This window comes from Streptomyces sp. NPDC058092 (assembly GCF_042884935.1).
Taxonomy (GTDB): domain Bacteria; phylum Actinomycetota; class Actinomycetes; order Streptomycetales; family Streptomycetaceae; genus Streptomyces.
Genome location: NZ_JBHVSY010000020.1, coordinates 1 through 56219 on the forward strand (window position 1 = coordinate 1; position 56219 = coordinate 56219).

The 56219-nt window shown below is 71.1% G+C and carries 52 protein-coding genes and 1 pseudogene (1 of these 53 running past the window's edge); 19 read left to right on the plus strand and 34 right to left on the minus strand.

Translation table 11 applies throughout. The features are described 5' to 3' along the window. Nucleotides 1-513: 513 nt before the first annotated feature. The 6 genes and pseudogenes from proC to ACFVV1_RS28235 all read right to left on the minus strand — a co-directional run bounded on the left by proC (nucleotide 514) and on the right by ACFVV1_RS28235 (nucleotide 4772). Nucleotides 514-1323, minus strand: a complete 810-nt coding sequence (gene proC, locus ACFVV1_RS28210) for a pyrroline-5-carboxylate reductase (protein WP_389994638.1) — start codon at nucleotides 1321-1323, stop codon at nucleotides 514-516. A gap of 60 nt (nucleotides 1324-1383) precedes the next feature. Then, a complete protein-coding gene (locus tag ACFVV1_RS28215; RefSeq protein WP_389994641.1) occupies nucleotides 1384-2172 on the minus strand; it encodes an ABC transporter permease in 789 nt (262 codons plus the stop codon). Beyond that, nucleotides 2169-2936: an ABC transporter ATP-binding protein gene (locus ACFVV1_RS28220; protein ID WP_389994644.1), complete on the minus strand. Its 768-nt coding sequence runs from the start codon at nucleotides 2934-2936 to the stop codon at nucleotides 2169-2171. The genes ACFVV1_RS28215 and ACFVV1_RS28220 overlap by 4 nt, the downstream gene beginning before the upstream one ends. A gap of 78 nt (nucleotides 2937-3014) precedes the next feature. Continuing rightward, nucleotides 3015-3715: pseudogene (locus ACFVV1_RS28225) on the minus strand (class I SAM-dependent methyltransferase); the annotation flags it as partial. Nucleotides 3716-3823: 108 nt separating this feature from the next. Further along, complete coding sequence (locus ACFVV1_RS28230; protein ID WP_389994647.1) at nucleotides 3824-4378, minus strand: hypothetical protein; 555 nt, start codon at nucleotides 4376-4378, stop codon at nucleotides 3824-3826. 70 nt (nucleotides 4379-4448) lie between these two features. After that, a complete protein-coding gene (locus ACFVV1_RS28235) occupies nucleotides 4449-4772 on the minus strand; it encodes an SH3 domain-containing protein (RefSeq protein ID WP_389994650.1) in 324 nt (107 codons plus the stop codon). 123 nt (nucleotides 4773-4895) lie between these two features. Between ACFVV1_RS28235 and ACFVV1_RS28240 the strand changes: the two genes are divergently transcribed. After that, nucleotides 4896-7151: a serine/threonine-protein kinase gene (locus tag ACFVV1_RS28240; RefSeq protein WP_389994653.1), complete on the plus strand. Its 2256-nt coding sequence runs from the start codon at nucleotides 4896-4898 to the stop codon at nucleotides 7149-7151. Between the two features lie 34 nt (nucleotides 7152-7185). Here the strand turns inward: ACFVV1_RS28240 and ilvD are convergent, their stop codons facing one another. The 4 genes from ilvD to ACFVV1_RS28260 all read right to left on the minus strand — a co-directional run bounded on the left by ilvD (nucleotide 7186) and on the right by ACFVV1_RS28260 (nucleotide 11743). Continuing rightward, nucleotides 7186-9036 (minus strand): dihydroxy-acid dehydratase, encoded by a 1851-nt coding sequence (gene ilvD / locus ACFVV1_RS28245; RefSeq protein ID WP_389994656.1) that lies wholly within the window; start codon nucleotides 9034-9036, stop codon nucleotides 7186-7188. A 155-nt stretch (nucleotides 9037-9191) separates the two neighbouring features. Continuing rightward, nucleotides 9192-9836: a TetR family transcriptional regulator gene (locus ACFVV1_RS28250; protein ID WP_389994658.1), complete on the minus strand. Its 645-nt coding sequence runs from the start codon at nucleotides 9834-9836 to the stop codon at nucleotides 9192-9194. After that, nucleotides 9833-10660, minus strand: a complete 828-nt coding sequence (locus ACFVV1_RS28255; RefSeq protein ID WP_389994661.1) for a sugar phosphate isomerase/epimerase family protein — start codon at nucleotides 10658-10660, stop codon at nucleotides 9833-9835. The genes ACFVV1_RS28250 and ACFVV1_RS28255 overlap by 4 nt, the downstream gene beginning before the upstream one ends. Before the next feature lie 117 nt (nucleotides 10661-10777). Then, the gene (locus tag ACFVV1_RS28260; protein WP_389994664.1) at nucleotides 10778-11743 is read right to left on the minus strand and encodes a Ppx/GppA family phosphatase; all 966 of its coding nucleotides are present in this window, start codon (nucleotides 11741-11743) and stop codon (nucleotides 10778-10780) included. A gap of 40 nt (nucleotides 11744-11783) precedes the next feature. Here ACFVV1_RS28260 and ACFVV1_RS28265 point away from each other — a divergent pair, with 40 nt between their 5' ends. Then, nucleotides 11784-12626, plus strand: coding sequence for a hypothetical protein (locus ACFVV1_RS28265; RefSeq protein WP_389994667.1), 843 nt, complete (start codon nucleotides 11784-11786; stop codon nucleotides 12624-12626). Nucleotides 12627-12699: 73 nt separating this feature from the next. Here ACFVV1_RS28265 and ACFVV1_RS28270 read toward each other — a convergent pair whose 3' ends face one another. After that, nucleotides 12700-14619, minus strand: coding sequence for a hypothetical protein (locus ACFVV1_RS28270; RefSeq protein WP_389994670.1), 1920 nt, complete (start codon nucleotides 14617-14619; stop codon nucleotides 12700-12702). 223 nt (nucleotides 14620-14842) lie between these two features. On the opposite strand from ACFVV1_RS28270, the gene radA reads away from it, so the two are divergent. Together radA and disA are read left to right on the plus strand one after the other, a co-directional pair. Next, nucleotides 14843-16255, plus strand: a complete 1413-nt coding sequence (gene radA / locus ACFVV1_RS28275) for a DNA repair protein RadA (protein ID WP_389994673.1) — start codon at nucleotides 14843-14845, stop codon at nucleotides 16253-16255. An 80-nt stretch (nucleotides 16256-16335) separates the two neighbouring features. Next, nucleotides 16336-17460, plus strand: a complete 1125-nt coding sequence (disA, locus tag ACFVV1_RS28280) for a DNA integrity scanning diadenylate cyclase DisA (protein WP_327368154.1) — start codon at nucleotides 16336-16338, stop codon at nucleotides 17458-17460. An 85-nt stretch (nucleotides 17461-17545) separates the two neighbouring features. Here disA and ACFVV1_RS28285 read toward each other — a convergent pair whose 3' ends face one another. After that, nucleotides 17546-18361: a hypothetical protein gene (locus ACFVV1_RS28285; RefSeq protein WP_389994676.1), complete on the minus strand. Its 816-nt coding sequence runs from the start codon at nucleotides 18359-18361 to the stop codon at nucleotides 17546-17548. 173 nt (nucleotides 18362-18534) lie between these two features. On the opposite strand from ACFVV1_RS28285, the gene ACFVV1_RS28290 reads away from it, so the two are divergent. From ACFVV1_RS28290 to cseC, 6 genes are all read left to right on the plus strand, one after another. Then, the gene (locus ACFVV1_RS28290; RefSeq protein WP_389994679.1) at nucleotides 18535-19218 is read left to right on the plus strand and encodes a phosphatase PAP2 family protein; all 684 of its coding nucleotides are present in this window, start codon (nucleotides 18535-18537) and stop codon (nucleotides 19216-19218) included. A 154-nt stretch (nucleotides 19219-19372) separates the two neighbouring features. Next, the gene (locus tag ACFVV1_RS28295; RefSeq protein ID WP_389994682.1) at nucleotides 19373-20275 is read left to right on the plus strand and encodes an A/G-specific adenine glycosylase; all 903 of its coding nucleotides are present in this window, start codon (nucleotides 19373-19375) and stop codon (nucleotides 20273-20275) included. Nucleotides 20276-20447: 172 nt separating this feature from the next. After that, complete coding sequence (locus ACFVV1_RS28300) at nucleotides 20448-21098, plus strand: SigE family RNA polymerase sigma factor (RefSeq protein ID WP_389994685.1); 651 nt, start codon at nucleotides 20448-20450, stop codon at nucleotides 21096-21098. Then, on the plus strand, nucleotides 21086-21832 hold the full coding sequence (locus ACFVV1_RS28305; protein ID WP_389994688.1) for a hypothetical protein: 747 nt from the start codon (nucleotides 21086-21088) through the stop codon (nucleotides 21830-21832). Before ACFVV1_RS28300 ends, ACFVV1_RS28305 begins: the two co-directional genes overlap by 13 nt. 10 nt (nucleotides 21833-21842) lie before the next feature. After that, on the plus strand, nucleotides 21843-22550 hold the full coding sequence (cseB, locus tag ACFVV1_RS28310) for a two-component system response regulator CseB (RefSeq protein ID WP_389994691.1): 708 nt from the start codon (nucleotides 21843-21845) through the stop codon (nucleotides 22548-22550). Further along, nucleotides 22547-23929 (plus strand): two-component system sensor histidine kinase CseC, encoded by a 1383-nt coding sequence (cseC, locus tag ACFVV1_RS28315; RefSeq protein ID WP_389994694.1) that lies wholly within the window; start codon nucleotides 22547-22549, stop codon nucleotides 23927-23929. Before cseB ends, cseC begins: the two co-directional genes overlap by 4 nt. A 182-nt stretch (nucleotides 23930-24111) precedes the next feature. On the opposite strand, the gene ACFVV1_RS28320 is transcribed toward cseC, so the two are convergent. Then, nucleotides 24112-25671 (minus strand): MDR family MFS transporter, encoded by a 1560-nt coding sequence (locus ACFVV1_RS28320; protein WP_389994697.1) that lies wholly within the window; start codon nucleotides 25669-25671, stop codon nucleotides 24112-24114. Nucleotides 25672-25800: 129 nt separating this feature from the next. Here ACFVV1_RS28320 and ACFVV1_RS28325 point away from each other — a divergent pair, with 129 nt between their 5' ends. Beyond that, entirely contained in the window at nucleotides 25801-26385 is a 585-nt protein-coding gene (locus ACFVV1_RS28325; RefSeq protein ID WP_389994700.1) for a TetR/AcrR family transcriptional regulator, read from the plus strand. A 20-nt stretch (nucleotides 26386-26405) separates the two neighbouring features. Here the strand turns inward: ACFVV1_RS28325 and ACFVV1_RS28330 are convergent, their stop codons facing one another. Further along, complete coding sequence (locus ACFVV1_RS28330; RefSeq protein ID WP_389994703.1) at nucleotides 26406-27095, minus strand: M23 family metallopeptidase; 690 nt, start codon at nucleotides 27093-27095, stop codon at nucleotides 26406-26408. A gap of 736 nt (nucleotides 27096-27831) precedes the next feature. Further along, nucleotides 27832-30360: an ATP-dependent Clp protease ATP-binding subunit gene (locus ACFVV1_RS28335; protein ID WP_266746951.1), complete on the minus strand. Its 2529-nt coding sequence runs from the start codon at nucleotides 30358-30360 to the stop codon at nucleotides 27832-27834. A 431-nt stretch (nucleotides 30361-30791) separates the two neighbouring features. Here ACFVV1_RS28335 and ACFVV1_RS28340 point away from each other — a divergent pair, with 431 nt between their 5' ends. Next, nucleotides 30792-31400, plus strand: a complete 609-nt coding sequence (locus tag ACFVV1_RS28340) for an SCO3374 family protein (RefSeq protein ID WP_389994707.1) — start codon at nucleotides 30792-30794, stop codon at nucleotides 31398-31400. Here the strand turns inward: ACFVV1_RS28340 and ACFVV1_RS28345 are convergent. From ACFVV1_RS28345 to ACFVV1_RS28390, 10 genes are all read right to left on the minus strand, one after another. Then, nucleotides 31379-31714 (minus strand): Lsr2 family protein, encoded by a 336-nt coding sequence (locus ACFVV1_RS28345; RefSeq protein WP_389994710.1) that lies wholly within the window; start codon nucleotides 31712-31714, stop codon nucleotides 31379-31381. The genes ACFVV1_RS28340 and ACFVV1_RS28345 overlap by 22 nt on opposite strands. A gap of 144 nt (nucleotides 31715-31858) precedes the next feature. Further along, a complete protein-coding gene (locus ACFVV1_RS28350; protein WP_384448962.1) occupies nucleotides 31859-32416 on the minus strand; it encodes an amino-acid N-acetyltransferase in 558 nt (185 codons plus the stop codon). Between the two features lie 10 nt (nucleotides 32417-32426). Then, nucleotides 32427-32927: a BlaI/MecI/CopY family transcriptional regulator gene (locus ACFVV1_RS28355; RefSeq protein WP_389994713.1), complete on the minus strand. Its 501-nt coding sequence runs from the start codon at nucleotides 32925-32927 to the stop codon at nucleotides 32427-32429. 103 nt (nucleotides 32928-33030) lie between these two features. After that, nucleotides 33031-33210 (minus strand): hypothetical protein, encoded by a 180-nt coding sequence (locus ACFVV1_RS28360; protein WP_389994716.1) that lies wholly within the window; start codon nucleotides 33208-33210, stop codon nucleotides 33031-33033. A 61-nt stretch (nucleotides 33211-33271) separates the two neighbouring features. Then, a complete protein-coding gene (locus tag ACFVV1_RS28365) occupies nucleotides 33272-33859 on the minus strand; it encodes a hypothetical protein (RefSeq protein ID WP_389994957.1) in 588 nt (195 codons plus the stop codon). A 138-nt stretch (nucleotides 33860-33997) separates the two neighbouring features. Further along, nucleotides 33998-34795, minus strand: a complete 798-nt coding sequence (locus ACFVV1_RS28370) for a type III pantothenate kinase (protein ID WP_389994719.1) — start codon at nucleotides 34793-34795, stop codon at nucleotides 33998-34000. Continuing rightward, on the minus strand, nucleotides 34795-35838 hold the full coding sequence (gene nadC / locus ACFVV1_RS28375) for a carboxylating nicotinate-nucleotide diphosphorylase (RefSeq protein WP_389994723.1): 1044 nt from the start codon (nucleotides 35836-35838) through the stop codon (nucleotides 34795-34797). The genes ACFVV1_RS28370 and nadC overlap by 1 nt, the downstream gene beginning before the upstream one ends. A gap of 2 nt (nucleotides 35839-35840) precedes the next feature. Next, on the minus strand, nucleotides 35841-37592 hold the full coding sequence (locus tag ACFVV1_RS28380; RefSeq protein ID WP_389994726.1) for an L-aspartate oxidase: 1752 nt from the start codon (nucleotides 37590-37592) through the stop codon (nucleotides 35841-35843). Then, entirely contained in the window at nucleotides 37589-38641 is a 1053-nt protein-coding gene (gene panC, locus ACFVV1_RS28385) for a pantoate--beta-alanine ligase (RefSeq protein ID WP_389994959.1), read from the minus strand. Before panC ends, ACFVV1_RS28380 begins: the two co-directional genes overlap by 4 nt. A 104-nt stretch (nucleotides 38642-38745) precedes the next feature. Then, on the minus strand, nucleotides 38746-39696 hold the full coding sequence (locus tag ACFVV1_RS28390) for a Rossmann-like and DUF2520 domain-containing protein (RefSeq protein WP_389994728.1): 951 nt from the start codon (nucleotides 39694-39696) through the stop codon (nucleotides 38746-38748). A gap of 199 nt (nucleotides 39697-39895) precedes the next feature. Between ACFVV1_RS28390 and ACFVV1_RS28395 the strand changes: the two genes are divergently transcribed. Continuing rightward, on the plus strand, nucleotides 39896-41188 hold the full coding sequence (locus tag ACFVV1_RS28395; RefSeq protein WP_389994730.1) for a threonine aldolase family protein: 1293 nt from the start codon (nucleotides 39896-39898) through the stop codon (nucleotides 41186-41188). On the opposite strand, the gene ACFVV1_RS28400 is transcribed toward ACFVV1_RS28395, so the two are convergent. Further along, on the minus strand, nucleotides 41167-41352 hold the full coding sequence (locus ACFVV1_RS28400; RefSeq protein ID WP_389994731.1) for a hypothetical protein: 186 nt from the start codon (nucleotides 41350-41352) through the stop codon (nucleotides 41167-41169). The two genes, ACFVV1_RS28395 and ACFVV1_RS28400, sit on opposite strands and share 22 nt — an antisense overlap. Before the next feature lie 105 nt (nucleotides 41353-41457). Between ACFVV1_RS28400 and ACFVV1_RS28405 the strand changes: the two genes are divergently transcribed. Further along, nucleotides 41458-42570: a DUF5937 family protein gene (locus ACFVV1_RS28405; RefSeq protein ID WP_389994962.1), complete on the plus strand. Its 1113-nt coding sequence runs from the start codon at nucleotides 41458-41460 to the stop codon at nucleotides 42568-42570. Nucleotides 42571-42582: 12 nt separating this feature from the next. Here the strand turns inward: ACFVV1_RS28405 and ACFVV1_RS28410 are convergent, their stop codons facing one another. The 3 genes from ACFVV1_RS28410 to ACFVV1_RS28420 form a co-directional block, all read right to left on the minus strand. Next, a complete protein-coding gene (locus ACFVV1_RS28410) occupies nucleotides 42583-43191 on the minus strand; it encodes an AAA family ATPase (RefSeq protein ID WP_389994734.1) in 609 nt (202 codons plus the stop codon). Nucleotides 43192-43194: 3 nt separating this feature from the next. Next, nucleotides 43195-43875 (minus strand): response regulator, encoded by a 681-nt coding sequence (locus tag ACFVV1_RS28415; RefSeq protein WP_389994737.1) that lies wholly within the window; start codon nucleotides 43873-43875, stop codon nucleotides 43195-43197. Between the two features lie 131 nt (nucleotides 43876-44006). Beyond that, nucleotides 44007-45209, minus strand: a complete 1203-nt coding sequence (locus ACFVV1_RS28420; protein WP_389994740.1) for a sensor histidine kinase — start codon at nucleotides 45207-45209, stop codon at nucleotides 44007-44009. 96 nt (nucleotides 45210-45305) lie between these two features. Here ACFVV1_RS28420 and ACFVV1_RS28425 point away from each other — a divergent pair, with 96 nt between their 5' ends. Both ACFVV1_RS28425 and ACFVV1_RS28430 read left to right on the plus strand, forming a co-directional pair. Beyond that, complete coding sequence (locus tag ACFVV1_RS28425) at nucleotides 45306-46334, plus strand: SAM-dependent methyltransferase (protein WP_389994743.1); 1029 nt, start codon at nucleotides 45306-45308, stop codon at nucleotides 46332-46334. A 211-nt stretch (nucleotides 46335-46545) separates the two neighbouring features. Further along, nucleotides 46546-47688, plus strand: coding sequence for an NADH-quinone oxidoreductase subunit D (locus ACFVV1_RS28430; RefSeq protein ID WP_389994745.1), 1143 nt, complete (start codon nucleotides 46546-46548; stop codon nucleotides 47686-47688). Between the two features lie 17 nt (nucleotides 47689-47705). Here ACFVV1_RS28430 and ACFVV1_RS28435 read toward each other — a convergent pair whose 3' ends face one another. The 4 genes from ACFVV1_RS28435 to ACFVV1_RS28450 form a co-directional block, all read right to left on the minus strand. Next, a complete protein-coding gene (locus ACFVV1_RS28435; protein WP_389994748.1) occupies nucleotides 47706-48716 on the minus strand; it encodes a hypothetical protein in 1011 nt (336 codons plus the stop codon). 92 nt (nucleotides 48717-48808) lie between these two features. Beyond that, nucleotides 48809-49798, minus strand: a complete 990-nt coding sequence (locus ACFVV1_RS28440) for an ABC transporter substrate-binding protein (RefSeq protein ID WP_389994750.1) — start codon at nucleotides 49796-49798, stop codon at nucleotides 48809-48811. A 145-nt stretch (nucleotides 49799-49943) separates the two neighbouring features. Next, entirely contained in the window at nucleotides 49944-50618 is a 675-nt protein-coding gene (locus tag ACFVV1_RS28445; protein WP_389994753.1) for an ABC transporter permease, read from the minus strand. Nucleotides 50619-50621: 3 nt separating this feature from the next. Beyond that, nucleotides 50622-51344, minus strand: a complete 723-nt coding sequence (locus ACFVV1_RS28450) for an ABC transporter permease (RefSeq protein WP_389994756.1) — start codon at nucleotides 51342-51344, stop codon at nucleotides 50622-50624. Between the two features lie 162 nt (nucleotides 51345-51506). On the opposite strand from ACFVV1_RS28450, the gene ACFVV1_RS28455 reads away from it, so the two are divergent. After that, nucleotides 51507-52700, plus strand: coding sequence for an ABC transporter ATP-binding protein (locus ACFVV1_RS28455; protein WP_389994759.1), 1194 nt, complete (start codon nucleotides 51507-51509; stop codon nucleotides 52698-52700). Nucleotides 52701-52766: 66 nt separating this feature from the next. Here ACFVV1_RS28455 and ACFVV1_RS28460 read toward each other — a convergent pair whose 3' ends face one another. Continuing rightward, nucleotides 52767-53888 carry an alpha/beta hydrolase gene (locus tag ACFVV1_RS28460; protein WP_389994762.1) on the minus strand — a complete coding sequence of 374 codons (1122 nt, stop codon included), beginning with the start codon at nucleotides 53886-53888 and terminating at the stop codon, nucleotides 52767-52769. 139 nt (nucleotides 53889-54027) lie between these two features. Between ACFVV1_RS28460 and ACFVV1_RS28465 the strand changes: the two genes are divergently transcribed. Together ACFVV1_RS28465 and folP are read left to right on the plus strand one after the other, a co-directional pair. Continuing rightward, on the plus strand, nucleotides 54028-55869 hold the full coding sequence (locus ACFVV1_RS28465; protein ID WP_389994765.1) for a phosphatidylglycerol lysyltransferase domain-containing protein: 1842 nt from the start codon (nucleotides 54028-54030) through the stop codon (nucleotides 55867-55869). Between the two features lie 93 nt (nucleotides 55870-55962). Continuing rightward, nucleotides 55963-56219 carry the beginning of a dihydropteroate synthase gene (folP, locus tag ACFVV1_RS28470; protein ID WP_389994965.1) on the plus strand. The gene runs 541 nt beyond the window's last position, so only the first 257 of its 798 coding nucleotides appear in the window; its start codon is at nucleotides 55963-55965; its stop codon lies off the right edge, out of view.

Below are 56219 nucleotides of genomic sequence, written 5' to 3' on the forward strand. Positions count from 1 at the left end.
TCTTGCGTTTCCGACTCTATCAGACTCTTTCGTGTCCGATTCCCGGTCGAAGCGGGGGTTGCTTTCCAGTTCTTCGCTTTCGCGTTTCCCTTTCCGGCGAGTCCGACTCTATCAGATCCTTTCGGGCCTGATTCCCAGTCAGCGGGGCTTGTCTTCCCGGCCGCTGGGCCGTTCCGACGAGTGAGACTTTAGCGAATCCTGGGCCTCGACGCTAATCGGGGTCGTGTTCTTTCGAACGCGGATTCCTCATTTCGCAAATGCGCACAGAGAGTCGGGCGACAGATGTCGCTGACCGATGTGGTTACTGCGGAATGGCTGTCCGGGGACCGACCGGGGTCGGCGCTCACGTCGGACAACTCGGAGCACACTACGGATGTGGGCGTGTCGTGTCAACCCTGGGCCGGGCCGGTGGCTCGGGCGCGGGCGCAGGCCACCGCCGTGTCGTCGCACGGCGGTGGGTTCGCGAAGGTGGTGTGCAGCAGGCGTAGGGGGTGGACGTGGGGCCTGCCGCCGTCAGCCGTTGCCGGAGGCGAGTTCGCGGCTGCGGTCGCGGGCGGCTTCGAGGGCGGCGATGAGGGCGGCGCGTACGCCGTGGTTCTCCAGCTCGCGGATGGCGCTGATGGTGGTGCCGGCCGGGCTGGTGACGGCCTCGCGGAGCTTGACCGGGTGTTCGCCGCTGTCGCGGAGCATGACGGCGGCGCCGATGGCGGCCTGGACGATCAGCTCGTGGGCCTCGGCGCGGGGCAGGCCGAGCAGGATGCCCGCGTCCGTCATCGCCTCGACGAGGAAGTAGAAGTACGCGGGGCCCGAGCCGGAGAGTGCGGTTGCCGCGTCCTGCTGGGACTCGGGCACCCGCAGGGTCTTGCCGACGCCGCCGAAGATCGCCTCGGCGGTGGCGAGGTGTTCGGTGGTGGCGTGGCTGCCCCCGGAGATGACGGACATGCCCTCGTCGACGAGGACGGGGGTGTTCGGCATGACGCGTACGACCGGGGTGTTCGCGGTGAGGCGGTCCTCGATGAAGGTGGTCGTGATGCCCGCGGCGGCGCTGATGACCAGGCGGTCGGCGGATACGTGCTCGGCAAGTTCATCGAGGAGGCGGCCCATGTCCTGGGGCTTGACCGCGAGGATGAGGACGTCGGCACGCTTGGCGGCCTCGGCGTTGGTGACGGAGTCGACGCCGTAGCGGTTGTGGAGTTCCTCGGCGCGCTCGGAGCGGCGGGTGGTGACCAGCAGGTTCGCCGGGCGCCAGCCTGCCCGGATCATTCCGCTGAGCAGGGCCTCGCCGATCTTGCCGGTGCCGAGGACTGCAACTGTCTGGGTCATGCGGTTCACCCTCCGGGCGGTGCTCGGTGCTCGTGTCCGCCATCCTCGCACCGGGGCCGGTCAGGCGGTACGTCGGCGGAGCGTGGCCGCGCCGAGGGTGAGGACGAGGAGCGCGCAGCCCGCGACGACCAGGACGTCGCGGACGAAGTCGCCGGTGACCTCGGTGTGGTGGAGGACCTCGTTCATGCCGTCGACCGCGTACGACATGGGCAGGACGTTCGAGATCGCTTCGAGGGCGGGTGCCATCCGGTCGCGCGCGATGAACAGTCCGCAGAGCAGGAGCTGCGGGAAGATCACCGCCGGCATGAACTGGACGGCCTGGAACTCGGATGCGGCGAAGGCGGAGACGAAGAGGCCGAGTGCCGTGCCGAGCAGCGCGTCGAGCAGGGCGACGAGGAGCAGCAGCCACGGGGAGCCGGTGACGTCCAGGCCGAGTGCCCAGACCGAGAGCGCGGTGGCCAGGAGGGACTGGACGATGGCGACGGCGCCGAAGGCGAGGGCGTAGCCGCCGATCAGGTCGCCCTTGCCGAGCGGCATGGCGAGGAGGCGTTCGAGGGTGCCCGAGGTGCGTTCGCGCAGGGTGGCGATCGAGGTCACCAGGAACATCGTGATCAGCGGGAAGATGCCGAGGAGCGAGGCGCCGATGGCGTCGAAGGTGCGGGGGCTGCCGTCGAACACGTACCGGAGCAGCGTGATCATCACGACCGGGATCAGGAGGAGCAGCGCGACGGTGCGCGGGTCGTGGGTCAGCTGGCGCAGGACGCGGGCGGCGGTGGCGAGGGTGCGGGCCGGGCTCAGGGGTGGTGCGGCCGGGCGGGGGTGGGAGCCGGGGTTCGGGTGCGTGCTCATCGGGCGGTCTCCTGACGGATGGCGGCCTTGTCGACCAGCTGGAGGAATGCCTCTTCGACGGTGGCGGCGCGGGCAGCGGTGCGCAGTGCCTCGGGGGTGTCGTCGGCGAGGATCTCGCCCTCGCGCATGAGGAGCAGCCGGTGGCAGCGCTCGGCCTCGTCCATGACGTGGGAGGAGACGAGGAGTGTGGTGCCGCGGTCGGCCGCGAGGGCGTGGAAGAGGTTCCACAGGTCGCGACGGAGTACCGGGTCCAGGCCGACGGTCGGTTCGTCGAGGACCAGGAGTTCGGGGGTGCCGAGCAGGGCCACGGCGAGGGAGACGCGGGTGAGCTGGCCGCCGGAGAGGGTGCCGGCGAGGGCATCGGTGTGGCTGGTCAGGTCGACCTCGGCGATCGCGCGGGTGACGGCGGTCCGGCGTGCGTCGCGGTACCTGCGGCCCGGCTGGAGGATCGCTGCGAAGTAGTCGAGGTTCTGCCGGACCGTCAGGTCGGTGTACACGGACGGGGCCTGGGTGACGTACCCGATGCGCGGGCGGAGAGTGGGGTCGCCCGCGGGGCTGCCGAGCACGTCGAGGGTGCCGGTGACCTTGGCCTGGGTGCCCACGACGGCACGCATCAGGGTGGATTTTCCGCAGCCGGAGGGGCCCAGGAGGCCGGTGATCCTGCTGGGTTCGACGGTGAAGTCGAGGCCGCGGAGGACGGTGCGTTTGCCTCGTACGACGGTGAGGCCGCGGGCCTCGATGGCGGGGCCCGAAGAATTCATCATGCGGTGAATTTTGATCCTGGCGTGTCCCTTCGTCAAGGGGGCTGGTGATGGGGGTGGGTGACAGGGGGTGCGAGTCGGCTACGGACGGATCGTCACGCTCAGGTCGACCAGGTAACTCTCCTCGACCGTGCCCTCCGGGAAGAGCTCTGCCAGCCGGTCGCGCTCCTGGGTGAGGAACCGGCGTGCGGGTTCCTCACCCAGGACGAGGAAGGCGGAATGGCTGCCGAGGTCGGCGAGGCGGGTGTCCAGGGAGACCCGTCGGGTCCAGGGCACCGTGCGGTGCACGAAGTCGAACTCGGACGGCAGGTCGCGGAGGGGCGGGGGCGAGCCGTGGGCGCTCTCGCCGGCACCGAAGAAGCGGCGTAGCCGGGCGTCCTGCTCGGCGGTCCAGGGGACGGAGTGGTCGGAGACGTTCCACCAGAGGGCGAGCGCGCCGGGACGGAGGACGCGCAGGGCCTCGGAGGTGGCACGGCTCCGGTCGGTCCGGTGCCAGAACCGGGCGTACGTGATCAGGTCGGCCGATGCGGTGGCGAGGGGGAGGCGGTTTCCGTCGCCGCGCACGATCGGTACGTACAGCAGTACCCGGTGCAGTTCTTCCGCCATGCCGAGGTCCGGTTCGACTGCGGTGACCCGGGCGCCCCGGTCGTGGAGGAGCCGGGTGGCGATGCCCGTGCCCGCGCAGACGTCGATGGTGCGGGCGCCGCGCAGGGGGCGGGCGGGTAGCCGGGGCGGGCCGCGGCGTACTGGGCGGCCGCGCGGTCGAAGGAGAGGGCACGGGGTCGGGCCGGGGTGGGGTGGGGTGGGGTCGGAAGGTGGCATGGGTCATCGTGTCCCGCGCGGAGGGCCGGCGCCCGGGACGTGCGGGGAGCGCCGGTGCCCGTGGGGTGCTACTTGCGCTTGGGGCGCTTGCCCTTGGTGGTCTTGCGGGCGGCCGGGTTCCCGGTGCGGGCCGAGCGGCGCTTCGTGTAGCGGGCGAGGGCCGCCTCGTACTCCGTGCGGCGCAGCTGCTCGCCCGGTGCCTCCTTGAACGTACGGAGGAAGTACGCGATCAGCGAGCCGACGAAGCCGATCGTCCTGAGACCGCGCAGATTCGCCTCGCGCGCCGGATCGGCCGGGCGGCGGCTGAATCCTTCCCATGTCTTGCGGAAGGCGACGGCGCTGCAGATGGCGAACATCAGGACCACCAGGACGCCGACGAGGTTGCCGACGTCGGCGATCTCCAGCCCCTGGAAGGCGAAGCGGAGTACGAAGCAGGAGGCGGCCGCGGCGGCGAGGGAGCCGACCGCGGCCCCGGCGCGTCGCAGCCCGTAGCCCCCGTCGTGGTCGACCCAGGTCGTACCGAAGAAGAGCAGGGGCTCGGGCTGCGGGCCGGGCGTGGTGGAGCCGGGCGTGTCGCTGCCGGACCTGTCGCCGGCGCCGGGGGCTTCGCTGTTCTCGCTCACGAGGTCGATTATCCCCGGGCGGGCCGCGGTCCCGGGTGCGGTCCCCCGGTCGCGGCCCTCGCCGTTCCGGTCAGTCGCAGCGCGGGGCGATGTAGCCGTCGCTGCCCGTGTGGACGTAGGCGTCCGCCACGAACTGGCCGTTGGCGATGTTGTCCCAGATGTTCGAGGTGCCGTACGGGCCGGTGACCCGCTCCCCCGGCTTCTGGCAGTAGACCGGAACCTTCACTCCGTACGGCAGAGTCCTGACGATGCCGTACTGGGTGCCCGGTCCCGTTCGGACGTTGACACGGTAGCCGGGCGCGATCGGGTACCTGGTGACGTCGTCGGTGCCGGCGAGCGTGGTCACGCCCTCGGCCGCGTCGGCGGTGCTGTCGGTGTGCTCTTCCAAGGCCATGAGGCCCTCCCCCGTTGAGAGACGATGTGTACGACGCGCAGGCTACAAGCCCCGTCCGTATCGCACGCACCATCGACTAGGCTCCGTGCGTCGCGCTTGCGGACGAACACACGGGGGTGGGCGATGCCGCCGCTGCGAGGTACCGGAGTCAATCCGGAAGCGGAGCATCCGGAATACGCCGGTCAGTACCGCCTTGAGGCATGCCTCGGCGCGGGCGGCATGGGTGTCGTGCACCTGGCGCGCTCCGCCTCGGGGCTGCAGCTCGCCGTCAAGGTGGTGCATCGGCACTACTCCCAGGACCCCGAGTTCAGAGCCCGTTTCCGGCAGGAGGTCGGGGCCGCGCGGCGGGTCAGCGGGGCGTTCACGGCGCCGGTCGTCGATGCCGACCCCGATGCCGCACGGCCGTGGATGGCCACCCTGTACGTGCCCGGCCCCACGCTCTCCGACCAGGTGAAGCGGAACGGGCCGATGGCTCCCGCCGAACTCCGCAGGCTGACGGCCGGACTTGCCGAGGCGCTGCGCGACATCCATCGGGCCGAGGTCATCCACCGCGACCTCAAGCCGAGCAACGTGCTGCTCACCGACTCCGGGCCCAAGGTCATCGACTTCGGGATCTCCCGGCCGTACGACAGCGATCTGCGCACCGAGACGGGCAAGCTGATCGGCTCGCCGCCGTACATGGCGCCCGAGCAGTTCCAGCGGCCGCGTGAAGTCGGCCCCGCCGCGGATGTGTTCGCCCTGGGCGCCGTGCTCGTCCATGCGGCGACCGGCCGGGGGCCCTTCGACTCCGACAGCCCGTACATCGTGGCTTATCAGGTGGTGCACGACGAGGCGGATCTGACGGGCGTGCCCACGGATCTGGCGCCGCTGATCGGGCAGTGCCTGGCGAAGGATCCTGCGGAGCGGCCCACTCCGGACGACATCATGGCGGCGCTGCGCCCTCCTTCGTACGACGCCGCCGCGTTCATACCGTCGCAGCGCAGGCCGGGCGCCATCGAGGCCGAGCCCGAAGCCACGGCGGACCCGGGCTCGGGGATCGTGGCGCGGGCGGACGCGGACACGCATGCAGGCGCGGGCGCGGCTGCGCGGGGCAGGAAGGCGACCGCCGATCGCGGCGGCAAGCGGCGGTGGCTGGCAGCCGGTGCCGCGCTGCTCGTCATGGGTGCCGGTGGGGTGTGGGCGGCCGGTGTGGTGGGCGACTCGGGTGAGTCGGGTGGCTCCGGTGCGTCGGGGAAGTCAGGTGGGGCGAAGGGTTCGGCGGAAGCGGTCGCGCCGTGGCATACGCCGCTTCTGGCCTCGGGCAACTCGGCACCGGTCTGCTCCGCGGCGAGCAGCAGCGGCGACGACGGCGACGGCAAGGACGGCGATGGCAAGGAGGCAGCCGGCCGTTCCATGGCGCTCTACTGCTCCGCTTCCGGTATCGGCGCCGCCCGGCTGGACCCCGCGGACGGCCGGGTGCTGTGGTCCCACGAAGCCGCCCGGAACGCCCCGTCGGCCGGTGTCGTGTCGGTCTCCGGCGATCTGGTGCACACGGCGGTGCCGGGCGGGAAGCTCCGGGCGTACGACCCCGCCGAGGGCAAGCAGGTCTGGCAGGTGGATCTCTCCCCGTACCTCGGCACTCCCTTCGCCGCGGGCGACACGCTGCTGCTGGTTGCCGAGGACGGCACGACCGAGGCCCTCGACTCGGCGACCGGCGTGTCCCGCTGGCGGCATCCGCTCGCCGGGCACCGGCGCCCGGACTTCGCGCTGTACGACGACGAGTCGGGGCTGGCCTACGCGTTCGAGCACTCTGCCTACGGCTCCACCACCCTGGCCACGGCCGTCGACGTGAGGGCCGGGCGCGTGGCCTGGCAGCGACGGCTGGACGGCATGCTCACCCCGGTGGGGACGTCGGACGGCGCACTCGTCCTGACATCCATGAACGGGGACACCCAGACCGTCGGGCTCGTCCGCTACGACCCGGAGCGGGGGCACGTCGCCCGAGTGGCGCTGCCGTTCCGGATGAACGAACCGGAGGTCGTGGTGGGCGGGGACACCGCCTATCTGCTGGCGCACGGCGGGACCCTGGTGGCCGTCGACACGCGTCCGGCCGACGGCGAAGCCGTTCTCTGGCAGCTGGAGACCGCTGCCGGGCGGACGTCGGCGCCCGTCCTCGCCGGTGGACACCGGCTGTACTTCTCGGCGGCGGACGGGCGGCTGCTCGCCGTGGACACGGAGCGCGGAACGCTGCTGGGGCAGACGGGTCCCCGGCTCCGGGACGGGAAGCTCACGTACGCCTCGACGCTGCCCGCCCCTGTCGCCGTCGGCCGGACCGTCTTCGGGACCGCGCCCGACGGGTCCGTGTTCGCCGTCGACGGGCAGGACCCCGCTCACTGGTGAGTGAGCGGGGTCCGTCTTCGCTCTCGGGCCCGGTTCAGCCGAGCTTGGACACGTCCCGCACCGCGCCCCGGTCCGCGCTCGTCGCCATCGCCGCGTACGCGCGCAGCGCCGCGCTGACCTTGCGGTCGCGGCTCTTCGGCGCGTAGACGCCGTTCAGCGCCTCCCGGCGGGTGGCCAGCTCGGTCTCGGGGACGAGGAGTGCGATCGAACGGTTCGGGATGTCGATCCTGATCCGGTCGCCGTCCTCGACCAGCGCGATCGTGCCGCCCGACGCGGCCTCCGGCGACGCGTGGCCGATGGACAGTCCCGACGTACCGCCGGAGAAGCGGCCGTCGGTCACCAGGGCGCAGCTCTTGCCGAGGCCGCGGCCCTTGAGGAAGGACGTGGGGTAGAGCATCTCCTGCATGCCGGGGCCGCCGCGCGGGCCCTCGTAACGGATGACGACGACGTCGCCCTCCTTGATCTCCTTGCGGAGGATCTTGTCGACGGCGTCCTCCTGCGACTCGCAGACGACCGCCGGGCCCTCGAAGGTCCAGATCGACTCGTCGACGCCCGCCGTCTTCACGACGCAGCCGTCCACGGCGAGGTTTCCCTTGAGGACCGCGAGGCCGCCGTCCTTGGAGTACGCGTGCGCCAGGTCGCGGATGCAGCCGCCGGCCGCGTCCAGGTCGAGGGTCTCCCAGCGCTCGGACTGCGAGAAGGCGGTCGCGGAACGGACGCATCCGGGGGCCGCGTGCCACAGCTCGACGGCCTCCGGGGAGGGGGAGCCGCCGCGGACGTCCCAGTTCTTCAGCCACTCGGCGAGGGTGGCGGAGTGCACCGAGTGCACGTCCTCGTCGAGCAGGCCGCCGCGGTGCAGTTCGCCGAGGATGGCGGGGATGCCGCCGGCCCGGTGCACATCCTCCATGTAGTACGTGCCGCCGGGGGCCACGTTGGGCGCGACCTTCGACAGGCAGGGGACGCGGCGCGAGACCTCGTTGATGTCGTCGAGGTCGTAGGGGAGCTCGGCCTCCTGCGCCGCGGCGAGCAGGTGCAGGATCGTGTTGGTCGAGCCGCCCATGGCGATGTCGAGCGCCATGGCGTTGTCGAACGCGGCGCGGGTGCCGATGGAGCGGGGCAGGACCGTCGCGTCGTCCTGCTCGTAGTAGCGCCTGGTGATCTCGACGACCGTACGGCCTGCTTCCTCGTACAGCGCCTTGCGGGCGGTGTGCGTGGCGAGGACCGTGCCATTGCCGGGGAGGGAGAGGCCGAGGACCTCGGTCAGGCAGTTCATCGAGTTGGCGGTGAACATGCCGGAACAGCTGCCGCAGGTGGGGCAGGCGTTCTCCTCAATGCGGAGGATGTCCTCGTCGGAGATGTTCTCGTTGACCGCGTCGCTGATCGCGTTGACCAGGTCGAGCTTGCGGACCGTGCCGTCGACGAGGGTGGCCTTGCCGGCCTCCATCGGGCCGCCGGAGACGAAGACGGTCGGGATGTTGAGGCGCATCGCGGCCATCAGCATGCCGGGGGTGATCTTGTCGCAGTTGGAGATGCAGATCAGCGCGTCCGCGCAGTGCGCCTCGGCCATGTACTCGACGGAGTCGGCGATCAGGTCGCGGGAGGGGAGGCTGTAGAGCATCCCGCCGTGGCCCATCGCGATGCCGTCGTCGACGGCGATGGTGTTGAACTCGCGCGGCACGGCACCCGCGGCCTTGATCGCGTCGGAGACGATCCGGCCGACCGGGGCCAGGTGGGTGTGGCCGGGGACGAACTCGGTGAAGGAGTTGGCGACCGCGATGATCGGCTTGCCGATGTCCTCGCTCGCTACGCCCGAGGCCCGCATAAGGGCGCGGGCGCCCGCCATGTTGCGGCCGTGGGTGACAGTGCGGGACCTCAGCTGGGGCATCGTCTCTCGCTCCTTCGACATGAAAAGACTGCCTCCGAGCGTACGCCTCCGGCTCCAAGATCTGGACACGGTGTCCGATATGCAAGATGGCGGCTCGGTGGGTGGGCGGGGTGGGAGTGGGGCCGGGCGTGCGGTGCGGAGGGTCCGCCGCCGGGTTACTCCGCTTCCGTCAGGTAGCGCTGCAGCGTCGGCGCCACCATCTCGATGATCTTCTCCGGGGGCGCCGAGGCCAGTGGTTCCGCCCGGACGACGTAGCGCAGCATCGCGATCCCGAGCATGTGCGAGGCGGCCAGTTCCGCGCGGAATGTCGCGTCCGGTACGTCCAGTGTCTCCGCCACGCGTTCCAGGAGGCGGCGCAGGACGAAGCCGCGAAGGACCTTCGCCGCCGCCTCGTGCGTCAGCGCGGACCGCATGATCGCCAGCAGAGGTGCCCTGGACGCGGGGTTCTCCCATACGGAGATGAAGTAGCGGGCCAGCCGCTCCCCCATGCCGTCCGTGCCGCTGCCGAGGACGGCCGGGATCACCAGGGCCGGCTCGAAGGAGAGCTCGATGGCGGCCGCGAAGACCTCGTCCTTCGTACCGAAGTAGTGGTGGACGAGCGCGGGGTCGACGCCTGCCGCCTTGGCGATGCCCCTGATCGACGTCTTGTCGTAGCCGCGCTCCGCGAACTCGGTGCGGGCCGCCTCCAGGATGCGGGTGCGGGCGTCGGGGCCGGTGGTCCCGGACTTGCGGGAGGGGCGGCCGCGGCGCTTGGGGGCGGGGTGCGCGGGGCCCTCGTCGTCGGTGTGGCCGCCGGTCACCGGCGCGGCGCCCCGGCCGAGGACGACGCCAGGTGGAGCCGGGTGAAGGCCAGCGCCTCCGCCAGGTCGGCCTCGCGTTCGGCGGTGGACATGGCGCGGCGGGTGTTGACCTCGATGACGACATGGCCGTCGAAGCCGGTACGGGCCAGGTGTTCCAGGAGCTCGGCGCAGGGCTGGTCGCCGCGGCCGGGCACCAGATGTTCGTCCTTGTTGGAGCCCTTGCCGTCGGCGAGGTGGATGTGGGCGAGACGGCCGCCCATCCGGTCCACCATCGCCATGCCGTCGGTGCGGGCCGTCGCGGTGTGCGAGAGGTCCACGGTGAAGTGCCGGTAGTCGTCGTTGGTGACGTCCCAGTCGGGGGCGTACGCGAGCATCTCGCGGTCCCGGTAGCGCCACGGGTACATGTTCTCGACGGCGAATCGCACGTCGGTCTCGTCCGCCATGCGCCAGATCCCGGTGACGAAGTCGCGCGCGTAGTTGCGCTGCCAACGGAACGGCGGGTGGACGACGACGGTCGTCGCCCCGAGCTTCTCCGCGGCGGCACGGGCCCGCTGGAGCTTCACCCACGGATCGGTGGACCAGACGCGCTGGGTGATCAGCAGACAGGGCGCATGGACGGCGAGGATCGGCACCTGGTGGTAGTCCGAAAGCCGTCGCAGGGCCTCGATGTCCTGGCTGACGGGGTCGGTCCACACCATGATCTCGACACCGTCGTAACCAAGACGCGCGGCGATCTCGAAGGCCGTCGACGTCGACTCCGGGTAGACGGAAGCCGTCGACAGGGCGACCTTCGCATCCGGGATGCGCACCACTGGTTCTGCCACTGGGCCAGCGTACGGGCAGTGGTACGCCCCGCCGAGGGACCCGGGCGGAAAGTGAGAAGGGCCATGGCCGGCTTCCGGCCACCTCCGCGGGGCGGCGTGGCTCCCTGCGCGCGGCGCTCAGCGCAGCGCGGCCCGCTCCGTCGGCTCCGTCGGCTCCGTCGGCAGGTGGTCCAGGCGGCGCAGGATGACGCCCTCACGCAGCGCCCAGGGGCAGATCTCCAGCTCGTCGACCCCGAACAGATCCATGGCCCCCTCGGCGACCAGCGCCCCGGCCAGCAGCTGCGCGGCCCGGCCCTCGGAGACCCCGGGCAGAGCGCCCCGCTGCTCGACGGTCATCGCCGCCAGCTTCGGCACCCACTCCTCCAGCGCCTTGCGGGTGAGGGCGCGCTGCACGTACAGACCCTCCGTGGACCGTGCGGCGCCCGCGATCCTGGCGAGCTGCTTGAACGTCTTGGAGGTGCCGACGACGTGGTCCGGGCGCCCGAGGCGGGTGAACTCCCCGACACTCCGGGCGATCCGGGCCCGTACATGGCGGCGCAGCGCCCGCACGTCCGCCGGGTCCGGCGGATCGCCCGGCAGCCACCCGGCGGTCAGCCGGCCGGCCCCGAGCGGCAGCGACACCGCGGCGTCCGGCTCCTCGTCCATGCCGTACGCGATCTCCAGCGAGCCGCCCCCGATGTCCAGGACGAGCAGCCGCCCCGCCGACCAGCCGAACCAGCGGCGGGCGGCGAGGAAGGTGAGCCGGGCCTCCTCCGCCCCGCTGAGGACGGCGAGGTCGATGCCCGTCTCGTCCCGCACCCGGGCCAGCACCTGGTCGGCGTTGCTCGCCTCCCGTACCGCGGACGTGGCGAAGGGCAGCACGTCCTCGCACCCCTTGTCCTCGGCGGCCTGGAGCGCGTCGGTGAGCGTTGCCACGAGCCGGTCCACACCGTGGGGGCCGATCGCCGCGTCCTCGTCGAGGAGTTCGGCCAGGCGCAGCTCCGCCTTGTGCGAGTGCGCGGGCAGCGGACGAGCACCGGGGTGCGCGTCCACCACCAGCAGATGCACTGTGTTCGAACCCACGTCGAGGACTCCGAGTCTCATACCCGGAACGCTACCGGGACGGCGGACTTACTCTTGGCGCGTGCCAAAGACGAAAAAGGCGAAGCCGGGCAAAAACACAAAGAAGCAGAGAACGAAGCAGGAGATGCAGCAACAGGAAGCGAACGGACCGAACCGGTCCGAAGACGAAACAGGTATCGACTTCGCGCGCGCCTGGGTCGAATTCCCCGACCCCGCGGACGACGAGCAGATCTTCCGCTGCGACCTGACCTGGCTGACCTCCAGGTGGACCTGCATCTTCGGCAGCGGCTGCCAGGGCATCCAGGCGGGCCGCGCGGACGACGGGTGCTGCACGCTGGGCGCGCACTTCTCGGACGAGGACGACGAGAAGCGGGTCGCGAGCCACGTCGAGCGGCTGACCCCCGAGCTGTGGCAGTTCCACGACGTCGGTACGGAGACGGGCTGGGTCGAGGTCGACGACGACGGGGAACGCCAGACGCGGCGCTGGCAGGGTTCGTGCATCTTCCAGAACCGTCCCGGGTTCGCGGCGGGCGCGGGCTGCTCGCTGCACATCCTGGCGCTGCGTGAGGGCAAGGAGCCCCTGGAGACCAAGCCGGACGTCTGCTGGCAGCTGCCGATCCGGCGTACGTACGACTGGATCGACCGGCCCGACGACACGCGCGTGCTCCAGGTCTCGATCGGCGAGTACGACCGCAGGGGCTGGGGTCCGGGCGGTCACGATCTGCACTGGTGGTGCACATCGGCGACGTCCGCGCACGGGGCCGGGGAGCCGGTGTACGTCTCGTACCGGCCGGAACTCATCGAGCTGATGGGCAAGGAGGGCTACGACCGGCTGGTCGAGCTGTGCGAGGAGCGCCTGTCCTCGCTGCTGCCGATGGCACCGCACCCGGCGGATCCGGCGTGACCGCCTGGGTGTGACGGCGGCGGGCCGCGCCGGGGCGGGACCGCGTAGGCGCCCTCCCGCCGCCCGGTGTGTTTCAGCCTGCCGGGGTCGTGGTGCCCGTGCCCGTCCCCGGATCGGTGGGGGTCGACGGTCCGGACGGGTCCGGGGACGGTGTCGGATCGGTCGGTGACGGTGTGGGGTCCGGGGAACCCGTCGGGTCGGGGGTCGGGTGTGTGGGGTCCGGCGAGGACGGCGGCGGATCCGACGGTACGGACGGGCCCGAGGAGTCGGCGGGGGCGGGCGTCCCCGAATGTCCCGGGCCGCCGGGGGACGGTGTCGTCGCGTCGTATCCCCGTCCCCGGATCGCCACGACCGAACCCGACGGGGCGAGGGCGATGCGCGCACTCCAGGGACCGGCGGGTTCCCGCAGGTGGTCCACGTGGATGCGGATCGTGACGCTCTCGCCCGCGGCGAGCGTCCCCGAGTAGCTGCTGAGGCGCAGCCAGGACGCGTCCGCGCGGGCCGACCACGCGACCGGGGCGCCGCCCGAGGCGGTCAGCCGGATCAGTGTCGTGCCGCCGGACGATCGGGCCTCGACGGTGAGACCGCCGAGGCCGCCCCGCACCGGACCCGAACTGATCACCTCGGCCGAGACGTCCGGACCGCGGCCGTCCTCGAAACGGCCGCCGGGCCGGGGACGGGCGTTGCCCGCGTTCTCGTAGTGGCCGTCCCGGGTGCCGTCGAGGTCCGGGCGGGCGTCCGTCCCGGTCGCGGTGACCGAGGAGCCCTCGTGGCCCTCGCCGGTCTGCGGCGCGCCGCGATAGGCGGTCCACAGCGCGATCACCGGGGCCGCGACGACCGTCGCCACCACCGTCGTCGTCACGACCCTGGCCCGCAGCCGGTCCCGGCGCGCGGCGTGGTCCTTCGGGTCCATGGGGAAGCCCGCCCGGTCGAAGCGCGGGCCGCCGGACCGGTTCCGCTGGGCATGCATCATCGCGACGTACGCGGACGGCCGCGGCGCCTCGACGACCGGCAGCGCGGCGGCCGGGGCGACGGCCGCGCCCGGCCAGGGGCCCTCGGCACCGGCCCGCTCGACGGCCCGGCGGCAGCGGGGGCAGTCGTCGACATGGCGGACGAGTTCGCGGCGCAGGGTGGCGGAGAGCAGGACGCGGTGGTCGCCGGTGAGGCGGGCGATGGTGGGGCAGTTACCGGTCTCGACGACGGCGAGGGCGGCGCGGGTCCGTTCCACCTCGCAGGCCGCGGCGGCCAGGAGCTCCCGGGCGGTCGCCGGTTCGAGGCCCAGGACGGAGGCGACGGCGCGCGGGGCGAGGCGGTGACGCACGGCGAGTTCGAGCGCTTCGCGCTGTTCGGGGGTCGTACCTGCGGCCTCCGGCCAGGCCAGCTGGGCGAGTTCCCGGCGGTGCGCCTCGGCGGCGGCTTCGGACCGGGGGGCGGGGGCCTGGCCCGCCGGGGCGCCGCCGGGCGGGAAGGGGGCGGCAGCGGCCTTCGCGACGGCGGTGGGGGGCGTACGGCGTCCCTCGTGCGCCCCTTGGGCGGCCGTCCCGCTCGGCTGCTTGCCCGGGGGCCCGCCGACCGCCCGGTTCGCCTCCCGCCGCTCGGGCTGCGGTCTTCCCGAGGGCTTCCCGGCCTTGTGGCGGTGCGCCCGACGGCCCTGCTTCTGCTCGGCGAGCTTGCGCAGACACATCCATCGGGCCAGCGCGTACAGCCAGGATTTACGTTCCTCCTCACCCGCCGGGCACCGGCCGTCCTGCCGTTCCGCGATCGCGAGCACACCGCCGAGCGCCTCGGTGGCGGCATCGTGGTCGCAGAGCACGGAGAGGCAGTAGGTGAACAGGCCGTCGAGATGCGGCTCGTAACGTGCGGGAGGCCGCCGCGGCGAAGGCTGCGTCGAGGAGTGGGGCGCACGGCGCCGCGCCCGGTGTGCGCCGGTGGTGTGCGTGGGGGGCTCCAGTCTGCTGCTCGTCACCTGGCGACCGTAGGCAGCACACAGCATGCCTTTAGCACCCCTTCAGCACATTTAATCCTTACGGGTGAACGTATCGCTCGAAAGGGGACAGGGGTCCCGGATTCAGGGAGCCGAAATCCCTGGTTCCGATGGAAGTGCCCGGCCGCTGACGGACGCGCGCCCGCGTCGGACGCCGGGCGCGGCCCGCGTCGGACGCCGCCCACGGACCGTGCCCGGCGGCATTGTCCGACCTCACCTATACGGTTGCGCCATGGCTGCCCGTACGAAATCCGCGAAGGACCGGCCGTCCTACCGCTGCACCGAATGCGGCTGGACGACCGCCAAGTGGCTCGGCCGCTGCCCCGAATGCCAGGCGTGGGGGACGGTCGAGGAGTTCGGCGGCGCCCCCGCTGTGCGGACCACCGCGGCCGGCCGGGTCAGCACCGCCGCGCTCCCCATCGGCCAGGTCGACAGCCGGCAGGCCACCGCCCGGTCCACCGGCGTCGGTGAGCTGGACCGGGTCCTCGGCGGCGGGCTCGTCCCGGGTGCCGTCGTGCTGCTCGCGGGCGAACCGGGCGTCGGGAAGTCGACGCTGCTGCTGGATGTCGCCGCCAAGGCGGCGAGCGACGACCACCGCACCCTCTACGTCACCGCCGAGGAGTCCGCGAGCCAGGTGCGCCTGCGCGCCGACCGGATCCGGGCGATCAGCGACCATCTGTATCTCGCCGCCGAGACGGACCTGTCCGCGGTCCTCGGTCATCTGGACGCCGTCAAGCCGTCGCTCCTCATCCTCGACTCCGTACAGACCGTCGCCTCGCCCGAGATCGACGGGGCCCCTGGCGGCATGGCACAGGTCCGGGAGGTCGCCGGTGCCCTCATCCGGGCCTCCAAGGAGCGCGGCATGTCGACGCTCCTGGTCGGCCATGTCACCAAGGACGGGGCGATCGCCGGCCCGCGGCTGCTGGAGCATCTCGTCGATGTGGTGCTGTCCTTCGAGGGCGACCGCCATGCCCGCCTGCGGCTCGTACGCGGCGTCAAGAACAGGTACGGCGCGACCGACGAGGTCGGCTGTTTCGAGCTGCACGACGAGGGCATCACCGGCCTCGCCGACCCGTCCGGGCTGTTCCTCACCCGGCGCGACGAGCCGGTGCCCGGCACCTGCCTGACCGTCACCCTGGAAGGCAAGCGGCCGCTCGTCGCCGAGGTACAGGCGCTGACGGTCGATTCCCAGATCCCTTCACCCCGGCGCACCACCTCGGGGCTGGAGACGTCCCGGGTGTCGATGATGCTGGCCGTTCTGGAACAGCGCGGCCGGATCAGCTCGCTCGGCAAGCGGGACATCTACAGCGCGACGGTCGGCGGAGTGAAGCTCTCCGAGCCCGCCGCGGATCTCGCGGTCGCGCTGGCGCTGGCCAGCGCCGCCAGTGACACGCCCCTTCCCAAGAACCTGGTGGCGATCGGCGAAGTGGGCCTCGCGGGCGAGGTCAGACGGGTTACGGGGGTCCAGCGCAGGCTGGCCGAGGCATACCGTCTGGGCTTCACGCACGCGCTGGTTCCGACCGACCCGGGAAAGGTCCCGGCCGGTATGAAGGTCACAGAAGTCGCCAACATGGGCGATGCTCTGAGCGTGCTCCCGCGCCGGTCTCGCGCACAGGCCCCACGGGAGGAGAGCGCACGCCGGTAGACTTTGCCCTGGTCTCGCCCGTCCGTACGAACGGTATGAGTGACGTAAGGGCACCGCAAACCTGTGACCGGAGGAGTGCAGTGGCAGCCAGCGACCGGGCAGCATCGCCCGGAAAGTCCGGCCAAGGCACCGGTAACGAGGCGCTGATGCGCGCCTCATTGAGCGCCGTCGCGCCCGGAATGGCGCTGCGGGACGGCCTGGAGCGCATTCTCCGTGGCAACACCGGCGGGCTGATCGTGCTCGGTATGGACAAGACCGTCGAGTCGATGTGCACCGGCGGTTTCGTGCTGGACGTGGAGTTCACCGCGACGCGCCTGCGTGAGCTGGCCAAGCTCGACGGGGCACTGATCCTCGACAAGGACATGACCAAGATCCTGCGGGCCGGTGTGCAGCTGGTCCCGGACGCCTCCATTCCCACCGAGGAGACCGGCACCCGCCACCGCACGGCGGACCGGGTCTCCAAGCAGTGCAACTTCCCGGTCGTCTCCGTCTCCCAGTCGATGCGTCTGATCGCGCTGTACGTGGACGGGGAGCGCCGGGTCCTGGAGGAGTCCGCCGCGATCCTCTCCCGCGCCAATCAGGCACTCGCCACCCTGGAGCGGTACAAGCTCCGGCTCGACGAGGTCGCGGGCACGCTCTCGGCGCTGGAGATCGAGGACCTGGTGACGGTCCGGGACGTGACGGCCGTCGCACAACGTCTGGAGATGGTCCGCCGGATCGCGACCGAGATCGCGGAGTACGTGGTGGAGTTGGGCACCGACGGCCGGCTTCTCTCGCTCCAGCTCGACGAGTTGATCGCGGGCGTCGAGCCGGAGCGCGAGCTGGTCGTGCGCGACTACGTGCCGGAGCCGACCGCGAAGCGGTCCCGTACGGTCGCCGAGGCGCTGACCGAGCTCGACGCGCTCTCCCACACCGAACTGCTCGAACTCCCGGTCGTGGCAAGGGCGCTGGGGTACAGCGGCTCGCCGGAGACGCTGGATTCGGCGGTCTCGCCGCGCGGCTTCCGGCTGCTGGCGAAGGTGCCGCGGCTGCCCGGGGCGATCATCGACCGGCTGGTGGAGCACTTCGGCGGTCTGCAGAAGCTCCTCGCCGCCAGCGTGGACGACCTCCAGACGGTCGACGGGGTCGGCGAGGCGCGGGCGCGGAGCGTGCGCGAGGGGCTGTCGCGGCTGGCCGAGTCGTCGATCCTCGAACGGTACGTATAGCGGCACGTGCAGCGGTACACGGCATGAGACGCAGGTCGGGGCCCGGGAGACCGGGCCCCGCAGTGTTTTCCGGGGCCCCCGCCCCTCAGTCCTTCGCGAGGACGAAGGAGGCGCGCTGCACCGGCACGCCCGGCGCCTTCGCCTCGACCAGATACGTACCCGGCCCCGCGGTGCCCGACGCCGGCGTGACGCACTGCGGGACGCTCTTCTTGCGGTCCCATTCCACGGTGTGGACGACGGTCGCGCCCGCCGGGACCTTCAGCAGCAGGCTGCCCCCGTTGAGCGGGCAGTCCTTGGAGGACCACACCTGGCTGTCGTCGCCACCGGCCTCGGTGACGGTGAGCACCGCGCTCTTCGGCCCGAAGTCGGCCTTGCAGTCGGTGGACGAGGTGTTCCTGGCGACCAAGCGGAACTTCGGCTTCTGGCCGGGGCTGTAGCTGAGTTCGGTGCTCAGGCTCAACCGGAGTGTGCTGGTGGCGCAGTTGGGGAGCGGGGAGTTCGCCGGGACCTGCTGACCGGTCGTCTCGCCACCGCCGCTCGCGCCACCGGCTCCGGTGCCCGACCCACCGCCGGATTCCGTACCGCCGCCGCCCGCGCCGCCGTCGGAGCCCGCGCCCGTACCGCTGGTGTCCCCGTCGCCGCCGCCCGTGTCGCCCGACTCGTCGCGCCCGCCCGGCTGTTGGCTGATGGCCGAGCCCGACGGGGTGGGGCCGGGGGTGATCGCGTGCACGGGACCCGATCCACCGGGCCGGGAATCGTCCGTGGTCTTCTTGCCGCCGCCGGAGGTGACGGCCCATACGATCAGCGCCACGAACAGCGCAACCAGCGTCGCCGCTACCGCCCTCCGTCGCCAGTAGATGGTGGAGGGAAGCGGCCCGATCGGATTACGCAAAGATCCCACGGCGCAAACTGTACGAGAGATCGGCGCCGACTCCCGCCCCACCCGCCGCCCGGCCCCGAAGTTTTGCGGATCATCATCCCGGGACAGCCCGTCCGGGCCCCGCACTTCCGGCGGTTCGGCTCCCTGGGATCGCCGAAGGTGACCACTCGATTTCGTTGACTACCCTCTGTCACATGGATAGTTCAGTTACTGCCCCGCTCTACCGGGACATCACCGACTTCGCTCATGACATGCCGTCATGGGTGCAACACCTGGCCGAAATATGGACGGAGCTCGGACTCCTGGTCTTCGGCGTCCTGTTCATCACCGGGTGGTGGCGGGCCCGCCGGGCGGACGAGCGCGCCCTGGCCCTGGCCGTGCTCGCGCCCCTCGCGACGGCTTTCGGCTATGTGGTCAGCGAGGTGCTCAAGTCGGTGGTCGACGAGGACCGGCCGTGCCGGACGGTCGTCGGGGCGGCGGCCTCGCTGGTGCCGTGTCCGCCGACGGGCGACTGGTCGTTCCCCAGCAACCACTCCGCGATCGCCGGCGCGGCAGCCGTCGCCCTGGCGATCGCCCGGCCCCGGCTGGCCTGGCTCACCGCGCCGCTGGCCCTGCTGATGGCCTTCTCCCGGGTCTTCGTCGGGGTGCACTATCCGCATGACGTGGCGGTCGGGCTGCTGCTGGGTGCGGCGGTGTCGGCCGCGGTGGTCGCCGTGCTGTACCGCCCGGCACGGTCGCTCGCCCGGGCGGTACGGGACAGCGGGGCACCGGTGGCGGCCCTGGTGTCGGGGCCGGGCACGGCGCCGGGCCAGGGGCGGGGTACGGCGACGGCGGGCCGGTCCCGGCGGCGGCACGGAGGGGCCCGGAGGCGGCGCTGACGGCACCCACGGCCCGAGGAGAGACCCCTTGGGCCGGTTGCCGGATTCCGCGGGGACAGACGGGTGGCATTATCACCCCAAGGGCCCTCAGGAGGAGCGACACCACCGTGCGCTGAGCCTTCGTCTGCCCTTCCGTGCCAGGATCGTGAGTGCGATGACTGCCATGACTGCGACACAGACGCCCCCCACCTCCCTCCACACTCCCGTCATCGGGTGGTTCGAACAGCACGCCCGCGATCTGCCCTGGCGCCGTCCCGAAGCGGGCGCCTGGGGTGTGATGGTGAGCGAGTTCATGCTGCAGCAGACCCCCGTCAGCCGGGTCATTCCGGTGTACGAACAGTGGATGGCCCGCTGGCCGCGCCCGGCCGACCTGGCCGCCGAGCCGCCCGGTGAGGCGGTCCGCGCCTGGGGCCGGCTCGGCTACCCGCGCCGCGCTCTCCGCCTGCACGGGGCCGCGCAGGCAATAACTGAACGGCACGGCGGCGACGTACCGAGCGAGCACGGTCAGCTGCTCGCCCTGCCCGGGATCGGCGAGTACACCGCGGCGGCCGTGGCCTCGTTCGCGTACGGGCAGCGGCATGCCGTACTGGACACGAACGTCCGCCGGGTGTTCGCCCGGGCCGCGACCGGCATCCAGTACCCGCCGAACGCGACCACCGCCGCCGAACGCAAGCTCGCCCGCGCGCTGCTCCCCGAGGAGGACGAACGGGCCGCCCGCTGGGCCGCCGCGACGATGGAGCTCGGCGCCCTCGTCTGCACCGCCAAGAACGAGGACTGCACGCGGTGCCCGATCGCCGGGCAGTGCGCCTGGCGGCTGGCCGGGAAGCCCGCCCACCAGGGGCCCGCGCGGCGTGGTCAGTCCTACGCCGGTACGGACCGGCAGGTGCGCGGGCGGCTGCTCGCCGTACTGCGCGAGGCCGTCGCACCGGTGCCGCAGTCGGCCCTGGACGCGGTGTGGGACGAGCCGGCGCAACGCGCCCGCGCACTGGACGGACTGGTCGCGGACGGCCTCGTCGAACCGCTGCCCGGCGGCCAGTACCGGCTGCCGATGAGCTGAGCCACGACTCTCCTCCCCCTCGCTGTTACACAACCGATGGGCAGCCGTGCGTCGGCGTATGGCTGCTCCGCACAGCCCCGTGACAACAGCTCCGTAGCGTCAGCGACGTCAGCCCGGCCGATCGATGGCTGGCGGCGGTGTACGGGGTTCTACGGGGACGGAGGCGGTTGGAATGGCGCAGGGCGAGGTGCTCGAATTCGAGGAGTACGTGCGTACCCGGCAGGAGGCACTGCTGCGCAGTGCGCGCCGGCTGGTCCCCGACCCGGTGGACGCGCAGGACCTGCTGCAGACCGCCCTGGTCCGTACGTACGGCCGCTGGGACGGCATCGCCGACAAGTCCCTCGCCGACGCCTATCTGCGCCGCGTCATGATCAACACCCGGACCGAGTGGTGGCGGGCCCGCAAGCTGGACGAGGTCCCCACTGAGCAGCTGCCCGACGCGAGCGTCGAGGACGGCACCGAGCAGCGCGCGAACCGCGCCCTGCTGATGGACGTGCTGGGCGTACTGGCTCCCAAGCAGCGCAGCGTCGTCGTGCTGCGACACTGGGAGCAGATGAGTACGGAGGAGACGGCGGCGGCCCTCGGCATGTCGACCGGTACGGTGAAGAGCACGCTGCACCGCGCGCTGGCACGGCTGCGCCAGGAGCTGGAGAGCCGTGAGGCGGCGAGCACGGAGGCCCGGCTCCGGGAGGAGCAGGGACTTGCCGCGGTCGGCCACGCTCCGGCCACCGGTGCTCCGGTACGGACGCGGGCAACGGCGCGGATACGGGAGCAGGCGGGTGGGCGGATGGACGAACGGGGGCGGGAGCGGTGCGCGGCCTGACAGCCAGCGGTGACAGCGGCAGCGGCGGCGACGACCGTTACGGCGGAAGAGACGACGGTGGCCCCGTGGCCACCGTCGGACGTGGCCGGTTCCTGACCGGCTGGGCGGCGGGCGCCACGACCCTGGTCGGGCTCGCCGCCTTCGGGCTGCTCGCCGTCGGCTGCTCCACCGGCGGCACGGGCACCCGGGACGAGGGCCCGGCGGGCACCCAGCCGGTCGCCCGGGTCACGCCGAGCGCCCGTCCGCCGTCCACGGCGAAGCCCACGCCCCGGGTCGATCCGGTGGCGCTCCTCAAGCGGGACCCCAAGGTCGGCGAGCGGGTCAGGACGGACCTGAAGCCGTGCAGCGGTTCCGAGTACCCGGTGGACACCTCGTACGGCACCCTGACCGGCAGCTCCTCGACCGACGTCGTGGTCAACGTGATGACCTGCGGCGACTCCGTGGGCGTCGGCACGTACGTGTACCGCCCGCGGGGCAACGGCTCGTACGAGAACGTGTTCGCCGTCGAGCAGCCCGCGGTGTACGGCACCATCGACCGCGGTGACCTGGTGGTCACGGCCCAGGTGTACGGGAAGAAGGACTCGGTCGCGTACCCCTCCGGCGAGGAAGTGATCACCTACCGCTGGGCGAACAACCGGTTCAGCGAGCACGACCGGGTGCACAACGACTTCAACCGAGCCGTCGGTGACGGAGAGGCCGGACTTCCGGAATCCACTGAACCGGCGAGGAACTGAGAGCAATCCGATGGCCGAGACCCACGTCCTGTTCGTCGAGGACGACGACGTCATCCGAGAGGCCACCCAGCTGGCGCTGGAGCGCGACGGCTTCGCGGTCACCGCCATGCCCGACGGGCTGTCGGGCCTGGAGGCGTTCCGGGCCGACCGTCCCGACATCGCGCTGCTCGACGTGATGGTGCCGGGCCTCGACGGGGTCAGCCTCTGCCGCCGTATCCGTGACGAGTCGACCGTCCCCGTGATCATGCTGTCGGCCCGGGCCGATTCGATCGATGTGGTGCTCGGCCTGGAGGCCGGCGCCGACGACTACGTCACCAAGCCCTTCGACGGGGCGGTCCTGGTTGCCCGGATCCGTGCCGTGCTGCGCCGCTTCGGCCATGCGTCGGGCGTCGGGCAGCCGGGCAACGGGGAGCCGGACCAGCAGCCCGTCGGCGGGGTGCTGGTCTTCGGCGACCTGGAGATCGACACCGAGGGCATGGAGGTCCACCGGGCCGGCGAGCACGTGGCGCTGACCCCGACCGAGATGCGGCTGCTGCTGGAGTTCTCCGCCGCACCCGGCACGGTGCTCTCCCGCGACAAGCTCCTGGAGCGAGTCTGGGACTACGGATGGGGCGGCGACACCCGGGTCGTGGATGTCCATGTGCAGCGGTTGCGCACCAAGATCGGCCAGGACCGGATCGAGACGGTCCGCGGCTTCGGCTACAAACTCCGGCCATGAAGCGGCTCGCCCTGCGGACGGGTGTCCGCTGGAAGATCAGCATCGCCATCGCGGCGGTCGGCGCGCTGACCGCGGTCGCGCTCAGCTTCGTCGTCCACAACGCCGCGCGGGTCTCGATGCTGGAGAACGCGCGCGAGGTCCAGCTGGAGCGGCTGACATACGCGCAGCTGCTGTACGAGGCCAAGAAGACGCACAAGGCCGACCCCCGGTTCGGCGCCAAGCTCAACGACCCGACGATGCCACGCAGCCTGCGCGCGGAGACCAGCAGGAACCGGCGCGCCACGCATGTCGAGGAGCTCAAGAACGGGGTGCCCGATGTGTGGGCGGCCGTGCCGGTCGGCAACGGCAATGTCCTCTCGCTGCACACCCCTTTCGCCGATCGCAGCGCCACGATCATGAGTGACCTGGACCGGGCGCTGATCATCGGCTCGGTCTCCGTGGTGTTCGGCGGCTGCGCGCTGGGCGTGCTGATCGGCGGGCAGCTGTCGCGCCGGCTGCGCAAGGCGGCGGCCGCGGCGGGCCTGGTCGCGGAGGGCAACACGGATGTCCGGGTCCGGGAGGCCGTCGGCGGTGTCGTCCAGGACGAGACCGATGAGCTGGCCCGGGCGGTGGACGCGCTGACGGACGCGCTGAACGAACGGATCGAGGCGGAGCGCCGGGTCACCGCGGACATCGCGCACGAGCTGCGTACGCCGGTGACGGGTCTGCTGACGGCGGCCGAGCTGCTGCCGCCGGGCCGTCCCACGGAGCTCGTACGGGACCGGGCGCAGGCGATGCGCACGCTGGTCGAGGACGTGCTGGAGGTGGCCCGGCTGGACAGTGCGTCGGAGCGGGCCGAGCTGCAGGAGATCGCGCTGGGCGAGTTCGTCAGCCGGCGGATCGCGCTGCTGGACCCGGATGTGCGGGTGCGGGTCGTCCACGAGTCCTGGGTCAGCACCGATCCGCGCCGGCTGGAGCGGATCCTCGGCAATCTGCTGGGCAACGCCGCGAAGCACGGTGCCACGCCGGTGGAGGTCACGGTCGAGGGCCGTGTGGTGCGGATCCGCGATCACGGTGCCGGGTTCCCGGCGGCGCTGCTGCGTGAGGGGCCGAGCCGGTTCCGTACCGGAAGCAGCGACCGGGCCGGGCACGGGCACGGTCTCGGGCTGACGATCGCCGCCGGTCAGGCGCGGGTCCTCGGGGCCCGGCTGACCTTCCGCAACGCGGGGCCGGAGGGGGCGGCGAAGGGCATGGGCGGGGCGATCGCCGTGCTGTGGCTGCCCGAGCACGCGCCGACGAACACCGGCAGCTTCCCGGTCCTGCGCGTGTCCGAACAGCGCACACCGGGCAGCGGGGACGGGGAGAGCGCGGAGTCCGTCCGCAGACGGACCGGCGGCTGAACCGGATACCGGAGAGGCTTCCCGGGGCGCGCCCCGGGAGCCTCTCCGCACGCGGGCTCTTACGCGTACGTCGTGCGGTGAGCCGCTCGTACGCTGCTCGTACGCCGCTTGTACGCCGCGAAAGGTCGGACGACCTCGGTCTGCTTGGGAGCGGTGGCCACGCCCCGTGCCTGCGTGTCGTCCTACGACGTGGTCTCCGGGCCCGCTCCCCGCAGCGGGACCTCCTTGACGAACACCGAGGCGAGCAGGGCGACGACACCGACCGAGGCGCCCACCAGGAACGCGATGTGCGTGCCGGACGACACCGCGTACTGGTACGCCTCACGCGCCTGCTCCGGCAGCTTCGCCAGGCTCGCCGCGTCCAGCTGCGCGGACTTCGCGGTGGCTGCCCCGCCGCCGCGGGCCGCCATCTCGTCCTGCACCCGTCCGGTGAACAGCGCGCCCATGATCGCGACGCCGAAGGAGCTGCCGAGCGTACGGAAGAGGGTGGTCGCGGAGGAGGCGACGCCCATGTCCTTCATCTCCACGCTGTTCTGCGCGACGAGCATCGTGATCTGCATCAGGAAGCCCATGCCCGCGCCGAGCACCGCCATGTAGATGCCCGAGGTCAACCGCGTGGTGGCGGTGTCCATCTGGGAGAGCAGGAACAGACCGGCCACCATCAGGGCGGAGCCCACGATGGGGAAGATCTTGTACTTGCCGGTGTTGGTGGTGACCCGTCCCGAGATCAGTGAGACCACCATCATCGCCAGCAGCATCGGCAGGAGCAGCAGACCCGAGTTGGTCGCGGAGGCGCCCTGGACGGACTGCTGGTACAGCGGCAGGAAGAGCACCGCGCCGAACATCACGAAGCCCACCATGAAGCCGACGACGGACATCAGGGTGAAGTTGCGACTGCGGAATATGTGCAGCGGAATGATCGGTTCTGCGGCCTTGGTCTCGACGCAGAGGAAGCCGACGAGCGAGGCGACACCGATCGCGATGAGCTCCATGATCACAGCGGAGTTCCAGTCGTACTCCGAACCGCCCCAGGTGGTGACCAGCACGATCGCGGTGATGCCGAGGGTCAGCAGCCCGGCGCCGAGGTAGTCGACCTTCGCCGCGGCGCGCTCGCGCTTCGGCAGATGCAGCACGGCGGTGACCATGGTGAGGGCGACCGCGCCGAGCGGCAGGTTGATGTAGAAGCTCCAGCGCCAGCCGAGGTGGTCGGTGATGGTGCCGCCGACCAGCGGTCCGCCGATCATGGCGATGGCCATGACACCGGCCATCATGCCCTGGTACTTGCCGCGTTCGCGGGGCGGTACGAGGTCGCCGATGATCGCCATGACGCCGACCATCAGACCGCCCGCGCCGAGCCCCTGGACCGCCCGGAAGCCGATCAACTGGCCCATGTCCTGGGCCATTCCGCTCAGCACCGAGCCGATCAGGAAGATCACGATGGACGTGAGGAAGATGCCCTTGCGCCCGTACATGTCGCCGAGCTTGCCCCAGATGGGGGTGGAGGCGGCCGTGGCCAGGGTGTACGAGGTGACGACCCAGGAGAGATGCTCCAGACCGCCCAGGTCACCGACGATGGTCGGCATGGCCGTGCCGACGATCAGGTTGTCCAGCATGGCGAGCAGCATCGTGATCATGAGGGCGAGCATCACCACCCGGACACTGCGCTGCTGCTTCCCGGGTTTTCCGGCAGGCAGGTCGGCACCGGCCGCCTTTCCGCCTGCCGCCGTCTTCAGATCGGACATTGGTCCCCACTCCCCTGATCCCCTGTACGGGCCAGACACTTACTTGCCGCCCGGCTAGTTGACTACACTTTGGGGAAAGTAGACCCGTAACTAGCCGGGCGTCAAGTAAGTTTTTTGAGGGAGAGCCCCATGGGCCGCACGCCGCAGCAGCGCCGTGGCAACACGCGCCAGCGCATTCAGGACGTCGCCCTGGAGCTCTTCGCCGAACAGGGCTACGAGAAGACCTCGCTCCGCGAGATCTCCGAGCGGCTGGATGTCACCAAGGCCGCGCTGTACTACCACTTCAAGACCAAGGAAGACATCCTGGTCAGCATCTTCGAGGACCTCAACCGTCCGGTCGAGGAGCTGCTCGCCTGGGGCAAGGAACAGCCACGCACCCTGGAGACGAAGAAGGAGATCCTCCACCGCTACAGCGAGGCCCTGATCGCTGCCGCCCCGCTGTTCCGCTTCATGCAGGAGAACCAGGCGGCCGTACGGGACCTCAGTATCGGGGTGACCATCAAGGAGCGCGTCGTCGCCCTGGTCGACCTGATCCAGGAACCCGGCGCGTCACTGACCGACCAGGTGCGCTGCTTCACCGCGCTCTTCGCGACGCACGCAGGCATGTTCGCCCTCAAGGACCTCGAAGGCGACCCCGAGGAGAAGCGCAAGGCCATCCTCGAAGTCGCCTTCGAACTCATCACCCGGGCGCACAGCCCGGAGTCCGCCGAGTAGCGGGGTCCGTCCCGGTCGGATCAGACCGAGACGCCCTTCTTGTGCAGGAAGCTGACCGGGTTGACCGCGGAACCGTAGTCGGCGGTGTGGCGGATCTCGAAGTGCAGGTGCGGGCCGCTGGAGTTGCCGGTGTTGCCGGAGAGAGCGATCTTCTCGCCCGTCTTCACGGTCTCGCCGATGCGCACATCGATCTGCGACAGGTGGGCGTACTGCGAGTACGTGCCGTTGGCGTGCTTGATCACGACAGCGTTGCCGTACGCGGGACCGTCGCCGCCACCGTTCGGGCCGGCCTTCACGACGGTGCCGCCGTGCGCGGCCTTGACCTTGGTGCCGATCGGCACGGCGAAGTCCTGGCCCGAGTGCTTGTGGGCCCAGCGACTGCCGTCATTGCCGAAGCTCGCGCTCAGCCCGTAGCGGCTCACCGGGATCTCCCAGCCGGCGGCCTTGTTCGCGGCCGCCTTCTTGACCGCCGCCTTGGCCACCTTGGCCGCCTTGGCCGCCTTGCCCTGCACGGCCGCCTGCTGGGCGACCGAGGAGGCCGAGGAGTCGTTGATCAGGCTCGCGGCGCCGGGAGAACCCGCCGTGGCGGCCGCGAACGCAGCGCCCGCACCGAGAACCATCGACGTCCCCAGGCCGGCTGCCACCACGGCGCCACGGACACGGGACAGGGACGGGCGGCGGGAGTGCTGGAACGAAACGCGCTTCGACATAAGCGGAGATCCTCCGGAGATGACTGGACCCGGCGCTCCGGCCGGGCTGGCCATTCCTTGGTAACCCGCACCCACACACATACTCAAACACCCCATCTACGAACAAACGCCGTAGCGGCACCCTCGGGAATTTACTGCCGACGACTTCACACACCCGCCGCCGGGGCGCATCGAAACTCCTTTTTCGGACAGGTTTAACCCCAGCTCCAAACCGGTCGAACCGGACTAAACATAGCGATTCAGGCTCTTCCTCCTCGGACCCTGAAAGCCCCTCCCCGCGTAGGGGCAGAGGTCCCTGCCGCAACCGCGTCGCTCTCCCCTATCGCCGCTAGTAGGCCCCGAAAGGGCTGTGTGCCTTGTCACCGCCGGTGGGGCCGAAGCCTGTCCGATTCGGGACCTTCGGCCGGCGACCTGGCTACGCGGCCACGGCGACCAGCAGCGGATCGGCGCGCTCCTCCCGGACCGCCCCCGGATGCTCCCACGGGGCGACGCGAACGCCGGGAACCCACGCTGCTGGGGTGGCAGGCCGCAGCACACGCCTCGGCCCGCACCTGGGGCCCGCGGCCGGGTGCGACACACGACCGGCCGACGGGTGAAGCGGGTCCGGTTCACCGTTCCGAGGTGTTCGGTGCGGATCGCGGCAAGGGCATGGCAAAAGGGGCTGCCCCGGACCGTTTCTCACGGTTCCGGGGCAGCCCCTTCAGATGCTCAGGCGCTCACGCGCTTCGGCGCGTCCTCACACGTCCTTCGACATGTTCGGTCCCGCGCCGCCCGCCGCCTGCTCGATCGGGGGGACGTCGGGCAGAGCCGACTTCTCCTCGCCGCGGAAGGTGAACGCCTTCTCCTCGCCCTCGCCCTCGGTGCCGACGACCACGATGTGACCGGGGCGCAGCTCACCGAAGAGGATCTTCTCGGAGAGGATGTCCTCGATCTCGCGCTGGATCGTCCGGCGCAGCGGCCGGGCGCCCATCACGGGGTCGTAGCCCTTCTTCGCCAGGAGCGACTTGGCCTCCGAGCTCAGCTCGATGCCCATGTCGCGGTCCTTCAGGCGCTCGTCCACCTTGGCCAGCATGAGGTCGACGATCTGGATGATGTCTTCCTCGGTGAGCTGGTGGAAGACGACCGTGTCGTCGACACGGTTGAGGAACTCGGGGCGGAAGTGCTGCTTGAGCTCTTCGTTGACCTTGACCTTCATCCGCTCGTAGTTCGTCTTGACGTCGCCCTGGGCGGCGAAGCCCAGGTTGAAGCCCTTGGAGATGTCCCGGGTCCCGAGGTTGGTCGTCATGATGATGACCGTGTTCTTGAAGTCCACGACCCGGCCCTGGGAGTCGGTCAGGCGACCGTCTTCCAGAATCTGGAGCAGGGAATTGAAGATATCGGGGTGGGCCTTCTCGACCTCGTCGAAGAGGACGACGGAGAACGGCTTGCGGCGCACCTTCTCGGTGAGCTGGCCGCCCTCTTCGTAACCCACGTAACCGGGGGGAGAACCGAAGAGGCGGGAAACCGTGTGCTTCTCGCTGAACTCCGACATGTCGAGAGCGATCAGCGCGTCCTCGTCACCGAAGAGGAATTCGGCGAGCGTCTTGGACAGCTCCGTCTTACCGACACCGGACGGGCCGGCGAAGATGAACGAGCCACCGGGGCGCTTCGGGTCCTTCAGGCCGGCTCGCGTACGGCGGATCGCCTGCGAGAGGGCCTTGATGGCGTCCTTCTGGCCGATGACGCGCTTGTGGAGCTCGTCCTCCATGCGCAGCAGCCGGGAGGACTCCTCCTCCGTCAGCTTGAAGACCGGGATGCCGGTCGCGGTGGCCAGGACCTCGGCGATCAGCTCGCCATCGACCTCGGCCACGACGTCCATGTCGCCGGCCTTCCACTCCTTCTCGCGCTTGGTCTTCGCGGCGAGGAGCTGCTTCTCCTTGTCGCGCAGGGACGCGGCCTTCTCGAAGTCCTGCGAGTCGATCGCGGACTCCTTGTCGCGGCGGACGCCCGCGATCTTCTCGTCGAACTCGCGGAGGTCCGGCGGCGCGGTCATCCGGCGGATGCGCATCCGGGAACCGGCCTCGTCGATCAGGTCGATCGCCTTGTCCGGCAGGAAGCGGTCCGAGATGTACCGGTCGGCCAGCGTCGCGGCCTGGACCAGCGCCTCGTCCGTGATGGAGACGCGGTGGTGGGCCTCGTAGCGGTCGCGCAGGCCCTTGAGGATCTCGATGGTGTGCGGCAGCGACGGCTCCGCGACCTGGATGGGCTGGAAGCGGCGCTCCAGCGCGGCGTCCTTCTCCAGGTGCTTGCGGTACTCGTCGAGCGTCGTCGCACCGATGGTCTGCAGCTCGCCGCGGGCCAGCATCGGCTTGAGGATGCTGGCGGCGTCGATCGCGCCCTCGGCGGCGCCCGCACCCACCAGGGTGTGGAGCTCGTCGATGAACAGGATGATGTCGCCGCGGGTGCGGATCTCCTTGAGGACCTTCTTCAGGCGCTCCTCGAAGTCACCGCGGTAGCGGGAGCCGGCGACCAGCGCACCGAGGTCGAGGGTGTAGAGGTGCTTGTCCTTGAGGGTCTCGGGCACCTCGCCCTTGACGATGGCCTGCGCCAGTCCTTCGACGACCGCCGTCTTGCCGACGCCGGGCTCGCCGATGAGAACCGGGTTGTTCTTGGTACGGCGGGACAGCACCTGCATGACCCGCTCGATCTCCTTCTCGCGCCCGATGACCGGGTCGAGCTTGGATTCGCGAGCGGCCTGGGTGAGATTCCGGCCGAACTGGTCGAGCACCAGGGACGTGGAGGGCGTGCCTTCCGCGGGGCCGCCCGCGGTTGCCGCCTCCTTGCCGCCCGAGTACCCGGAGAGCAGCTGGATGACCTGCTGCCGCACCCGGTTCAGGTCGGCGCCCAGCTTCACGAGGACCTGGGCGGCGACGCCCTCGCCCTCGCGGATCAGGCCGAGCAGGATGTGCTCGGTGCCGATGTAGTTGTGGCCGAGCTGGAGGGCCTCACGGAGCGACAGCTCCAGGACCTTCTTGGCCCGGGGGGTGAAGGGGATGTGCCCGGACGGGGCCTGCTGGCCCTGGCCGATGATCTCCTCCACCTGCTGGCGGACCGCCTCGAGCGAAATCCCGAGGCTCTCCAGGGCCTTAGCGGCGACACCCTCACCCTCGTGGATAAGGCCCAGGAGGATGTGCTCGGTGCCGATGTAGTTGTGGTTGAGCATCCGGGCTTCTTCCTGAGCCAGGACGACAACCCGCCGCGCGCGGTCGGTGAACCTCTCGAACATCGTTAATCGCTCCTCAGAGCGGTCAGGCAGCAAGGGGTCGGTCCCCTCCCTGTCCTTCCGCAGCTTAGTCCCGCAAGCGGGGACCGCTCATTCCAACTGCCGACACGGTCCTAGGCCTCCTCCTGCCCCGAACGCCGACATCTGCTCCAACCCGATGGTGCGAGACGATGTTCCCGCAGGCCAGGCAGATACGCCTTTCGTCAGTACGCCGATGGCGAACGTGAGATGCCCAGGCCTGCGTGTCGCCCCTCCCCACTAGGGATGTCTTACCCGCTATTACAGACAGTCCATGCGGTGCACGCCGGTTCCCTCCGCTATGGGCGAACATATTTACGCTCCCGAATACGCTTCTACGCCCCCATCTCGGACACAGTGCGCACCCGGTCACGGACTCCGCGTAACCGTTGGTGCGGCTCGGCCGTTCTTCCGGCATGGCCATCACCGTCCCGCCTCCCCCGCCGTCGTTCGCCGACGGGCGGAAGGGCCGCGACGCATGCGCGCGGTGGGCACGGTGGTACGAACGCGAGCTCGGCTGGGCAACGGAGGGCACCACACCGGTGCGGTTGCTGACCGGGCTGCGGTTCGACGTCCTGGAGGTGCCCGCGGCCGTCGGCCGTGCGGCGCTGCGGCGGGTCGGTCGCAGCGGGCCGGTGGCGCTGGCGGGCGCGCGGATGAGCCTGCTGGTCGCGGCGGGAAGCGCCGACGAGCTGCCCGGGCTGCTCGACTGGCTGGAGTGGGGCGGAGTGGCCCTCTCGCTGACCGCCATCGGTGCGGGCGGCCGGATCACCGCGCCGGTGCCGCCCGGCGGGGTGCCCAGCCGGCCGGGGGCCGCCGTATGGCTGCGGCCCCCCGGGCTGCGGCACGAGGAAGAGCCGGAGCTACCGGCCCTGGGCGGCCTCGGGAGCAGGGGTGGGGGTGCTCCCGATCTCGTACGGCTCGTGGACGCGGTGGCGACGGAATGTCACCGGGTCCGGTTGATGCGCGCCCGAACGGGGCGGTCGACCGATGAGTCGACAGCTCAGCCGTTGGCCTTCTCGTAAGCCTCACGGATCTCCGCGGGAACACGGCCACGGTCATTCACATTGTGGCCGTTCTCGCGCGCCCACTTACGGATCTCCGCGGTGTCCTTGTTGCCACCCGTAACAGCGCGGCCCTTGCCGCGGCCGGCCGCTGCGCGGCCACCCGTGCGCCGACCACCCTTGGTGTACGGGTCAAGAAGACCACGGAGCTTGTCCGCGTTGCTCGTGGTGAGGTCGATCTCGTACGTCTTGCCATCCAGAGCGAACGTGACGGTCTCGTCCGCCTCGCCGCCGTCGAGGTCATCGACAAGAAGGACCTGAACCTTCTGTGCCACCGGATTTCCTTTCATCGAAAATGCAGTACGCGGAAAGGAAACCGCTTTTCTCCGAAAAACACAAACCCTCGGGAGAGGTTCAGGATCGCAAGAAGACGGGAAACGTGCGCGATTCGGACATAGAGCTACGGCTTCTTGGGGCGGTCACAGGTGCAGAAGCATCCGGCTGTTGCCCAAGGTGTTCGGCTTCACTCGTTCGAGACCCAGGAACTCTGCTACACCCTCGTCATAGGAACGCAGCAGCTCGCTGTAGACATCTCCGTCGACCGGCGTCTCTCCGATCTCCACGAAGCCGTGCTTCGCGAAGAAGTCGACTTCGAAGGTGAGACAGAAAACCCTGCGTACGCCCAGCCAGCGGGCGGTCTGCAGCAACTTGTCCAGTACTTGATGTCCGACTCCGGCACCCCGGATGCTGTGGTCGACCGCGAGAGTGCGCACTTCGGCCAGGTCTTCCCACATCACGTGCAGTGCACCGCAGCCGATGACCCGGGCGTCCTCGTCGCGTTCCGCGATCCAGAACTCCTGGATGTCCTCGTAAAGGGTCACCGTCGCTTTGTCGAGGAGGATGCCTTCACGTACGTACCCGTCGAGGAGACGGCGGACCGATGCCACATCGCTGGTCCTGGCACGGCGGACGGTGATGGCCACGTTTATAACCGACGGTTCGGTACGCAAATCGGTATGCGGAAGCTCTGAGGACATACCCCCGACGCTATCGCCCGGACTCCGGGCCCGCGCCATCGACCGGATCTCCGGCCTGTTCATCGGTCGGTTCATCCGCGGCTTCGCGCGTGCCTTCATCCGCGACTTCATCGGCCGCTTCCCGCGTCGGGGGCCCGGAGGCCCCGGGCAGGTCGGGCCGGACGATCCGCATGGCGTCCCGGAGGGCCTCGCGCTGCTCGGCGGACATCATCCCGAAGAAGGCGACGAGAGCGGCGGCGGGGTTGTCACTGCGCGACCAGGCCTCGTTCATCAGTGCGGCCGAGTAGGCGGCGCGGGTGGAGACCGCCGTATATCGATATGCGCGGCCGTCGACTTCCCTGCGCACCCAGCCCTTCTGATGGAGATTGTCCATTACCGTCATGACGGTGGTGTAGGCGATGGAGCGTTCCTGCTGGAGGTCCTCGAGGACTTCCCGCACGGTGACCGGACGGTTCCATTGCCAGACCCGCGTCATCACGGCGTCTTCCAGATCTCCCAATTGGCGGGGCACAATGTCACTTTAGTGCCAGATGCCGGGAATGCTCGGCTATTTACGCAGCGAAATGGGCGCACGACTCGTCAGGAGTCGTGCGCCCTTTGCGTGCTGCGGAGTGTCAGACTCCGCCGGTCCGCGGGGCCTGCTGGACGGACTCGGCACGGCCGAGCACCGAGTCCACGGCCTCGTCCTCCTTGGCCTTGTTGGGACCGCCCTGGCTCTTGACGATCGTCACGACGAGGCCGATGAAGAAGGCGGCCATCACCACGGGGGGCACGAGCGCGGATACGTAGTCCATGGAATCCAGAGTAGCGAGGCCGGTACGGACTTCCGCGCGCCCCCTCCGGGTCGCGGTGCGGCTAGCCCGCGGCGCGCTGCTGCGGCGGCGGGGCCGGCCGGCGGGGCGGGAAGACCTCGGAGGGCTTGGGCGCCGGGCGTCCGGGCGACGGGGCGGGCCGGGCCGGGCGGGCCGGGGCCGCCGGGGTCTTCGGCTGTTCGGGTTCGGATTCGCCGGTCCGGCCGCCGGGCAGGGCGAGAAGCCGGCTGCGGGGCGCGGGGGCCACCGCCGGCACGGCACATCCGGCGAGGCGGGCCCGTACCGAGCGCTCCGCGAGCGCCTGGCAGCGCTCCAGGAGGGCCGCGGCCACCGGTCCGTGGCGCAGGGCACGCAGCGCGGCGAGGTCGTCGGGGCGGGGGTCGTATCCACCCGCCAGGGCGTCCTGGAGCAGCTCCAGGTAGCCGCTGACGGAGCCGGGGAGGGCGTTGCGGTAGCGGACGAGGTCGGCGAGCAGGAACGTGCGCAGCCGTCCCGCCTCGCCGACCGCCTCGTCCACGGCGTCCACCAGCCGCAGGCAGTCCTGGACGTCCTCGTCGGGCAGGGGCGTGGGGTGAAGGGCGGTGGAGAGGGCGCGTCGGAGCACACGCAGCTCGTCCGCGCTGAACGCCATACCGCCGCGTGATCCGTAAGGCGTGGGCATGACGCGACAATACGTGCTAAATGGACAAAATCCGCTTAACGGGTCGTTGGCGGCGCGGCGGCGGCTCCCGGTCCGCCGCGCCGTTCCCGCAGGTACGCCCCGTATCCGCTACATCCGGGCGATGTTCCGCTCGTACACCAGACGCAGACCGATGAGGGTGAGCCAGGGCTCGTGCTCGTCGATGACGGAGGACTCGCCCAACACCATCGGCGCAAGGCCGCCCGTCGCGATGACGGTGACGTCGTCGGGGTCGGCGGCCAGCTCCTTCTTCATCCGTGTGACGACACCGTCGACCTGGCCGGCGAAGCCGTAGATGATGCCCGCCTGCATCGCCTCTACCGTGTTCTTGCCGATCACGCTGCGCGGCCGGGCCAGCTCGATCTTGCGGAGCTGGGCGCCCTTGACGCCGAGCGCCTCGACCGAGATCTCTATGCCCGGCGCGATGACACCGCCGGTGTACTCGCCGCGGGCGGAGACCGCGTCGAAGGTGGTGGCCGTGCCGAAGTCGACGACGATCGCCGGACCGCCGTACAGGTCGACGGCGGCGACCGCGTTGATGATGCGGTCCGCGCCGACCTCCTTCGGGTTGTCCATCAGGATCGGCACCCCGGTCTTGATGCCCGGCTCGACGAGGACCGCGGGGACGTCGCCGTAGTAGCGGCGGGTCACCTCGCGCAACTCGTGCAGGACGGCCGGGACCGTGGAACAGATCGCGATGCCCTCGATGCCGTCGCCCAGCTCCATGCCCAGCAGTGGATGCATGCCCATCAGGCCCTGGAGCAGCACCGCGAGCTCGTCCGCGGTCCGGCGGGCATCGGTGGAGATCCGCCAGTGCTCGACGATCTCCTCACCGTCGAACAGGCCGAGGACGGTGTGGGTGTTGCCGACGTCGATGGTGAGCAGCATCAGGCGCCGGCCCCGTCGGTGTCGCGGAAGTCCAGGCCGATGTCGAGGATCGGCGAGGAGTGGGTGAGCGCGCCGACGGCCAGGTAGTCGACGCCCGCCTCCGCGTAGGCGCGTGCGGTGTCCAGGGAGAGCCGGCCGGAGGACTCCAGGACCGCGCGGCCGCCGACCAGTGCGACCGCCTCGGCGGTCTGCAACGGGGTGAAGTTGTCCAGCAGGATCAGGTCGGCGCCCGCGCCGAGGACCTCGCGGACCTGCTGCAGTGTGTCGACCTCGACCTCGATCGGTACGTCCGGGAACTCGTCCCGGACCCGCTTGAAGGCCTCGGCCACGCCGCCGGCCGCGATCACGTGGTTGTCCTTGACCAGAGCCGCGTCCGACAGCGACATGCGGTGGTTGACGCCGCCGCCGCAGCGCACCGCGTACTTCTCCATGGCGCGCAGGCCCGGGGTGGTCTTGCGGGTGTCGCGGACCTTGGCCTTCGTGCCTTCGAGGACGTCGGCCCAGGCTCGGGTGGCGGTCGCGATGCCGGAGAGCCTGCAGAGCAGGTTGAGCGCGCTGCGCTCGCCGGTGAGCAGGTCGCGGGTGCGGGTGGTGACGGTCAGCAGCTTCTGGCCGGGGACGACGCGGTCGCCGTCCTCGACATGGCGCTCGACCGCGAACTCGTCCGTGCAGACGATGGACAGGACGGCCTCGGCGACGCGCAGACCGGCCACGACGCCCGCCTCACGGGCGGTGAAGTCGCCGGTGGCCACGGCGTCCTCGGCGACGGTCGCGACGGTGGTGACGTCGACACCGCCGTCGAGGTCCTCCTCGATGGCGACGTGCGCGACGTCCTCGACCTGGACCGGGTCCAGGCCCGCGTCGGCGAGGAGCTGGGCGAGGTCGGGGTCGAGGCCGCACTCCAGGGGGTTGAGCTGGTAGTACTCGTCCTCACCGCAGCCGCAGCCGTCCCCGCAGCCGCCCTCGGACGGTGCGGGCGCGCCGATCTGGATCAGCGGTACGTCCACGGGTGTGGGGCGCGGATTCTCTTCGGGCGTGCTCACGGTTACGGCTCCTCGGTGACGTCGGCGGGGTGAATCAGGGGTGCTGCTGCTGCGCAGTCTGGTGCCTGCGCCGGGCGTACGGGCCCGAATGCCTCGGTCTCCGTCCGACGGAGGACGAGTTGACGCTCCGGGGTGAGCCGGACGACGAGGTGGCGGCGCCAGTTCTCGTCGTCGCGCTCGGGCCGGTCCTCGCGCCAGTGGCAGCCGCGGGTCTCCTTGCGCCGGCGGGCGGCGGCGACCAGGACACGCGAGACGAGCAGCAGATTGGTGACCTCCCAGGACTCGACGCCGGGCACCGCGACCTTGGGCTCGGCCTCGCCGGCGGCCCGGGCAGCACTGTCGTGCAGGGCCTCCAGCTCCTCGGCGGCGGTGGCCAGACTCTCGACGGAGCGCAGCACTCCGGCGCCCCGGGTCATGATCCGCTGGATCGTGGCGCGTACCTCGGGGGTGAGCAGCGGCGAGGGGGCGGGAAGGGGAAGTCGGCCGACGGTCGCGGCGCCCGCGCTGGGCCGGTCCTCGACGATGTCCGCCGCGATGCGCTCGGCGAAGACGAGGCCCTCCAGGAGGGAGTTGGACGCCAGCCGGTTCGCGCCGTGCACGCCGGTGCACGCGACCTCGCCGCAGGCGTACAGACCGGGCACGGTCGTACGCCCCCGCAGGTCGGTACGGATGCCCCCGGAGGCGTAGTGCGCGGCGGGCGCGACGGGGATGGGCTCGGTGACCGGGTCGATGCCGTGGGCGCGGCAGGCCGCCAGGATGGTGGGGAAGCGCTGTTCCCACATCTCGGCGCCGAAGTGGCGGGCGTCGAGATACATGTGCTCGGTGCCGTGCAGCTGCATCTGGCGGGTGATGGCCTTGGCGACGATGTCGCGCGGGGCCAGTTCCGCCAGTTCGTGCTGCCCGGTCATGAAGCGCGTACCGGACGCGTCGACGAGATGGGCGCCCTCGCCCCGTACCGCTTCCGACACGAGGGGCTGCTGGCCCTCGGAGTCGGCGCCGAGGAAGAGGACCGTCGGGTGGAACTGGACGAATTCGAGGTCGGAGACCTCCGCGCCGGCCCGCAGCGCCAGGGCCACGCCGTCGCCGGTGGAGACCGCCGGGTTGGTGGTGGCGGAGAAGACCTGGCCCATGCCGCCGGTGGCGAGGACCACGGCGGGGGCGCGGACCGCGCCGACGCCGTCGTGCTGGCCCTCGCCCATGACGTGCAGGGTGACGCCCGCGGTACGGCCCTCGTCGTCGGTGAGGAGGTCGAGGACGAGGGCGTTCTCGACGGTGTGCAGGGCGGCTTCGCGGACCGCCTCGACCAGGGTGCGGGAGATCTCGGCGCCGGTCGCGTCACCGCCCGCGTGGGCGATGCGGCGGCGGTGGTGGCCGCCCTCGCGGGCCAGCGCGATGTCGCCGCTGTCCGTCGTGTCGAAGTGGGCGCCGGTCCCGATCAGCCGGCGCACGGCGTCGGGGCCCTCGGTGACCAGGGTCCGTACCGCGGCCTCGTCGCACAGGCCCGCACCCGCGACCAGGGTGTCGTCCAGATGCTGCTGAGGCGTGTCGCCCTCGCCGAGGGCCGCGGCGATGCCGCCCTGCGCCCAGCGGGTGGAGCCGTCGTCGAGGCGGGCCTTCGTGACGACGACGGTGGCGAGACCCGCGGCGGCGCAGCGCAGCGCGGTGGTGAGACCGGCCACGCCGGATCCGACGACCACGACGTCGGCGTCGATGGACCAGCCGGGGGCGGGGGCGGTCAGCCGTATTCCGGTCACGTGGTGACTCCGAAGGTCAGCGGGATGTTGTCGATGAGGCGGGTCTTGCCGACCTTCGCGGCGATGGCGAGGATCGCGTTGCCGGTGGTGCGGTCGTCGGGGATCTCGGTGAAGTCGGCCGGGTCCACGAGCGCCAGGTAGTCCAGGGCGAGCGGCGGCTGTTCGGCCGCCGCGTCGTCGAGGATCAGTCGCGCGGCGGCGCGCACCGCGGCGGGTCCGTCCACGGGGCGGGCCAGGGCCACCGCCTGGGTGTCGGCGGCCGCGCGGGTCTCGCCGAGCGCGGTGAGCGCGGCGGCCCGGCCGGTGGTCGCCGCGGTGGTCTGCGCGCGGGCGTGCAGCGCCTGCTGGGCGGCGAGCCTGTCGCGCGCCGCGAACAGGGCCCGGGACAGGGCGAGGGCGGTGTGCCGCTCCTCGGCGTCCAGGAAGCGGTTGCGGCTGGAGAGCGCGAGGCCGTCCAGCTCGCGGACCGTCTCCACGCCGACGATGTCCACGGGGAAGTTCAGATCGCGCACCATGCGGCGGATCAGCGCCAGCTGCTGGGCGTCCTTCTGCCCGAAGAACGCGGCATCGGGGCGGGTGAGGTGCAGCATCTTGGCGACGACGGTGAGCATCCCGTCGAAGTGCCCCGGCCGGGACGCGCCTTCGAGCCGCTCGCCCATGGGGCCCGCCGAGATCCGGACCTGCGGTTCGCCGCCCGGGTACACCTCGTCGACGGACGGCGCGAAGACCGCGTCCGCCCCGGCGGCACCCGCCACGGCGAGATCGGCGTCGAGGGTCCGGGGGTAGCGCTCCAGGTCGGCCGCCTCGCCGAACTGGAGCGGGTTGACGAAGACGGTGACGACGACCTGGCCGTCCGGGCCCGCGGCCGCGCGTGCGGTACGGATCAGGGTGGCGTGGCCCTCGTGGAGGGCGCCCATGGTCATGACGACGGCCCGCGGCCCCTTGAGCGGCCCGAACCCGGCGAGCTCGGCAGCCGTACGGAGAAGGGTGGCCGCGGGGGCGGCGCCGGGGGCCTGCGGCGGGGCGGCGGGGCGGGGGGTGTGGGGCATGTGGGACCGAGCGGGCCGGGGCGGTGGGGTGGGCTTGTGCGACTGGGCTGTCGGAGGCGTGGTGCCCCGCGTGCGCGGTGCGTCGGGCCTGCTGGTTGTGTTGGTCATCGGGGCTCCTGTGATCCCGTGCCGCCCGCGGTGTCGGCGCCGTCGGCCAGCACGCCGAGCAGGGCCTCGGCCAGCTCCGGCTTGAGCATGCCGTGGGCGAGTGCGCGGTCGGCCGTGGCGCGGGCCATCGCGAGGTAGCCGGCCACGGCCTGCGGAGCGTGCCGGCGCAGCTCGCTCATGTGCACGGCAACCGTACCGGCGTCGCCTCGGGCCACCGGGCCGGTCAGGGCGGCGTCGCCGGAGCGCAGGGCGTTGTCGAGGGCGGCGCCGAGGAGAGGGCCGAGCATCCGGTCGGGGGCGGCGACCCCGGCCGTACGCAACAGCTCCATCGACTGGGCGACCAGCGTGACCAGGTGGTTCGCGCCGAGGGCGAGCGCCGCGTGGTAGAGCGGACGGGACTCCTCCGCGATCCATTCGGGCTCGCCGCCCATCTCGATGACCAGCGCCTCGGCGGCGAGCCGCAGCTCCTCGGGGGCGGTCACGCCGAAGGAGCAGCCGGCCAGCCGCTGGACGTCGACGGAGGTGCCGGTGAACGTCATCACCGGGTGCAGGGCGAGCGGCAGGGCACCGGCCCGCATGGCCGGGTCCAGCACCTGTGTCCCGTACCGCCCCGACGTATGGACGAGCAGCTGTCCCGGCCGCACCGCGCCCGTCTCGGCGAGGCCCTCGACCAGACCGGGCAGGGCGTCGTCCGGAACGGTCAGCAGCACCAGCTCGGCGCGCGCGAGCACCTCGGCGGGCGGCACCAGCGGTACGTCGGGGAGCAGGGTGGCCGCCCGGCGCACCGACGCGTCGGAAACGCCCGACACGGCGACCGGTCGGTGCCCGGCGAGCTGCAGGGACGCGGCGAGAGCGGGGCCGACGCGGCCCGCGCCCACGACGCCGACCGTGAGTCGGGCGGGACGGTCCCTCGCGTCGAGGGGCTCCTTGGGGATTGATGCATTCACGCGGCGGTGGCCTTCCGTTCCAGTCCGCGGGGGGTACCGGACGATTTCTCTGCATGCTACGCCAGCGTTTCGCCCGGACCCCTGGCTGTCCACAGCCTGTGGGAAAAGTCCCGGCGGGTGCGCGGCCCGGGGCCCCTGTGAGCCCGAAAACCGTGCGGGCTCCGGCTGCGACCTGCGTGATGATCGTCCCATGACAGACATGGCGAGCACGGAAGAGCAGGCACGGCACTCGGAGGGGAATGCACAGGAACAGTCACAGGGGCAGCCGCAGTTGCCGTCACAAGAACAGCCGCAGGAACAGTCGCAGGAGGACGCGCAGGACGCGCAGGAACAGTCACAGGAGGACGCGCAGCGGCTGCGCAGGTTGAAGGCCCGCCGTGCGGCCGAGCGGGTCCTGGAAAGGCCGCCCGCGCACCTCCCGCTCGGTGAACGGCTGGCCGCGCTGGCGGCGGGGGCCTCAGCGGTCACCGATCTCGGCCGTCCTGCGGACATATATGGCGATGGGGTCGTCGCCGAGCTGGAGCGGCGGATCGCGGACCTGCTGGGCATGGAGGCCGCCGCGTTCTTCCCGACCGGGACGATGGCGCAGCAGGTCGCACTGCGGTGCTGGGCCGGGCGGACCGGAAATTCCACCGTGGCGCTGCATCCCCTGGCCCACCCCGAGGTGCACGAGCGCGGCGCGCTGGGAGCGGTGAGCGGGCTGCGTACCGTCCATCCGACGTCCGAGCCCCGGCCGCCCACGGCGCGGGAGATCCGCGACTTCGCCGAGCCGTTCGGCACGCTGATGCTGGAGCTGCCGTTGCGCGATGCCGGTTTCGTCCTGCCGACGTGGGAGGAGCTGGAGGCCGTGGTGGCGGCCGCCCGGGAACGCGATGCGGTCGTGCATGTCGACGGCGCGCGGCTGTGGGAGTGCGCCCCCCACTTCGGGCGGGAGCTGCCGGAGATCGCGGCGCTCGCGGACAGTGTGTACGTCTCGTTCTACAAGACCCTCGGCGGAATCTCCGGGGCCGCGCTGGCCGGTCCCGAGTCCCTGATCGAGGAGGCCCGCACCTGGCGCCACCGGTACGGCGGGCAGCTCTTCCAGCAGTTCCCGGCGGCGCTCGCCGCGCTGATCGGCCTGGACCAGGAACTGCCGCTGCTGCCGTCGTACGTGGCACAGGCGAAGGTGGTGGCCGGGGCGCTGGCCGAGGGCTTCGCGGCGGCCGGCGCCGGGTGGTTCCGGGTGCATCCGGAACCACCGCACACGCACCAGTTCCAGGTGTGGCTGCCGTACGAGGCGGACGTCCTGACGGAGGCGGCGGTGCGGCAGGCGGAGGAGACGGGCGTGGTGCTCTTCCACAACTGGCACTCCGCGGCTGCCGGGCCGCCCGGGGTGGCGTTCACCGAGGTCACGGTGGGCCGGGAAGGGCTGGAGTGGACGGCAGAGGACGTACGGGGGGCGGTGGCGGAGTTCATGAACCGGGTGGTGGCTCAGCTCCGTTCGTCGGACTGACGTCCGTCGGGCCGGGCGGACCAGGTGCGGCGGCGGTAGCGGCCGTAGTGGTCCCGGACGGTCCGCAGTACGGACCGGTCGTGCCGGCCCGGCGGTGGCGGCGGCGGTTCGCCGTGCTGAGCCGCGCGGTAGCTGTCGATCATGTGCTGCTGAAGGGCGTTCATGGCCTCAGCGTGGGCCGGTCCCGGCCCGCGCTGCTCGTCGATTGACGAGCAGCGTCAAGTGGCGCGTGGCCTTCCGCGCTCACCCCGCACTATGGAGGGGTGAGCGTGCACATCGACATCGCGGGGCTGGCGCCCGAGCGCATCGTTTTCGAGACCTCCCCCCTCGCCGAGCTGGGGCTGGTCCTGCATGCCCTCTCCGAGCCGGGGCACCACCCGGGCCTGCACGGCTGGGCGACGGCGACCTCCAGCGCGCTGGAGCCCGATCTCGCCGACCGGCTGCACGAGGCCGAGTTCCTGTGGCGCAATACGTTCTCGGACGTCTTCATGCCGTTCGCCGGAATCCGCGGCGGCAACGGCAGGACGGGGGCGACCCTCGCCGAGGACCTGGACATCCTCGACCGGCTGGACGACGAGCGGTTCGTCTCCGCCTCCCTGGAGTTCACCTGCTCCAGCCTGTACGGAATCGGCGCACCCTCCCCGCTCAGCGACGCGACGATGCGCGCCCGCGCCCTGGACATGGCGGCGACGCGCGGCCCCCGGCAGGTGGAGTTCACCAAGCAGCTGCTGGCCGACCCCGCCTCCGTACGCCGCTGGATCCGGCGCCTGTTCGAGGACTGCGACCAGGCGTTCTTCGCCGACACCTGGCGGCGGGTGCAGGTCCAGCTGGTCGCCGACGCCCGGCACAAGACGGATCTGCTGCGGCGCAAGGGGCTCGGCGAGGCGATGGGCGCGGTGTCCCCGGCCCTGTCGCTCGACGAGGCCGGGACCCGGATCAGCGCCGACAAACTGACCGAGGGCCGGACCAACGCGGCCGACCCGGCCGCCGGCCCCGGGCTCACCCTCATCCCGTCCACCTTCGGCTGGCCTCACCTGATGGTGCTGCACGCGCCGGGCTGGCGCCCGGTGATCCACTACCCGGTGCACCACCCCGAGCTGCCCTCCCCCGCCTCCGTGGAACTGCTCCAGCTGCGCATGGAGGCGCTGGCCCACCCGATGCGGATGCGCCTGTGCCGCAATCTCGCCCGTTCCCCGTACTCGACCGGTGAACTCGCCGATTCGCACAACATCACGGCACCCGAGGTCTCCCGGCATCTCGCGGTGCTGAAGAAGGCGGGCCTGGTCACCACGCGGCGGCGCGGCCGGTACGTACTGCACCAGCTGGACCTGACGGTGGTGGCGCGGCTCGGCAGCGACTTCCTGGAGGGCGTCCTGCGCTGAGCCGTGGCCGGTTCAGTCGAAGCGGATGTGCTTGATCCCCGTCCAGGTACGCCGCACCCGGTGCCGCAGCGCGCTGTCCCTGTCCGGCAGCACGGTCAGCCCCGCCGATCCGGCGATCCGGTCGGCGACCTGCGGGACCGTCAGCCGGTCGGTACGGAGGTGCTCGGCGAACTCCGGCTCCGCGAGCCGCTCCAGGCAGTGATCCAGCTTCGCCACGGCGAAACTCTCCCGCTTCAGCCCCCGCCCGAATCCGCGTTCGCTCAGCCGGCGCAGCACCGTGGCCCGTTCGGCGAGCAGCGCGAAGTGGTGCACGGTGTGCCCGTCGTCGCGCAGCCGTCCGATGATCTCGGCGAAGTAGCCGGGGTCGACGAGCGTCATCGGGGCGATCACCGGTCCCGGATGACCCCGCAGCGCCAGTCCCAGCACCTCGCGCACGCCGTCGCGCCAGGCCGTCAGGTCCTGGAAGTCACCGCGTAGTCGCGGCGGGAGCATCCGGTGCAGCCCGAACCCGACGTGCTCGGGGTCGCAGACCACGCTGCCGGGCAGTCGCCGGTTCAGCTCGTACGCCGTGTGCGTCTTGCCGCCGCCGAACGGCCCGTTGATCCAGAGCAGTGCTCCCACGGTTCAGCCCGTCCCGCCGCCACCGCCGGCCCTGACCAGCCCCGTCTCGTACGCGAGGACGACGACCTGCACCCGGTCGCGCAGGCTCAGCTTGGTGAGGATGCGGCCCACGTGCGTCTTCACGGTTGCCTCGGAGAGCACCAGGCGTGCCGCGATCTCGCCGTTCGACAGTCCCTGCGCGACCAGCAGCATCACTTCGCGTTCACGTTCGGTGAGCTTGGCGATGCCCTTGTGCTGCGGTTCGCTGGTGCCGCTCGGCAGCATCGATGAGAAGCGGTCGAGCAGCCGGCGGGTGGTGGACGGGGCGACGACGGCGTCGCCGCTGTGCACGGAGCGGATGGCGGCGAGCAGTTCTGCGGGCGGCACGTCCTTGAGCATGAAACCGCTGGCCCCGGCCTTCAGCCCGGAGAAGGCGTACTCGTCGAGGTCGAACGTGGTCAGGATGAGCACCTTGGGCGCATCCGGCTGCGCGCAGATGCGACGGGTGGCCTCGACACCGTCCAGCCTCGGCATCCGGACGTCCATCAGCACCACGTCGACGGCGGTGGCGCGCAGGATCCCGATCGCCTCCGCGCCGTCGCCGGCCTCGGCCACGACCTCCATGTCCGGCTGGGCGGCGAGCACCATCCGGAAGCCGGTGCGCAGCAGCACCTGGTCGTCGACGAGCATCACGCGGATCGCCATGAGAGGTCCTGTCTCCTTGTCTGTACTGCGGCTGGTACTGCGTTTGTCCATCGCGTCTGTCCTGCGCCTGTACTGCGCCTGTACTGCGCCTGTGTACCGCGTCCGTCCTGGGTCCGGAAAGTGCCGGAGGTCTAGTGGGCCGCCTTGAGCGGCAGCAGGGCGCTGATCCGGAACCCGCCGCCGGGCCGCGGCCCGGCGTCCAGCGTGCCGCCGACCATGCCGACCCGTTCGCGCATGCCGATCATTCCGTGGCCCGCGCCGTCGGCGCCGCCGTCCACGTACAGCTCGTGCGCCGCACCCCGCCCGTCGTCCTCGACCAGCAGCCCGAGCCCGTCGTCGAAGTAGACCAGCCGCACACTGGCCCCGGCGTCCGGACCGCCGTGCTTGCGGGTGTTGGTCAGGGCCTCCTGCACGATGCGGTACGCGGTCAGCTCGACCCCGCTGGGCAGCGGCCGGGGGGTGCCCTCGATCTTGAAGTCGACGGTCAGCCCGGTCTTCCTGACCTGCTCGATGAGGTCCTCGATCTGCTCGACGTCGGGCTGCGGGACGTACTCCCCGCTCTCCCGGGCGTCCCCGGTCCGCAGCACCCCGAGCAGCCGCCGCATCTCCGCGAGTGCCTGCCTGCCGGTGCTGGAGATGGTCTCCAGGGCCTGCCGGGCCTGGTCGGGGGCCGCGTCCATGACATACGCCGCGCCGTCGGCCTGCACCACCATCACCGAGACGTTGTGCGCGACGACGTCGTGGAGTTCGCGGGCGATACGGGCCCGCTCGGCGGCCACCGCGACCTTCGACTGCGCCTCGCGCTCCCGCTCCAGCCGGGCCGCGCGCTCCTCCAGCTGGCTGAAGTAGGCGCGCCGGGTCCGCATCGAGTCGCCGAGCACCCAGGCGAGCACGAACGGCACGGTCATCACGATGACGACGAAGACCTGCTGGGGCCAGCTGGCCTGCGGTACGTCCTGCGGCCAGCGCAGCTGGGAGAGGCCGGCCGCGCACAGGGCGCAGACCAGCGCGAGCCGGGACGCCCAGCGCTCCCCGAGGGTGGCCACGGTGAAGACGATCACCAGCATCGCGAAGTTCACGACGCCGGGGGTGACCCCGAACGCCAGCTGTCCGACGCCCATCACGATGGTGAGCAGCAGCATCTTCTCCGGCACACGCCGGCGCAACGCGACGACGGTGCAGAGCCCGATGCTGATCAGCAGGGCGGCGAGCCGCCCACCCGCGCGATCCGCAGGCGCCACCATGGACAGGCCGGAGAGCCCGAGGAGGAAGACAGCCCAGAAGCTGTCGACGCCCGTCGGGTGTCTGCGGATGAAGTCGTAGAGGCGCTGCACGTAACCCAGCGTAGGGACAGGCGACAGGTGCACGGGTCAGCCGAAGGGCCGATCCGGCTCCAGGGACCGTACTCCCCAAGGTGGAGACTTGGAAACGTGACGGATGAGTGGCGTGGGTGGCAGGAGGCGGCAGAGACCGCTTTGTACGGAGACGGGGGGTTCTACCGGAGCCCGGAAGGGCCGGCGGGCCACTTCCGTACCTCCGTCCACGCGTCCCCGCTGTTCGCCTCGGCCGTCGCCCGGCTGCTGGTCGGGACGGCGCGGGAGCTGGGCACCGACTCGGTCGACCTGGTGGACCTGGGGGCGGGGCGGGGCGAACTGCTGACGGGGGTGCTGGCGGCCCTGCCGGCCGTGGGCGCCGACGGCCTGGCCGTACGGGCGTACGCCGTGGAGCTCGCCGCCCGCCCCGCCGGTCTGGACCCCCGGATCGAGTGGTGCGCCGAACCGCCGCCGGGGACGCGCGGTCTGCTGTTCGCCAACGAGTGGCTGGACAACGTCCCGACCGAGGTCGCCGAGACCGATGCGGACGGCGTCGACCGGTATGTCCTCGTCCGGACGGCCGACGGTGCGGAACGGCTGGGCGGGCCGGTGTCCGGGGCCGACGCCGCGTGGCTGCGCCGCTGGTGGCCGTCGGCCGGACCGGGCAGCCGGGCCGAGATCGGCCGCCCGCGCGACGAGGCCTGGGCACGGGCGGTGTCCACCCTGGCCGGGGGGCTCGCGGTTGCGGTGGATTACGCCCACGTACGGGAGGCGCGGCCCCCCTTCGGCACGCTGACCGGCTTCCGGTCCGGACGCGAGGTGCGACCGGTGCCGGACGGCAGCTGCGACCTCACCTCGCACGTGGCCCTGGACGCGTGCGCGGCGGCCGGGGGCGGGACGGTGCTCCCCCAGCGCGAGGCGCTGCGGGACCTCGGCATCAACGGCGAGCGCCCGCCCCTGACCCTGGCCTCGACCGACCCGGCCGGCTACGTACGGGCCCTCGCCTCGGCGGGCGAGGCAGCGGAGCTGACGGCCCGGGGCGGCCTGGGCGACTTCGGCTGGCTGATGCACCGAAGGCCGACCGGCAATCGGGGGGTGGGAGAAGGAGCGGGGTTGGGTGCGTGCAGCTGCAAGGCGGAGGATTGAGGCATGGCAAATGGGCTTCCCTGCTCGAGCGAAGCCGAGAGCTCGGGGAGGCGGTGATTTGACGACAACGCGGGAGGGGGGTCCCCCTGGCCCTCAAGGCCTTGGGGGCGTGCGTGCGTGCCCGGCCCCGCGACGCCGCCCCCCGATCGCCGGTCGGCCTTAGGCCCGGGGTCCGGGGCGGGGCCCCGGACGCTCAGGGAATACTGGCCATATGACGGAGACGACAGTCGGCATCGGCGGCGCAGCGGAGAGCACCGACATGGTGCTCAACATCGGCCCCCAGCACCCCTCCACCCACGGCGTGCTCCGTCTGCGCATCGTCCTCGACGGCGAACGCATCCAGCACGCCGAACCGGTCATCGGCTACATGCACCGCGGCGCGGAGAAGCTGTTCGAGGCCCGCGACTACCGGCAGATCGTGATGCTCGCCAACCGCCACGACTGGCTGTCGGCGTTCTCCAACGAGCTGGGCGTCGTGATGGCCGTCGAGCGCATGCTCGGCATGGAGGTCCCGGAGCGCGCGGTCTGGACGCGGACCCTGCTCGCCGAGCTGAACCGGGTCCTGAACCATCTGATGTTCCTCGGCTCGTACCCGCTCGAACTCGGCGGGATCACCCCGGTGTTCTACGCCTTCCGCGAGCGCGAGGAGCTCCAGGCCGTGATGGAGGAGGTCTCCGGCGGCCGGATGCACTACATGTTCAACCGGGTCGGCGGCCTCAAGGAGGACCTCCCCGCGGGCTGGCTCGGCCGCGCCCGGGACGCCGTCGCCTCGGTCCGGTCCCGGATGGACGTGTACGACGACCTGGTGCTCGGCAACGAGATCTTCCGGGGTCGCACCCGTGGCGTGGGCGTGCTGCCCGCCGGGACCGTGCACGCGTACGGGGTGTCCGGGCCGATCGCACGCGCCTCGGGCGTCGACTTCGATCTGCGGCGCGACGAGCCGTATCTCGCGTACGGGGAGCTTCAGGACACCCTCAAGGTCGTCACCCGCACCGAGGGCGACTGCCTGGCCCGCTTCGAATGCCTGCTGGAGCAGACGGACAACGCCCTGGATCTGGCGGACGCCTGCCTGGACCGGATGGCCGGCCTGGCGCCCGGCCCGATCAACCAGCGGCTGCCCAAGGTGCTGAAGGCCCCCGAGGGCCACACCTACGCCTGGACCGAGAACCCGCTCGGCATCAACGGCTACTACCTGGTGTCCAAGGGCGAGAAGACCCCGTACCGGCTGAAGCTCCGCTCCGCGTCGTACAACAACATCCAGGCGCTCACCGAGCTGCTGCCGGGCACGCTGGTCGCCGACATGGTGGCGATCCTGGGCTCGCTCTTCTTCGTCGTCGGCGACATCGACAAGTAGGCCGAGCCGCGCGGCGCCTACGAGATGGCGCTGCGCAGCTCCACCACCTCCAGCTGCTCGGTCTCGTCGTGCGCGGTCAGGTCGATGACCTTGCCGACGGCCCGGTTCCCGATCGAGCCCGTGCGGTGCGCGGCCAGTGCCTCCTCGCCCACCACGTCCGCGAGGTCCTCGTTCTGCACGGACTCGATCGCGGCGCGGGCCTTCTGCGTACCGAAGAAGTCGAAGCTGCCCTGCGGCACCGGATGGCGGCGGGGCGCCGCGTGCGGAGCGACCGGGCTGGCGGCCGGCACGGCGCGCGCCGCGGGCAGCGCGGCGGACGGCCGGGGCGCCGGAAGGGCGGTCGTCGGACGGAGGTGCTCGGCCCCGGACGCGTCCGGGGCCGCCGCGTGCTTCCCCTGCCGCTCCTCCGCCTCCCGGGCCCGCTCCGCGAGATCCCGCTTCCTGGCCTGCTCGGCGGTCCGGCGCGCCTCCTGGAGGGCCCCGTTGCGCGAGAGGTCCTCCAGCGCCTGGGCGGCACGCAGGTAGGCGGCCGGCGTCGGTGTGCTGCGCGCCGCGGGCAGTTCCCGGGGAGTCGCGGCTTCGAGCGCGAGCTGCCTGCGGCCCTCCAGCGCGCTGGCCCGCTCGGTCTCGGCGTTGGCGTACCGCCGCAGCAGCGCGGCGTGCTCCCCGCGCAGATTGGCGAGCTCCACGCGCTTGCGGCGCAGCTTCGTCTCCAGCCGGGCGCGCAGCTCCCGCGACTCCTCCAGGTCGGCCTCCAGCTCGGCCATGCGCTCCTCGGCCCGCCATTCGTCACCGGCTCGGGCGCGCGTCAGCTCCGCGATACGCCGGCCCGCATCCCGGTCCCAGCTGCGCATCAGATACGCACCGGTCACGGCCGCGGCCGCCGCGGCGGCCACCAGACCGCGCAGGATCAGGGGCTCGGCGAGCAGCCAGGCGCCCCCGGCACAGAGAACCGACACTCCGACTACGGCCGAGGGCGGAAGGATTCTGTGCAGAGGTGGCGAATGGCGATGACGTCCACGTGGCATGGCCTGAAATTTACCGTGTGTAGGAGGCACTTGGGGAGCCGCCGGCCAATCTGTTCCCACCCGGTTACCTGGCGGCCCCCAATCCCCGATCTCTACTTCTTGATGAGGCCCTTCGACCGCAGATAGTCCTTGGCCGCGTCGGCGGGCTTTGCGCGCTCGGCGTCCACCTTGCGGTTCAGTTCCGCCAGATCCTCGGTGGTGAGGGCCTCGGTGAGCTTGCCGAGTGCGTCGGCAATGTCCTGGGAACCCGCGTCCTTGGCATTGACGACCGGCAGAACGTTGTCCGCGTTCTGGAGCTTCTTGTCGTCCTCCAGGAACACCAGGCCGTAGCTGTCGAGCACCGCGTCCGTGGTGGTGGTGAGGACCAGCTGGTCCTTGCCGTCCTTGACGGCCTGCTTGGACTGCGGTGTACCGACTCCCTTGGGGTCGATACCGGTGACATTGATGCCGTACGTCTTCTTCAGGCCCGGCGCGCAGAACGGCCGCACCTCGCACTCGTCACCCGCCGCGATCTTCACTTCGGCCTTCGACCTGCCGAGATCCGAAAGGGTCTCGAGCTTGTTCTTCGCGGCGAATTCCTTGGTCACCGCGAAGGCGTTCTGGTCGACGGCTCCGCCGGCCGGGAGGACCTTCAGTCCGCGCGGAGTGGCGAGCTTCTCCAGCGCCGCGACCGTGGCGGCCGAGTCACCGGAGGCGACCGGCTTCTTCTCGGCCGCCTTCGCGCCGTTCACCTTGGCATTGAGGAATTCGGCGATCGTCGCGGCGTATTCGGGGACGACATCGATCTCGCCCTTCTCCAGGGACGGTTCGTACAGTTCCCGGTTGGCCACCGTGGTGACCGAGGTGCTGTATCCGGCGTCGCCCAGGATCTGTGCGTACAGCTCCGCGAGGACCTTGGACTCGGTGAAGGACGCCGCGCCGACGACGAGCGAGCCCTTCTTGCCGGAGCCGCCGGAGGAGTCGCCGGAGGACGCCGAGCCCGCCTTGTCCTTCTCCAGGCTGTCGCCGCCGCAGGCGGCGAGCGAGCCGGCCAGCGCGACCATGCCGATGACCGCGCCCGCTATTCGCGAGGTCTTGCTCATGAGGTGTTCTCCGTCCACAGCAACAGGGCTATTTGAGATGAGATCCGGGGATCGAGAGGCGTGCGTCGACATCGAGAAGCGTGGGGCGGCACGGACCCGACGGGTGGTCGTGGTGGGCAGTCGTGGCGGGCGGTCGTGGGGGCCGTCATGCCGTCCTGCGGCGGCGCAGCGGTGACAGCAGCCGGTCCAGCCCCACCAGCACCGCCTCCACCAGCAGGGCGAGTACGGCGACCAGCAGCGCCCCCGCGACCACCTGCGGCGTGTTGTACGTGTTGAATCCGGCGGTGATGATCCGGCCGAGGCCGCCCTGGCCGACCATCGCGGCGATTGTCGCCGTGGCGACCACCTGGACCGCGGCCGAGCGCAGCCCGGTCATGATCATCGGGTAGGCCAGCGGCAGCTCGATCCTTACGAAGAGCTGGCCGCCGGACATTCCCATGCCCCGCGCCGCCTCGGCCACCGACCGGTCGACCTCCGTCATCCCGACATAGGCGTTGGTGAGCAGCGGCGGCACGGCGAACAGCACCAGCGCGGTGATCGTCGGCACATATCCGGCATTGCGCAGCGGCGAGACCATGAAGAGGGCCAGCACCGCGAAGACCGGGACCGCCCGCCCCACATTGGAGATGTTGACGGCCAGCGCGCCCCCCTTCCCGATGTGCCCGAGGTACAGGGCGACCGGCAGCGCGACCGCGCAGGCCAGGGCGAGCGCGACGCCGCTGACGTACAGATGCTCGGCGAGCCGGTGGGCCGCCCCGCTCTCCCCCGTCCAATTGGCGCCGGTCGTGAGCCAGGTCCAGGCCTCGCCGAGAACTCCCATGGTTCAGACCGCCTTTGCCGTGGCGCCCGCGACCGCGGCCTCGCCCGCGTGGGTGGTGCGTATTCGGGTCCAGGGGGTCGACAGCCGCTGGAGGCCCAGCAGCAGCAGATCGGCGACGACCGCGAGCAGTACGCACAGGACCGAGGCGGTGAGCACCTGGGCCTTGAAGAAGCTGGGCAGGGCATCGCCTATGAGGTTGCCCAGGCCGCCTCTGCCGATGATCGATCCGACCGTCGTCAGCGCGATCGTCGAGACCGTGGCGATCCGCACACCTGCCATCACCGCGGGCATGGCGAGGGGGAGTTCGACCTCCCACAGCAGCCGGACCGGCCCGTACCCCATCCCCTTCGCGGCTTCCTTCGCCTCCTGCGGAACCGCTTCGAGGCCCGCCAGGATGTTCCGTACGAGAATGGTCAGGGAGTACAGCACCAGGCCGGTGACGACCAGCGCCGCGGAGAGACCGAACAGCGGCAGCAGCAGCGAGAACATCGCGAGGGACGGCACGGTGTAGAGCACCGTCGTCAGCCCCAGCACCGGTCCGGCGAAGCGGCGGCTGCGGCGGGCGAGCAGCGCCAGCGGAAAGGCCACCACGAGCCCGATCAGCACCGAGACCACGGTGATCCAGATGTGCTGGACCGTCGCATCGGTCAACTCCTGGCTACGGGAACGGAGATACTCCCCGCAGATCCAGTCGTTCGTGACCATGCAGTTCTGTGCGGCAGCCATCCGTCCCCCACCTCCCGATTACCGCTCGTTCCGAAGTGCCGAAGCACCGGCGTACCCGAAGTACCGATGTCTGGCGACCCTATCCCCGACCACTGACAATCGCCGAGGCCGTTGTATTCCAGCAACATGTCCTTCACAGAACACGCGCGACAATGGGGAACCATGATCCGTTTCGAGCACGTCACCAAGCGGTACGCGGACGGCACCACCGCCGTCGACGACCTTTCCTTCGAGGTCGCCGAGGGTGAGCTGGTCACGCTCGTCGGACCGTCGGGCTGCGGCAAGACGACCACCATGAAGATGGTGAACCGGCTGATCGAACCGACCGGGGGCCGGATATTCCTCGACGGGGACGACATATCCGCCATCGACCCCGTCCAACTGCGCCGCCGCATCGGCTATGTGATCCAGCAGGTCGGCCTCTTCCCGCACCGTACGGTCCTGGAAAACACCGCGACCGTTCCCCACCTCCTCGGCTGGAAACGGGGAAAGGGCCGCGAGCGCGCGGCAGAACTCCTCGACCTGGTCGGACTCGACCCTTCCGTTTATGGCGACCGCTATCCGGAACAGCTCTCCGGCGGTCAGCGCCAACGCGTGGGCGTGGCAAGGGCGCTGGCCGCCGACCCGCCCGTACTGCTGATGGACGAGCCTTTCGGCGCGGTCGACCCCGTCGTACGGGAACGGCTGCAGAACGAATTCCTGAATCTCCAGGAACAGGTCCGTAAAACCGTGTTGTTCGTCACGCACGACATCGAGGAAGCGGTCCGGCTCGGTGACCGTATCGCCGTCTACGGACAGGGCTCGATCGAGCAGTTCGACTCCCCGGCGACCGTGCTGGGCGCACCCGCCACCCCCTATGTCGCGGACTTCGTGGGCGCCGACCGCGGCCTCAAACGCCTCTCCGTGACCCCCATCGAGGAGAGCGACCTCGACCAGCCGCCGGTCGTCCACCTCGACGACTCCCTGGCGAGGGCGACCGAACGGCTGCGGGCCGAAGGGGCGCGCTGGGCCGTCGTGCTGGACGGCGAGGACAATCTGCACGGCTGGATCCCGGCCGACGGCTCCGCCACCACCACCGGAACCAAGGACACGGTGCGCGCCCACGCGCGCAGGATGGAGGCGTGGCTGCCCGTCGGCGCCCCGCTCAAGCAGGCATTCGCCACCATGCTCCAGCACGACGCCGGCTGGATCGCCGTCATCGACAAGGAGAGCACCGGCCGCTTCCTCGGCGTACTCACCCCGGCCCGGCTCCACGAGGCGCTGCGCCGCTCGATCGACGCGGACGCGCAGGACGTCCCGCGGGCCGAGGTGGCCGTCGAGACGGTGGAGAGCATCACCAAGACCGCCGCACGGTGAGCCGCGGGCCGGTGAGCCGATGGCCGGGGAGGGGAACCGGGACCCGTCCCCGGCCCCGTCCCCGGCTCAGTTCTCGCTCAGCCGGCTGCTCATCCAGTCCAGTGCCGAAGGAATCTCCCGCCGCCAGGTGTTGAAGTTGTGCCCGCCGCTGTCGAGCACGATCGACGAGGCCTGGGCGGGCGGCTTCACCTTGCTGAGGAACCGCATCGTGGAGCGGTAGTTCCCCTCGCCGCGCTTGGAGGTCGTGACCAGGAAGGACGAGTCGGGCTGCGGCAGGTTGTCCAGGCTCCACATCAGATCGGAGCGGTCACGCGCGCCCTGGTCGCCGTGGAAGAGGTCGCCGGTCGTCGGGTCCTCGGCCGCCTTGTAGTACGCGGAGAGCCCGACGCTCGCGGCGAACCGGTCCGGGTGGTGGAGCCCGATCTTCAGCGCACAGTAGCCGCCCGTCGAATTGCCCATGATGCCCCAGTTACGGGCCAGCTTTCCGACCCGGTACGCATCCGAGACCACCCGCGGCAGATCTTCGGCGAAGAACGTCTCGGTCTGCGGCCCGCCCTTCACGTTCACGCACTCGGTGTCCCGCGGCGGCGCCACCGTCGGCCGCAGCATCACCAGGATCATCGGCTGCGACCGGCCGGCCTCCACCCGGTCGTGTGCCGTCCGCGGATACCCGAGGCCCTTCAGAAGGTTCTCCGAGACACCCGGATAGCCGGTGAGGACGACCACCGCGGGGAACTTCCGGCGGGCGAACGCCGGCTGGAAGTACTCCGGCGGCAGATACACGTAGGCCGAACTCTCGATCTTCGACTGCCGCCCCGAGATCACGACCTTGTCGATCCGGCCGCTCACCGCGGGCTGCGGACTGCGCAGCCCGTCCGGCTGCTGCATCCCGACCCGGACGATGTTCTTGGCGGCCAGCGTTTCGGCCGCGTGGTCCGTGACCACGCCCAGATCCTGCTTCTGCCCGAACAGATCGGCCCAGGAACCGTAGAAGAGGAAGGAGTTGTTGGCCACCAGCCCGACGGTGACGAAGACCGTCACCTGAGTCGCCAGCAGCAGGCCGACCCTGCCGAACACCGCGGACACGCTGCGCCGGGCCAGCCGCGGCCAGAGCCAGACAGTGGCACCGAAGAAAACCACGGCCAGCACGATGGCCAGCGCCAAAAATGTCTTGCTGGTAAGACCCATGGGGGTGAGCTTTCTTGTCAGGAATTTTCCGGCCAACGGGTGAACCCCCGCCGCGGAAGCCTCGTCCTACAGGTCGCACATCGTCCGGAAGGCCCTCGGCCGAAGGACTCCAGAATCTCTCGCGGAACCACGGGAAGCGATGTCTGTCACGCTAGATGGGGATAAATCGGGATCGGTTCCGAGTCCTGTACGTAAGTTCGTACGGGGCCCGCGCCCCGAATCCGTGCCGACACTGGTCGGTACCGCCTGCGCCGTCGTCGGCCTGGTCGATGTCGCCGCGGGTGTTTTCCCGCGCTTCCGGAACAGCCGGATGCATACCCTCGCCGAGGTGCTCCCAGGCGCCCTCGGACCGTTCGCCGCCGCTCTCTCCCTGAGCGCGGGCGTCCTGCTGCTGCTCCTCGCCCACGGCCTGAAGCGGCACAAGCGGCGGGCCTGGCGGGCGGCCGTCGTACTGCTGCCGGCCGGTGCGCTGGCGCAGTTCGTCTACCGGCACTCGGTCATCGGCACGCTCGTCTCGCTCGCGCTCTGCCTGCTGCTGGTCCGCCATCGCGGTGAATTCGCCGCGCTCCCCGACCCCAGGAGCCGCTGGCGGGCCCTGGCCAACTTCGTGCTCCTCGGCGCGGGTTCGCTCGGACTGGGCCTGATCATCGTCAGCGTCCACCCCGGCCGCGTCGTGGGGATCCCCAGCGTCGCCGACCGTCTCCAGCACGTGCTGTACGGACTGTTCGGCTTCGAGGGTCCCGTCGAGTACGCCGGAGTCACCTCCTGGACCGTGGCGTACTCGCTCGGCGCCCTCGGCCTGCTGACCGCCGTCACCACCATCTACCTGGCCTTCCGCCCCGAGCACCCGGCCGCCCGCCTCACCGAGGAAGACGAGACCCGGCTGCGCGCGCTGCTGGAGAAGCACGGCGGCCACGACTCGCTCGGCCACTTCGCGCTCCGCCGCGACAAGGGCGTCGTCTTCTCCCCCAGCGGCAAGGCCGCCGTCTGCTACCGCGTCGTGTCGGGGGTGATGCTGGCGAGCGGCGACCCGATCGGTGACGTGGAGGCCTGGCCCGGCGCCATCGAGCGCTTCATGGACGAGGCCAAGGCCCACTCCTGGACGCCTGCCGTGATGGGCTGCAGCGAGACCGGGGGCGAGGTCTGGACCCGCGAGACCGGACTCGACGCGCTGGAGCTGGGCGACGAGGCGGTGGTGGATGTCGCGGATTTCTCGCTCGCCGGGCGCGCGATGCGCAACGTACGCCAGATGGTGAAGCGCATTGAACGTCTTGGCTACGAGACCCGGGTCCGGCGCGTCCGCGACATCGGCGAGGCCGAACTGGACCGCATCCGGCTGGCCGCCGCCGACTGGCGCGGCACGGACAACGAGCGCGGCTTCTCCATGGCGCTCGGCCGGATCGGCGACCCGGCCGACGGGGACTGCGTCATCGCCACCGCCCACAAGGCCGACGAACACACCGCCGACTCCCCGTACGGCGACCTGAAGGCCGTGCTCCACTTCGTCCCGTGGGGCAGCGACGGCATGTCCCTCGATCTGATGCGCCGCGACCGCTCCGCCGACCCCGGCATGAACGAGCTGCTGATCGTCGCCGCCCTGCAGGCGTCCCCCCGGCTCTCCGTCGAACACGTCTCGCTGAACTTCGCGATGTTCCGCTCGGCGCTCGCCCGCGGCGAGAAGCTGGGTGCGGGACCGGTGCTGCGGACCTGGCGGGGACTGCTGATCTTTCTCTCGCGCTGGTTCCAGATCGAGTCGCTGTACAAGTTCAACGCCAAGTTCCGGCCCCGCTGGGAGCCCCGCTTCGTGGTGTACCGCGCCGCCCGCGACCTGCCCCGCATCTCCCTCGCGGCCATGCAGGCGGAGGGCTTCGTGAACCTCGCGCTGCCCCGGCCCTTCGCCCGCCGGTTCCCGCGCCGCCGGCCCCGCCCCTGCGCCCACACCCCGGCGCCGGGCCAGGAGGACCACGCCCGCGCGGCGTAACAGCACGCCGTGCGGGCCTACGCTGGTCGCATGAGTACGTTGCGTGGACGAGGCACGGTCCGAGGCCTGCCGGAGTGGGACCGCTGCGCGGTCATGGGTGTCGTCAATGTGACCCCGGACTCCTTCTCCGACGGGGGCCGCTGGTTCGACACCACGGCCGCGATCAAACACGGCCTCGCCCTGGTCGCCGAGGGCGCCGACCTGATCGATGTCGGCGGCGAGTCGACCCGCCCCGGCGCCAGCCGGGTGGACGCGTCGGAGGAGCTGCGGCGCGTGGTCCCGGTGGTCAGGGGCCTGGCGTCCGAGGGGGTCACGGTCTCCGTCGACACCATGCGGGCCCGGGTCGCCGA

Excerpts from the sequence above, each read along its gene's own strand:
- cseC (WP_389994694.1), top strand. The coding sequence starts at position 22,547 with ATGAAGCGGCTCGCCCTGCGGACGGGTGTCCGCTGGAAGATCAGCATC.
- ACFVV1_RS28370 (WP_389994719.1), bottom strand. The coding sequence starts at position 34,795 with ATGCTGCTCACCATCGACGTCGGCAACACCCACACCGTCCTCGGCCTG.
- ACFVV1_RS28290 (WP_389994679.1), top strand. The coding sequence starts at position 18,535 with ATGGATAGTTCAGTTACTGCCCCGCTCTACCGGGACATCACCGACTTC.
- radA (WP_389994673.1), top strand. The coding sequence starts at position 14,843 with ATGGCTGCCCGTACGAAATCCGCGAAGGACCGGCCGTCCTACCGCTGC.
- ACFVV1_RS28400 (WP_389994731.1), bottom strand. The coding sequence starts at position 41,352 with ATGAACGCCCTTCAGCAGCACATGATCGACAGCTACCGCGCGGCTCAG.
- cseB (WP_389994691.1), top strand. The coding sequence starts at position 21,843 with ATGGCCGAGACCCACGTCCTGTTCGTCGAGGACGACGACGTCATCCGA.
- ACFVV1_RS28320 (WP_389994697.1), bottom strand. The coding sequence starts at position 25,671 with ATGTCCGATCTGAAGACGGCGGCAGGCGGAAAGGCGGCCGGTGCCGAC.
- ACFVV1_RS28465 (WP_389994765.1), top strand. The coding sequence starts at position 54,028 with ATGTCTGTCACGCTAGATGGGGATAAATCGGGATCGGTTCCGAGTCCT.
- ACFVV1_RS28260 (WP_389994664.1), bottom strand. The coding sequence starts at position 11,743 with ATGAGACTCGGAGTCCTCGACGTGGGTTCGAACACAGTGCATCTGCTG.
- ACFVV1_RS28450 (WP_389994756.1), bottom strand. The coding sequence starts at position 51,344 with ATGGCTGCCGCACAGAACTGCATGGTCACGAACGACTGGATCTGCGGG.
- ACFVV1_RS28365 (WP_389994957.1), bottom strand. The coding sequence starts at position 33,859 with ATGGCGTTCAGCGCGGACGAGCTGCGTGTGCTCCGACGCGCCCTCTCC.
- proC (WP_389994638.1), bottom strand. The coding sequence starts at position 1,323 with ATGACCCAGACAGTTGCAGTCCTCGGCACCGGCAAGATCGGCGAGGCC.
- ACFVV1_RS28360 (WP_389994716.1), bottom strand. The coding sequence starts at position 33,210 with ATGGACTACGTATCCGCGCTCGTGCCCCCCGTGGTGATGGCCGCCTTC.
- ACFVV1_RS28350 (WP_384448962.1), bottom strand. The coding sequence starts at position 32,416 with ATGTCCTCAGAGCTTCCGCATACCGATTTGCGTACCGAACCGTCGGTT.
- ACFVV1_RS28395 (WP_389994730.1), top strand. The coding sequence starts at position 39,896 with ATGGCGAGCACGGAAGAGCAGGCACGGCACTCGGAGGGGAATGCACAG.
- ACFVV1_RS28340 (WP_389994707.1), top strand. The coding sequence starts at position 30,792 with ATGGCCATCACCGTCCCGCCTCCCCCGCCGTCGTTCGCCGACGGGCGG.
- ACFVV1_RS28215 (WP_389994641.1), bottom strand. The coding sequence starts at position 2,172 with ATGAGCACGCACCCGAACCCCGGCTCCCACCCCCGCCCGGCCGCACCA.
- ACFVV1_RS28300 (WP_389994685.1), top strand. The coding sequence starts at position 20,448 with ATGGCGCAGGGCGAGGTGCTCGAATTCGAGGAGTACGTGCGTACCCGG.
- ACFVV1_RS28440 (WP_389994750.1), bottom strand. The coding sequence starts at position 49,798 with ATGAGCAAGACCTCGCGAATAGCGGGCGCGGTCATCGGCATGGTCGCG.
- ACFVV1_RS28220 (WP_389994644.1), bottom strand. The coding sequence starts at position 2,936 with ATGATGAATTCTTCGGGCCCCGCCATCGAGGCCCGCGGCCTCACCGTC.
- ACFVV1_RS28430 (WP_389994745.1), top strand. The coding sequence starts at position 46,546 with ATGACGGAGACGACAGTCGGCATCGGCGGCGCAGCGGAGAGCACCGAC.
- ACFVV1_RS28455 (WP_389994759.1), top strand. The coding sequence starts at position 51,507 with ATGATCCGTTTCGAGCACGTCACCAAGCGGTACGCGGACGGCACCACC.
- ACFVV1_RS28240 (WP_389994653.1), top strand. The coding sequence starts at position 4,896 with ATGCCGCCGCTGCGAGGTACCGGAGTCAATCCGGAAGCGGAGCATCCG.
- ACFVV1_RS28325 (WP_389994700.1), top strand. The coding sequence starts at position 25,801 with ATGGGCCGCACGCCGCAGCAGCGCCGTGGCAACACGCGCCAGCGCATT.
- ACFVV1_RS28235 (WP_389994650.1), bottom strand. The coding sequence starts at position 4,772 with ATGGCCTTGGAAGAGCACACCGACAGCACCGCCGACGCGGCCGAGGGC.
- ACFVV1_RS28445 (WP_389994753.1), bottom strand. The coding sequence starts at position 50,618 with ATGGGAGTTCTCGGCGAGGCCTGGACCTGGCTCACGACCGGCGCCAAT.
- ACFVV1_RS28295 (WP_389994682.1), top strand. The coding sequence starts at position 19,373 with ATGACTGCCATGACTGCGACACAGACGCCCCCCACCTCCCTCCACACT.
- ACFVV1_RS28330 (WP_389994703.1), bottom strand. The coding sequence starts at position 27,095 with ATGTCGAAGCGCGTTTCGTTCCAGCACTCCCGCCGCCCGTCCCTGTCC.
- ACFVV1_RS28415 (WP_389994737.1), bottom strand. The coding sequence starts at position 43,875 with ATGGCGATCCGCGTGATGCTCGTCGACGACCAGGTGCTGCTGCGCACC.
- panC (WP_389994959.1), bottom strand. The coding sequence starts at position 38,641 with ATGCCCCACACCCCCCGCCCCGCCGCCCCGCCGCAGGCCCCCGGCGCC.
- ACFVV1_RS28335 (WP_266746951.1), bottom strand. The coding sequence starts at position 30,360 with ATGTTCGAGAGGTTCACCGACCGCGCGCGGCGGGTTGTCGTCCTGGCT.
- ACFVV1_RS28460 (WP_389994762.1), bottom strand. The coding sequence starts at position 53,888 with ATGGGTCTTACCAGCAAGACATTTTTGGCGCTGGCCATCGTGCTGGCC.
- ACFVV1_RS28435 (WP_389994748.1), bottom strand. The coding sequence starts at position 48,716 with ATGCCACGTGGACGTCATCGCCATTCGCCACCTCTGCACAGAATCCTT.
- ilvD (WP_389994656.1), bottom strand. The coding sequence starts at position 9,036 with ATGCCCCAGCTGAGGTCCCGCACTGTCACCCACGGCCGCAACATGGCG.
- ACFVV1_RS28270 (WP_389994670.1), bottom strand. The coding sequence starts at position 14,619 with ATGCTGTGTGCTGCCTACGGTCGCCAGGTGACGAGCAGCAGACTGGAG.